Genomic DNA, 57,671 nt, shown 5'->3' on the forward strand with positions numbered 1-57,671 from the left:
AATTCTTTTTTAATATATATTATAATATTATTTTATATAGTTAGTATATTAAATAAATTGGCTGTGTATTGCTCCAGGATCTATTCAAATACCGATGTTCGTGCCAGGTAAGAACGCCTGGATAAAATACTAAAATCTAGTTCATGAAAGGAAAGCTTAGCTATCGCTTCTTCTCTATTTTTTCTAAATAAGGTTATAGATTGATATGATTTTCTAGGTTACATGTTTGTGATAAAAGTCAATATGCACTTTCTACAACACAGAGCTTTTCCATAAGATATTGGCTTACATTGAGACTACCATTCTCGGTAGCAATATCCAAAACCTCTAAGCTTAGATCAATTTCTTTCTCTTCAACAAGATATTTTATGACATCTAGCTTATCAGATGAAGCAGCCCAATGTATAGCAGTCCAGTTATCGTTATCTTTAATATTAACATCGGCTCCCTTATCTACCAGGTATCGCACTGCTTTCAATTCACAATTTTCAATAGTGTAGTGCAAAGGAGCAATACCTTGGTGATTGGTAGCATTTACATCAGACCCCACGTCTATCAGATATTCTATTATATCATCATTACCTGCCCAAGCAGCTAAGTGTAGAGGAGTATCACCGTAACTATTAGTAGTATTTATATCAGCACCTCTCACCACAAGACTCTCTATTACATCTAAACTACTATCAAAAGCTGCCAAGTGCATAGAGTTCCATCCTTCATTGTCTTTGGCATTAACATCTGCATTATTCTCTATAAAATATAGAACTACATCTGAATGATCGTTTTGAATAGCAAGGTGAAAAGGAGAGCTATTATCATCATCTTGAATATTAACATCAGCTCCATTATCTACAAGAAGTTTTGCTAAATCTATATAACCATTAGTAGCAGCACAATGAAGAGGGGTCCATCCATCACTGTCTTTGGCGTGCACATCTGCATTATTCTCTATGAAATACATAGCTACATCTGAATGGTTGTCTTGAACAGCAAGATGCAAAGGAGAGCTATTTTCATCATTCTTAGCATTAATATCAGCTCCTCCATTTACGAGAAGCTCTACTAAATCCATATCATCGTTAGCAGCAGCATAATGCAAAGAGGTCCACCCATCATTGTCTTTGATGTTAACATTAGCGTTTTTTCCTGCAAGGTATGTGCTATTTCCCAATCATAGTCTCGAGCTGCAAAATGCAGAGGAGCACTGCCGTCATTTGCTTGGGAGTCAATATCAATTCCTTTATCTACAAAGCATTTTACTAGATCTAAGTCACCATAGAGAACAGCCCAATGTAAAAGAGTCCACCTACCATTGTCTCTGAAATTAACATCAGCATTATTTTCTACTAAGTACAACACCATACCAAGGTTACCTTGTTGAATAGCGAAATACAAAGAAGTGCTGCCATTATTGGTTTCAGCATTAACATCAATCCCTTTATCTACAAAGTATTGTACTAGATCTAAATTATTCCCTTGAGCAGCAAGATGAAGAAAAGTTAAACCAAAATCATCAACAGCCTTCCAGTCAGCGCCCTCAGCAGTAAGTTGTTTGACTCTGTTAAAATTACCTCGCTTTACAGCATAAGAAAGAAGTTTAGTTAAACGTTTTACAGAAGTCATATATACCCACTAAATATATCAATATTAGCATGGTACGGACAAGTTATGCAACACTTTTTAGCCAGCTAACTGTTGCTCAAATGGCTGGGATTATGGGGAAAAACCTGCAATCCAAGTTTTATTCAATTATACAAAGTCATTTAATAAGTTAATAGTAGTAAAATAGTTAACAATTGAAATCTTTCTAACGCTAAAGAATGGCCGGAGTCTCGCCACCCAATTCGCTCATAGGTTGGAAAGGGCCCATGAAATATTTTTCTATTGATAGTAGTTTGTCATTGAATAATTAGCATTTAAATTGTTATTTAGTTGACATTAAAACAAATTTTAAGCTATTTTATTAAATTCATTACTGCATCTGTACTATAATTAACTAACCCATACATCTGGTATAAGTTTAAAATTTTTATCAAAAACATTAAGTATTACACCCACAAATATAGCGTAGATTGAATTTCTATCGATCATACCTATCTAGTATTACTTGAATTAATCCACCTTATTCCCGTTTACTTATACCCATCCATATAGACCTAAATTACAGCTTTTACTTAAACCCAAAATTATATTTAGTCAACTGTAAATTTCTCGTTCCCACACCTTGTAACTATTGCAGCCAGAGCTACTAACTACATAGAATTTTGCATTTGAGTTCTGCTGTGTTTCTTGTAAGGCTTCTACTGCTATAATAATTAGACTGCTTCTATAGAATTAGGCTACTACAAATAACAAACAGGTACTTAGCTATAATTTTAAGGAAAGTTCAACATTTGAAGCAGCTTCAAAACACAAATTGCTATTAGTGCTAAATGGGAATGTATTTTATATGGACCCTAAGCTTTCCTACTAGCAATATGTAGTCCTAAGATTGCTGCTATTATAATTTAAGACCATGTGTTGATTTGATTGAGAACAAGATTTCATCTGCACAGCAATGAAATGCAACTAAAGCATAAAAAATTTCTTGCAGCTAAAAAGAAGACATGATAAGCTAACGTAAGTTTTTTTGTAAAAATAAAAGTTTAGAGTAGAATGTAGTATTATAATGCCTTTTATTCGAGCTTAGGTGTGGTTTACATTAGCAGTAGAGGTATGAGTAGTAATATTCTACCTTAAAACGTATCCATTCAGCCGGGCGGTAAAATAAAGAGTAGACAAGGAATGCTAAAAAGGTAAACTAGAGTGGCTGTGAGGTAATATGGTTGATCTTTTAGAATTTTGCGAAAGTTTAAGCAGACTATAGAAAAGTTAGAAACAAAAATAGAAGAGCTTAAAGCAGAAAATAAAGCGCTAAGGATCGAAAACGCTGAGTTAAAAGAAAGGCTTGGCTTAAATTCAAAAAATTCATCTATACCAAGCTCCAAAGAATTATATAAGATGAGGGAAAATAAGCCAAAAAGTGACAGGAAAGTAGGAGCACAGGTTGGACATAAAGGCAGTTACCGCCCTAAAATGGAGGCAGATGAGATGGTAAAAATAGAACTGCCCAATACGTGTGAGTGCGGAGGAGAAATTGCGGTATCAAAAGATCCGTATACTCATCAAAAGGTCGATTTGCCGGAAATCAAGCCGTATGTAGTTGAATATCAACTAGAGCATGGACGTTGCAAAAGATGTGGAAAAAGAAAAAGTAGCAAGCTACAAGAAGGAGTAACTGCGGACACATTTGGTCCAAGAGTTAAGTCAGTAATTGCAGCATTAAGTGGATTTTACAAGAATTCGAAAAAAGAAGTGGCAAATATTATAAAGGACATTTTCAACCTGGATATCAGCGTCGGTAGTGTATCAAATAGCGAGGCTAGAGTGGCAGAAAAATGCCAAGAAGCATATGAGCAAATTGAGGAAGAGGTAAGCAAGAGCAAAATTTTACATATCGATGAAACTAGCCATTACAACAAAGGTAAACAGGGCTGGTGCTGGATGTTTGCGAGCAAAATAGGAAGTGTGATCAAATTGACAGAGTCAAGAGGGATGAAAGTCCTGGAAAATAGTAAATTTGGAAAGAATAACAACCTAGTAGTGACCGACAGATATGCAGCTTACAACTACTTTTCCAGCAAGAAAAGGCAGGTCTGTTGGGCACATTTAGCAAGAGATTTTGAAAGGTTGTCTCATAGTTGGAATAGCGAAGTGAAAGTTTTGGGGTATTATTTAAGGAATGTTGCTACTGAATTATTTGCATTGAAAAAAGCTCTGTTAAAGGATGAAATAGACACATTAAGGTTCATAAGAAGAGCAAGAAAATTACGCAAGCGAACGAGATATTACTTAAAGAATATATCAAATTTACCCGAGGCAATTGGAGCGTCTCGAGTAGCAAAAAATATCATGAAATCGGATCTGATGATGTGGAAATTTTTGGACGATCCAGAAAATATTCCACTGACAAACAACTATGCTGAGCGACAGATTCGGCATTACGTTGTTTACCGAAAAGTTTCATATTTTACACAATCGAAACGGGGAAATATGTTTCTTGAGAGGATAATTTCATTGTACTTGACTTGGAGGCAAAAGAAGTTAAATCCTTTTCAAAACCTACTGGCTATTGCTTCTTAAGCCATACACCTGAATGGATACAAGAAAACTGCCAGAAGAAGAGCAACAGGAAGCTTCGAAGCCAAAAATACCAAAAGATACCTTACATCAAGTTTATATAGAACAATCTACTGGACAGCTCATTGCTGATGCGCTCAATTTATGTATTTCTTCAACTTAGCTAAAATTTTATCAGACTGGCTTTCATCTGAGCTTAAGTCGGCTGCAAAATGCGTGACATATTCCTTGCCAGGGCCGATAAGATATATTATTGAAGAGTGATTAATATCCTCCTCTCCGCCAACTTTGCTAGAATACACCTTATATTTTTCAATCACTTCATCTATTGCTTCTCTATTACCAGTTAACATTTGTATTCTATGGTCAAATTGATCGTGAAATCCTTTTAATTTTTCTACAGTGTCGCGTTCTGGATCAACTGTAATAAAAAACGTTTGTAGCTTATCATTAGTTTTCTCATCTAATTTTGCTAGCGTTTCTGAAATTATGCCAAGATTCATAGGACAAACTTTTTTACATGAAGAAAATCCAAAGAAAATCATCATATACTTGTCTTGAAAATCACTGCTTTGTACAATTTGTCCATCCTGATTGATCAAAGAAAAATCCCCACCTATTCTAACTTCTTTATTTTGAGTTACCATTGGAGCAAACACGCCTTTCTGAGTAAAGTAACAATAGCCAAGAATAATAACTGCTAATGCTATTAATATGTTAGATAATAATCTTATAAATTTTATCATGAAACTACTCTATAAGTAAAACTACATTATAGCTTTGTCTAGGGTTTATTCAATATATTCCTTCCACAGCGGATTATTGATCTTCTCTAGTAACTTCCTATGCTCATCAATCTCGTCATCACTTGGTGCATGTTCTCTGCGAGTTAAGTTACGTGCTTTATGCTGAACGAGCGTAGAAGTGCCATCTTGATCATTATCATTATCAAATAAAAAAGTTTGCAGCCCTCCTGTCAGCTCAACATACACCTTTGCAAGTAATTGAGCATCAATTAATGCCCCATGCAATTCCCTGTCTTCTAATGATATATCAAAACGCTTACATAATGCATTTAAAGAGGCGGGCGATCCTATAAATTTTTTTCTTGCAAGTGGTAGCGTATCAAGTACTCTATCAGGAGAAATTTGCTCTAGATTCAACATACCTAGCTCCATATTAAGGAATTTTACATCAAACTCAGCATTATGGATGACTAAGATATCGTCTGATATAAATTCAAGGAATTCGCGCGCTACTTCTGAAAATAGTGGCTTATCTTTTAAAAATTTTTCACTAATGCCGTGAATCTTAAAGGAGTGATAAGGTACATCTCTTTTTGGATTGAGATATCGATGAAATACCTTACCAGTTGATATACGATTAATTAACTCAACGCATCCAATTTCAATAACCCGATGCCCTGATGTAATGTCAAGACCAGTTGTTTCAGTATCAAGTACTATTTCACGCATTCCATAACCAATCAATAAAACTGATATTATGTGTCATTTGTTACTAAATTCTTACTATTATCAGCATTTTTGTAATTTATGGAAACTAACAACCAACCAGGATCTGATGAATTGATATTCTTTTTAAATTGCCATGTATCTTCAACTTTATTAATAGTGGACGTACTGCCAGAAATTATTTCTCCTTTTTCATTTTTAACGAAATTAATTTGTTCTGAAAGGAAATACACTGCAATAAATACAACATTTTTCACCAACTTCATTTCTAAAATTTTCTGTTCAATGACAGAAACAATCACTGATTCGTGCACTTCTTTGTTATGCTTAATCTTTTCTGCAAAGTGACTATATAAATCTTTATCTACCAGGGGTTTCAGTTGTGTTAAATTACCTTGATTAAAATATTTTATTATTAGCTCAAAGGCTATGCTTGAACCTTCCATAAAACGACTGATAGAAAAATCTTTATTTTTTTTGATTATTTGTTCATAAGTGGCTTTCATTGGCCCTTCACTTATATAATCATCAATATTTTCCACTACACATTCTCTGCTTGGAGTTACATCCAATACTTTAGTGAATTTTTTTATATTTATATTAGTAGTTTTTCCTAAAGAATTGTACAAACGCGAGAAAATAAATGCTGCTAATAAAGCATATATCACAAGTTCTATCATAATAAATTTAACTCCCCGTCAAACTGAGCATAATATTATTAATAATTAAAATATGTTATCAGTTTATAATTAGGTTGACTATTCATTTATAAATAGATATCATAAAAAAGTCTCGAATTAGTTAAAAGGAGCTTAAGAAATGTTACAACAAAAGATGAAAGTTCACGGTCAATATATAAAAGATTTATCATTTGAAAATCCAAATTCGCCATTCCTTGCTACCAGTAAGTCTCCTGATATTAATGTTATGGTTAATATCAATTCAGCAAAATTGGAAGGTGCAGAAGATCCAGATGGAGGAGAAGAAAGATCTTTCCATGAAGTTACTTTGCATATAGAAATTAAAGCAACAGTGAAAGATGATAACATAAAAGATAGCGTGGCTTTCATTTGTGAAACGAAATATTGTGGTATTTTTTCAATAGAAAATTTTAAGGATTTAAGTGAAGAAGAAGTGAGACAAGCTCTGTTTATTGGCGGACCTGTTTTTCTTTTCCCATTTGCAAGAGAGGTGATTGCAAGAGTTACAAGCAGTGGTGGATTTCCTCCTCTTATGTTGGATCTCATAAATTTTGAAGCTATGTACATGCAACAAAGCCAACAACAAAAAAGTACTGTGAGTAATGAAAATTTTAACTAATTAGTATTATTGCCTATACTATAGCAGCATTAATCAATGAAAGAAAAACAGCCGCACTGCCCAGATCCTTGACCTTTTTTGAGAGTGCATGTTGTTTGCTGGAAATGCGTTCAATGGTTGTTTCAAGAGCTGTGTTAATGATTTCTATAATCAATACTAAAAACAGGCTACCTATCATAACAGCACGCTCTGATTTACTGACGTCAAGCATGAAAGCAATAGGCGCACACATAACAAATAACAACAATTCCTGTCTAAACGCAGTTTCTGACAAAAAAGCTGCCTTTAGTCCCTCAAAAGAATACCAGATTGTTTTGTATCCATTCAGCCGGGCGGTAAAATAAAGAGTAGACAAGGAATGCTAAAAAGGTAAACTAGAGTGGCTGTGAGGTAATATGGTTGATCTTTTAGAATTTTGCGAAAGTTTAAGCAGACTATAGAAAAGTTAGAAACAAAAATAGAAGAGCTTAAAGCAGAAAATAAAGCGCTAAGGATCGAAAACGCTGAGTTAAAAGAAAGGCTTGGCTTAAATTCAAAAAATTCATCTATACCAAGCTCCAAAGAATTATATAAGATGAGGGAAAATAAGCCAAAAAGTGACAGGAAAGTAGGAGCACAGGTTGGACATAAAGGCAGTTACCGCCCTAAAATGGAGGCAGATGAGATGGTAAAAATAGAACTGCCCAATACGTGTGAGTGCGGAGGAGAAATTGCGGTATCAAAAGATCCGTATACTCATCAAAAGGTCGATTTGCCGGAAATCAAGCCGTATGTAGTTGAATATCAACTAGAGCATGGACGTTGCAAAAGATGTGGAAAAAGAAAAAGTAGCAAGCTACAAGAAGGAGTAACTGCGGACACATTTGGTCCAAGAGTTAAGTCAGTAATTGCAGCATTAAGTGGATTTTACAAGAATTCGAAAAAAGAAGTGGCAAATATTATAAAGGACATTTTCAACCTGGATATCAGCGTCGGTAGTGTATCAAATAGCGAGGCTAGAGTGGCAGAAAAATGCCAAGAAGCATATGAGCAAATTGAGGAAGAGGTAAGCAAGAGCAAAATTTTACATATCGATGAAACTAGCCATTACAACAAAGGTAAACAGGGCTGGTGCTGGATGTTTGCGAGCAAAATAGGAAGTGTGATCAAATTGACAGAGTCAAGAGGGATGAAAGTCCTGGAAAATAGTAAATTTGGAAAGAATAACAACCTAGTAGTGACCGACAGATATGCAGCTTACAACTACTTTTCCAGCAAGAAAAGGCAGGTCTGTTGGGCACATTTAGCAAGAGATTTTGAAAGGTTGTCTCATAGTTGGAATAGCGAAGTGAAAGTTTTGGGGTATTATTTAAGGAATGTTGCTACTGAATTATTTGCATTGAAAAAAGCTCTGTTAAAGGATGAAATAGACACATTAAGGTTCATAAGAAGAGCAAGAAAATTACGCAAGTGAACGAGATATTACTTAAAGAATATATCAAATTTACCCGAGGCAATTGGAGCGTCTCGAGTAGCAAAAAATATCATGAAATCGGATCTGATGATGTGGAAATTTTTGGACGATCCAGAAAATATTCCACTGACAAACAACTATGCTGAGCAACAGATTCGGCATTACGTTGTTTACCGAAAAGTTTCATATTTTACACAATCGAAACGGGGAAATATGTTTCTTGAGAGGATAATTTCATTGTACTTGACTTGGAGGCAAAAGAAGTTAAATCCTTTTCAAAACCTACTGGCTATTGCTTCTTAAGCCATACACCTGAATGGATACGTGGATGGCTATACTTATGAAATTAATAGAAATGTTTTAATAACAAACCTTTCTTGTCATATTATGACTTGATTATAGGATCAAGTTAAAAAGACCTGGATTCTAGCGCCAAGCGCTAGAATGACACCATTTTGTAGGTAACTGGCCCAAAATGCGATGTTCGTACAGTTGTGTTTGAAGATATTAATTAGGTTTATATATTTCAAGTCAAATCTTTATTAAATAATAAAATAATTTCCTTAAATTACTAAGAATAGTATTAACGCATCGTTAATACTTGTTACTTAGAATTAGATTATGTTAATAATTTAAAGGTTGAAAAATGTTTGGTAATAATCAATTTACAGGTTCAAGTACATTTAGAAAGAATCATAAACATCTTGAAAAAGTTTTAGATAAAATTCAATTAAGTTATGTTTTAAGTGAAGATGATATAGAATTTTTACAAAATGATAATGTTGTTAATACAACTGCAAAAGGTAGTAAAGGGGGTTTAAATGGTATCTTAAGAGCATATCAAGAAAATCCAGCTAGACCAGGTGATTTAAAGGATATAATCAACAAAGCGATTCGTGCTAGTTACTCGTTAGCAATGAACTCAAGTGAATTTGAACAAGACGATGAATTAGAAGAGCAGCAAAGCATTGCAAGCGGGGCAGACTGACAGTGTAGTTTCTTCTCATGACAGTTCTGATGATTATTTAATCTTTGATAATCAGCCACAGTATGAGGCAGTGGTTGAAGATCCTATAAAGAAAGAGTTGGCTCAAAAGATAGAAGAAATCAAGAGTAAGATCAAAACATTAGAGACAAGGCAAAATGATCTAGCGAAGGATCGTGCTGATCTAAAGAAAAACAAAAGGCTATTAGCAAAGTTTCCTTTTTCAAAACAACATAAAGAGTATAAAAAAGTGAAACATGATCTTAAAGATGTTGTAGGAAATAAATGGCATTTAATTCTTGAGGAAAGCAAAGAGGAATTGCAATTAATAACAATAGAAGAAAAAGATGTGAATCATCGTTTGCACGCATTGAAAACACTTCAGACAGATTTGAAAAAGAGTTTATATAGCCTTTTTTATGAAGACAAGAAGGTTATGAGAACGGAAGAGTACGAAGTAATAGAAAAAGTGCTGCAATTACGTCTACGTAACACAAGGAAAGCTAAATGGGAAGCAGCTATTGAGAAAAATAATAATGAACTAGAATCAGCAAAAGAGAAAAGGAATGCTGGTATTCGCCTTGAAGAGCTACAAAACTTACAGAGAACTGTAGAGCAAGATTTAGAGAAGCTTAAGCAAGAAAAAAAGCCTATGCGATCAGAAGATTATGAAAGTGTGAAAGGATTGCTGAAATCTCAGTTATATAAAATAAGAGAAGACAAGTGGGAAGCAGCTACTGAGAAAAATAATAATGAACTAGAATCAGCAAAAGAGGAAGGGAATGCTGGTGTTCGCTTTGGAGAGCTACGAAAATTACAGACAACTGTGGAGCAAGATTTAGAAAAGCTTAAGCAAGAAAGAAAGCTTATGCGGTCAGGAGATTATGAAAGTGTGAAAGGATTGCTGAAATCTCAGTTACATAAAATAGGAAGGGCCAAGTGGGAAGCTAGGCTTGATCAAAAGTTTGAAGAGAACAAAAACACACGACTTAATAAAATTGCAAAAGATATTGACAGTAAATATGTAGAGAAAGCAATAAACAATAACTATAAAGATAATAGGTATAGATATTTTTGTTATGAAGAAGAAAAAGGAAATGAGCAATACGAATATAGAACTTTTGAAAGAGTTTTATTCAATAGAGTCGATACAACATATAAAGATAAGAAAATTCTGTGCAAATGGGATATTTATCAAGTTGAAACTTTCCTGGAAGACTTTAAAACTAAAAAAGATTTAACAGAAGGGGATAAAAAGGATATAAAATCTCTAAAAGAAATACGCCAAGATTTGAAGAATGAAATGAGACAAAGTAAAAAGGATTTTAATTCAAGAGATGACTTATACATTAACAAATTGAAAGAAAGCAGGGGTGAATCTTGTTCGTATCCATTCAGGTGTATGGCTTAAGAAGCAATAGCCAGTAGGTTTTGAAAAGGATTTAACTTCTTTTGCCTCCAAGTCAAGTACAATGAAATTATCCTCTCAAGAAACATATTTCCCCGTTTCGATTGTGTAAAATATGAAACTTTTCGGTAAACAACGTAATGCCGAATCTGTCGCTCAGCATAGTTGTTTGTCAGTGGAATATTTTCTGGATCGTCCAAAAATTTCCACATCATCAGATCCGATTTCATGATATTTTTTGCTACTCGAGACGCTCCAATTGCCTCGGGTAAATTTGATATATTCTTTAAGTAATATCTCGTTCGCTTGCGTAATTTTCTTGCTCTTCTTATGAACCTTAATGTGTCTATTTCATCCTTTAACAGAGCTTTTTTCAATGCAAATAATTCAGTAGCAACATTCCTTAAATAATACCCCAAAACTTTCACTTCGCTATTCCAACTATGAGACAACCTTTCAAAATCTCTTGCTAAATGTGCCCAACAGACCTGCCTTTTCTTGCTGGAAAAGTAGTTGTAAGCTGCATATCTGTCGGTCACTACTAGGTTGTTATTCTTTCCAAATTTACTATTTTCCAGGACTTTCATCCCTCTTGACTCTGTCAATTTGATCACACTTCCTATTTTGCTCGCAAACATCCAGCACCAGCCCTGTTTACCTTTGTTGTAATGGCTAGTTTCATCGATATGTAAAATTTTGCTCTTGCTTACCTCTTCCTCAATTTGCTCATATGCTTCTTGGCATTTTTCTGCCACTCTAGCCTCGCTATTTGATACACTACCGACGCTGATATCCAGGTTGAAAATGTCCTTTATAATATTTGCCACTTCTTTTTTCGAATTCTTGTAAAATCCACTTAATGCTGCAATTACTGACTTAACTCTTGGACCAAATGTGTCCGCAGTTACTCCTTCTTGTAGCTTGCTACTTTTTCTTTTTCCACATCTTTTGCAACGTCCATGCTCTAGTTGATATTCAACTACATACGGCTTGATTTCCGGCAAATCGACCTTTTGATGAGTATACGGATCTTTTGATACCGCAATTTCTCCTCCGCACTCACACGTATTGGGCAGTTCTATTTTTACCATCTCATCTGCCTCCATTTTAGGGCGGTAACTGCCTTTATGTCCAACCTGTGCTCCTACTTTCCTGTCACTTTTTGGCTTATTTTCCCTCATCTTATATAATTCTTTGGAGCTTGGTATAGATGAATTTTTTGAACTTAAGCCAAGCCTTTCTTTTAACTCAGCGTTTTCGATCCTTAGCGCTTTATTTTCTGCTTTAAGCTCTTCTATTTTTGTTTCTAACTTTTCTATAGTCTGCTTAAACTTTCGCAAAATTCTAAAAGATCAACCATATTACCTCACAGCCACTCTAGTTTACCTTTTTAGCATTCCTTGTCTACTCTTTATTTTACCGCCCGGCTGAATGGATACGCGCTAGATAGTTTTTTTCAGAGTACTCCTGCCTTGCCCTACAATCAGCGTGTTACCAACTGCCTAAGTGAAACTTCATTTAGCGCGGATAATTTTAATGGAATGATTCAACTATTTGGTTTAGCGGTAGGAAAATTTACAGGGGTAAAAGACTCAAAGCCAGTAGACGACTTGCCATTAACTGTAAAAGAAATTAAGGAAAGAAAGCTCAATCATATAGAGAACACTTTAAAAGCAGCAATTGATAAGTTTGGCCCTAAAAGCTCATTAAATAATACAACAATATCTAAAGTAGCTAGAAATAATACCCTCACTATGAATTAGCAAAGAATGGAAAAGTGAGGAAAATCCCAATCAGCTTAAGCACAGGATTTTCTTGCTTTTCTGCTTCTTTCTGAGCCATATTTGGAGTTCTTAAATCTGGCTTTAGCTCTTAATTTATTGATTTTGGATCTTTTAAAAACTTTTTTAGTTTTATTGTGCTTGTTGAGTTGCACATTACAGTCAAAATTTGGTTCCCCTTCTTTACTTGCCAACGCAGGTAATCTTTTTTTATCTTGAGGTGTAACGAAAGATAATGCACAACCTTCAGCTCCAGCACGTGCAGTTCTACCTATACGATGAATATAATCAGCTTGTGATTGTGGCGCATCATAATTTATGACGTGTTGAATGTGAGGAATATCAAGACCACGGGATGCAATATCAGTTGCAACCATAATTTGATTGCGACCACGACGAAAGGAATTGATAACTCTCTCGCGCTTATGTTGTCTTAAATCACCATGAATTGCTAAAGCACTATAGTCGTCTCTGCGCAATTTATCAGCTAGCTGATCTGCTCCATGCTTTGTTTTTACAAAAATAATGATTGCTCCTTCACGCTCGCATAATTGTTCAACAAGTTTCTTATATTTTTCTGACTCTGATGCGTAAACAATCTCTTGTTTTATCTTTACAGGAGTCGTATTTTCATGCTGAGCAGAAATACGCTCTGGCTTATTAAGATGCCTTTCAGCAAGCTTTACTATGCCGTTTGGAAGAGTTGCAGAAAACATAAGAGTTTGCCGTATTTTTGGCAGATATTTTATAATTTCTTCAATTTGAATTCCAAAACCCATGTCAAACATACGATCAGTTTCATCAAGTACAAGAGTACTAACATTGCGAATAGCTAAGCTCTTACGCTCAATATGATCTATAATGCGGCCAGGAGTGCCTATTACAATTTGCGGTTTTTTCTTGAGTTGATTTAATTGCCTAAAAATAGGCTCACCACCGATTAATAAAGCAATCTTTAGCGCAGCATTTTGAAATAGTAGTTTTTTGATTTCATTTGTTACCTGTTGTGCAAGCTCTCTGGTTGGTACAATTACTAAAGCTGAGCTGTTATCAGACTTGCTCAGTAGCTTTGTAACTAGCGGGATGGCAAATGCTAGAGTTTTTCCTGTTCCTGTTTGAGCAGATCCGAGAATATCTCTTCCTTGTAAAGCTAAAGGAATTGCTTGCATTTGAATTGGGGTTGGAACAGCTATGTTATTCTTATCAAGTGCATGCTTAAGTGAAGGTGGAATATCCATCCCACAAAAATTAACCAAATTGAGAGCTTCCATCATCATCTCTATAGCAGGAATTATTATCCTACTTCTTCTATTAACTCTAATTTTATTGCAGATTTTTTTTCTTCACCATTTCTTCCGCGTTCCTCTTTAAGCTTATAACTTACCCTTTCTCCTTTAATCCCCTTTTCTTTATTTTCCCCTTTGAGTGAATCAGGTTTTATTCCTGCATGCGACAGTTCAGTAATATGCACAAAAATATCACTTCCTTTATTGTCTGGTTTGATAAAACCGTAACCCTTGTCAGAATTAAACCATTTTATGTGACCAAATTCCTTATTATCAGACGTCATTTAAACAACTCCATTAAATTATCAATTAATATTACTAATGTGATGAAAAACTTTGAAATTACGCTCGAGAATGTCTTAAGTTTAGCTCTTGAAACTAAACCATTATACTCCATAGTCTATCTTAACATTACTTTCCTATAATATACAGTTATTGCATTTAATGCAACTAATTTTTTACGAACCTGCAATAGTATGTGGACGCATATACTAATTTATGGTATATGATTTAGTTGGTAGTGGTTGAGTTCTAATTTTCAGCAGACCTGTTTTTAAATAGCATTTTAACGTACATCACCAACCAAATTAAGGAAAGTGCAAACCAGGTAATTGCATATTCTAAATGCTTCATTGGCTTTATAGTATCAAAACCTTCTTGCCATAATATACATTTATTCAATTCAATACCAAGTTCATTCGAAATTTCTTCTGCACTCAAGGTGAACCATGTGTTTGCATCAATATCGTTCTTAATGAACCAATTTTTATTACCATCACAATATAAAATTCCATTGGCAGTTACTTTTGTGATTTTTACTTCTTCTGTCCTTTTTTTACTTACTATTCCCTTGTTTACTAACATATAATGTCCATCAGCAAGTAGCATAGGAGACAGCACGTAATAGCCACGCTGCCCGGCAAAAACATATAATTCTATATTGCTCAATATTCCATCAATTGCGATGTGCCTATAGTTAAAATCCTCAAGACTGTTATTGAAAGATATTTGAGCAGTAGGAAGGTTCATATTTTTGACAATATTCTTCTTCCAGCTTAATCTAGATAATTGCCAAAATCCTAGTGAAAAAAGAAGTAAGCAAGGTAAAATAAATAATATTTTTTTCAGCACTTTATATTTGTGTACGAAGGTAGTTCTCAACGCCCATTAATTCGATTAGATCAATTTGTTTGTTAATCCAATGCAAATGCTCTTCTTCATTTTTTAATAAATCTTCTAGCAATATTACAGTCACAAAATCCTTTTCTTTTTCAGCTATAGAAATTGCTTCTCTGATGTCTTGGATACCCTTTTCTTCTAGCTTCAAATTAGCTTCTAAGATTTTCTGTATTGTATCTTTTGCAAATTTTCCATCATACTTGAGTATTTCATTCGTATCTTGGAAGTTTGGTACTCCCTCTAATAATAAAATTCTTTCTGCTAATTGATGTGCATGATCAAGTTCTTCGCTAAGCTCATTTTTTACCTTATCCGCAAATCTATTAATTCCATTATTTTTAAGAATTGCAAAATGCAAAAGGTATTGACGCACGGAAGTCAACTCATTAGTCAATAGCCCGTTCAAATGCTTTACTATCTCTTCACTCATAATATTCCTTAAATTTAATATATAGACACAATTTACACGATAATGAGGACTATAGCAATACTTGTGGCAAATTACATAAAACCTTCTACAAAGCGACATTGAAGTAATTTGAGCACAAGAGGCACACAACTGTTAACAAATTAACAATTGTTTCCGTTTAGAAATAACTGCTTGTCATGCCCTTTTGCGGTAGATCTAACATAAACACCATCAATGCTACAGCTGACATGTTAGCTCAAAGTAACATAATCTTTTAAGTAGGTTAATTTAGAGGGTTAAGTATGGTGAAAGGGTACAACTATTATACAAGCAATTTCATAGGCAATAAGAGTTATGATGACTTAAAAAATGACATTAATAGATCTTCTTATATGGCTCCTCGTGCAGGGTATATAACAGAAGAAAACATCAAAGACATTGCAAAGCGAGTGAAAGAATATTGTAAAGAGAATAATATAAAGTTTAATAAATCACAAGGTGAAAGCAATGCAACGCCAAGGCGTGGCCATTCAAGCAGTGGAAATGTAAATATCACTATCAATGAGAATAGAAGGTTAGGTTTGTTGGATTATCTTTTACTATCAAATCTTTTCAGTAGCAGGCAGCAGCCTATAATTATCAACAATCCTCCTGCAGCTTCAGCTTATAGTGCACAAAATTCACAACAAAAGGCTAAAGAAGAGGAGCAAGGGAATAAGCTTTTATTTCTTATAGCGCTTTGCGTTATAACGCACTTGATAGTATGTGCTGTTTATCATTTATATTTCAAAAAAGAAGCAGAAAAATCGGATAAATCAATTGACTATTTAGCAAATCGTCAATTTGATATAGCAGTATTTCAACTATTGTTCGGAGCGGTAAGCGCTATTACTGCTGCTTTTTCGCTTGATCAAAGTGCAATTTTTGTTCCTTTTATAGTTAACACATTTATATGTCTTGGTTCGGTTGTCCTTTTTTGTCGCGAACATGGTAAAACAATCGAGAATGAGGTAGGGCCTTATATGACATTGGCAAAGCATTTGCTATATGAACGTTATCATGAACGTGGACATGGACATGCACCACCAACTTACGATCAAAGTCAGCAGCAGTACCAACCACCAAGTGCACCACTGCCTGATGGTTATGTAACTAATACACAAATGCCGCAGCAGCTTTACCCAAATGTTTCATGCTTTGAACATTAGACTGCCTATGGGATGGTAATTTTTACCCTATAAATCGGTTTCGAAAGAAGTCTAATTTTTATCTTGTGGCCTTATTTGCGATATAGCAACTAGGCTGACAAATAAACAGAAGATTATATAAAACCCGGCGGCAAAATTTATTTGAGCAAATGTTCCAGTAAACCACATGCATATCATAGGAGTAAATCCGCCGTGTAGTGCGTAGGATATGTTGCGTGATAGGCTTACGCCACTAAATCTAACGCTGGTAGGAAATAACTCAGACGTAACTATTCCTATGGGGTTTATTCCTCTCTCTATTATAGAAAAAAACATTACGCTCAGCATAATTACGGTGTAACTTTCATAATGGTATGCAATAGATAATATAGGGCAGCATAGCATCATCGTGACAACTATAAATAAGACTGCTGTACGCTCTCTTCCCATTTTATCAGCCAAAATACCTAGTGCTATTGAGGATATTGGCATCAATATACTGGTTATAATAGACACAATTTCGCTGATATATGTTGTTACATAAACTTCCATTGATGCTATTTCTTTTGCAAGCGTTCTCAAGAATATAGTAAATCCAACAACAACATTGACTGGTATAGATATTAAAACGGCCAGTGTAAGAGCTCTCTTGTGGTGTTTTAGCAGCTCTATTACTGGTAGGCTAGGTGAATGTTTTTGCTTTTTATATTCTGGAGTTTCTCCTAATGTGTATATACTATATGCACTAATGAATCCCAAAATGGCTGAAAAAACAAACGGCAATCTCCATCCCCAATCATTGAAATCAGTAGTTTTTTTGCAGATGATTACAATTACTGCAGAAAGCAAGATGCCAATAGAACGGCCGAAGCCTATTATTCCAAAAAAAAATCCCAAGCTTTTCTTTTTATTAGATAAGTGCTCTATGAGATAAACGGAACTGCCACCTTGTTCAGCACCAAGCGCAATTCCTTGTGTCACATGAATTATGAGGAGTAATATAGTTGAAGCGACGCCTATTTGACTGTAACTTGGTATAAATGCAATCAAACTGGATGGGATCGATATTAATAAGATAGCAGCGGGTAATGCTCTTTTCCTTCCATATCTATCTCCCACATGGCCAAATATGAATGCACCAAGCGGCCTTGCCATAGCTCCAAGGCCTGCTATACCGAACAGTTGTAGTATGTTGTAATAAACATTCTGTGCGGAAAAAAATTCTCTACTTATTATGTTAATCAGCTCAATAAAAAGCATGTGGTCATACCATATTGCTATTCTGCAGAATATAGTTGATATCAATACTCTCGTTTGGTGACTGAACACTTAATTTAATTTGTGAATCACTTAAATTCTGAATGTTTTTTAAAATTTAGTAAAGCCTCTTAACAATGGCTAAAGATTCTTGATTTTTCATAATGATTATACTATAATTGGACAATGTATTTTTGGTGAGGGTTATTATGAAAAAAGCAGGACAAGGAACATTACGTAAGCAAAATCTTTTTGATGCTGCTAAAGAAGGAAATGTCCTTAAGATTAAGGAGCTACTAAAAGAAGTAGAAGATGAAGATATTAATGTAAGAGATATATATAGAAAAACTCCTTTACATTGGGCTGCTGAAAATGGCCATACAGAAGTGGTGGCACTTCTGTTAAGTAAAACAAAAGATCCTAATATAGAAAGTTATGGAGGCAATACTCCTTTGCATTGTGCTGCCATTCGTGGTCATACAGAGGCAGTAAAGCTTCTACTTAATCATGATAAAATAAATCCTGAAGCAGTAGGTAGTGGAACTACTCCTTTATGTTGTGCTACTATGCATAACCACGTAGGGGTAGTAAGGCTTTTGCTCAATCGTGGAGTAGATCCCAATATAAAAAGTAAAAGTAGTGGAAGGACTCCTTTACATTGGGCTGCTGGTCAGGGCAATGCAGCTATAACAGAAATTCTACTAAAAAAAGGAGCGCACGCTAATGTAATGGATAATTATAGCAGAACTCCTTTACACTGGTCTGTTATGTACGATAGAGTTAATCTACATGATAGGATTAAGACGATAAAGATTTTGCTAAAAAATGGAGCAAATCCTTCTATACAAGATGATTATAGAAGGACTCCGGAAGTTTATATTAAAAATCAAGATATTAAGGACTTATTATTAAATCCCAAAATTCCTAAAACTAATATAGAGGATATAAATACATCTTTACATAGAGAAAGAAGCTGTAATATACTATAGATGTAATTTTCAGAGCTTTTCTACAAACCAAACTATTCATTTTTTGACATAACCGTATTCATAGCTAGATTGTTGTCAACCAAAATAATAATGTATTCTGCGCGAAGTTGTGGTATAATTATAGAATGTTTTGGAAATTTGGAAATAATAATATATGACCGGTCCTATAGAAGAATCTAAGATCAGCTCTATACTAGAACCTAATGAATTGAGAAAGCGTTTACAAGGATCTTACCGCACTGATGAGAAGGGTTGTGTGCGTTATCTTGTGGAAAAAACAGAGATTTCAGCTGATTCAAAAAATAGAATTTATAATATTGCAAAACAAGTTATCGAGAAGATTAAAGGCAGTAAATTAGGGGTGATAGATTCTTTTATGCAGAAGTATTCTCTTTCTAATGATGAAGGTGTAACTCTGATGTGCCTTGCTGAATCGTTGCTCAGAATACCAGATAATTATACAATAGATGAACTAATTAAGGATAAAATTGCCAATCAACAATGGGGTAAGCATTCAGGACACTCTCCTTCATTGTTTGTAAATGCCTCTACATGGGGATTAATAGTAGGTAGTAGTATATTGAGAGATAATAAGGGAGATTCTAAATTTTATAATGCAATCTCTAAATTACTTAAAAATCTAGGAGAGCCAATAATTCGTAAAGCAGTAAAAGAAGCAATGATGATGCTTGGTAAACATTTCGTTATTGGAGAGAGTATAGAAAAAGCACTGGAAAACGCAAAATCAGGTAATAGTAGCAAATACTTATGCTCTTTTGATATGCTTGGTGAAGCTGCTCGTACAGCTAGTGATGCAGAAGAATATTTCAATTCGTATATGCATTCAATAAGGGCTATCGGTGCATCAGCTGAAGTGGACGATTGTTATAAGTCTCATGGTATTTCAATCAAATTATCCGCATTGCATCCACGTTATGAGTTCAATCAATTCGATAATATAGCGGAGGAATTGAAGGTAAGATTACTGGAACTTTGTCATGAAGCGAAAAAATATAATATTCCTCTATGTATAGATGCGGAGGAGTCAGAAAGGCTTGAAATGTCGTTAATTTTATTCGAATATCTGCGTCTTGATAAGTCGCTTGAAGGTTGGGAGGGGCTTGGATTAGCCGTTCAGGCATACCAAAAGCGTGCTTTGGCAGCTCTTGATTTTGTTGAGGATGTTGCTATTCGATCAAAGCACAAAGTTATGGTAAGACTTGTAAAAGGTGCATATTGGGATTCAGAAATTAAGCACACACAAGAGCTGGGATTAAGTGGTTATTCAGTATTCACAAGGAAGAGTTATACCGATGTGTGCTATTTAACTTGTGCGCAAAAGCTGCTTAGCAAGCCAAATACCTTTTACCCATGCTTTGGAACTCATAATGCCTACACTTTTGCAGCTATTATGGAATTTGCTGATAAAAATCACCCTGGATTTGAGTTTCAACGCTTACATGGAATGGGTAAAGACTTATATGATTATGCAATGTCAGAGGTTGCAACAAGTATAAATTGCCGTGTATATGCACCAGTTGGCAAGCATAGCGATTTATTACCATATCTTATTAGACGCTTGCTTGAGAATGGAGCTAACAGTTCATTTGTTAATCAAATAAACGATCCTAATGTTAGAATTGAAGATTTAGTTGCTGATCCACTGGAAAAAGCCAAAAGCTTCGAATACGAGCCTCATCCAAGCATTCCACTGCCACGAGATATTTTGGGAGAAGAAAGAAAAAATTCCTTGGGAATGGATATTAGTGATTCAGTGACAGTAGCACAATTTACAGATGACATAAAAAAATTTAGTGAAAAAAAATGGCAAGTTGGGCCAATTATTGAAGGAAATGTACTACTTGATGATGCTAATTTTACTGAAGTGGTGAATCCTGCACATTTGGAGCATATTATTGGAGAAGTATCAAATACAACTGGAGTTCAAGCTTTAAATGCTCTGGAAAAAGCGCATAGAGCTTTTCCTGAATGGCAGAATACTCCGGCAGAAAAGCGTGCTGAATATCTTGAAAAAGCTGCAGATTTGCTTGAAGGTAGAATGACACAATTAATCTATATTCTAATTGTTGAAGCGGGTAAAATTTTATCTGATGCTATAGCAGAAGTAAGAGAGGCAGTGGATTTCTTACGTTATTATGCAGCTATAGCAAAGAATGAACTGAGTAATTGGAAAAAATTACCAGGCCCAGCAGGTGAAGATAATTTTATCTTTTTTGAGGGGCGGGGAGTTTTTTTATGCATATCACCATGGAATTTTCCACTTGCTATATTTTTAGGGCAGGTTTCGGCTGCACTTGCAGCCGGTAATGCAGTATTGGCGAAGCCAGCAGAACAAACACCCATTATTGCCTATGAAGCTGTAAAAATTCTGCATGAAGCTGGTGTACCGAAAGATGTATTACATCTTATCCCAGGAGATGGCGCATATTTGGGTAAAACTTTAATACCAGATAATAGAGTTGCTGGAGTGGCTTTCACTGGTTCAACACAAACTGCACAAATAATTAACAAAATGCTTGCCAGCAGAAATGGTCCTATCGTGCCACTTATTGCTGAGACCGGTGGATTAAATGCTATGATTGTTGATAGTTCTGCTCTTTTAGAACAGGTAACTATGGATGTTCTGCTTTCCGCATTTCGCAGTAGCGGTCAGCGATGTTCTGCGCTTAGGGTGTTGTTTATTCAAGAAGATATTGCAGAAAAACAGATAAAAATGATCTGCGGTGCAGCGCAAGAGTTAAGAGTTGGTGATCCAATACATTTTAGTACTGATATTGGTCCAATAATTGATAAGACATCTCTTAATATGTTAATTAAACATACAAATAAGATGTCAGAGGATAGAAATTCGAACCTTTTGTTCAAAGTTCCCATGAATGTAAGTTCTCAAAATGGTCATTTCTTTTCTCCATACATTTATGAAATACAAGCAATTTCGCAATTAGAACAAGAGGTATTTGGCCCTATTTTACATGTCATACGCTTCAGTAAGGCACAACTGGATAAGGTTATAGATGATATAAATAACACAGGCTATGGGCTCACATTTTCTTTGCAAAGTCGCATACAAAACCAAATTGATTCAATTAGCAAAAAAATATCAGCTGGTAATGTATATATTAACCGAAATCAAATAGGTGCAGCAGTTGGCATACAGCCATTTGGTGGCAGAGGATTATCAGGGACTGGACCAAAAGCTGGCGGTCCTAATTATTTACAACGTTTTTCTACGGAAAAAGTTGTTAGTGTTAATACTACGGCATTTGGTGGTAATACCACACTTATGTGTCTAGATTAATTTTTATATAGCTCAAGCTAATTATAAGGTGGAAAATGCAGATTTTTTGGTGATGATGTGAATATTTCAACTCCATCTTGTGTTACTCCAAGTGTGTGCTCAAATTGAGCAGAAAGCGACAGGTCGCGTGTTGTTACTGTCCAGCCATCTAGTTTACTAAGCAGAGTTTCGCATTTTCCAGCATTGATCATTGGTTCTATTGTAAAAAACATACCTTCCTTTAGTACCAAATTTTCATCTTCATTGTAAAAATGTACTACATTTGGCGGTGCATGAAATACTTTACCTATTCCATGTCCACAATAATTGCGTACAATGGAGTAATTAAAATCGCCAATATAATTTTCTATAGCACGTCCTATCTCATTCAGCTTATTACCTGGTTTAACTTGTTTTATTGCTTCCATCAATGCATTATAAGTGGCATCACACAAACGCTTTGCTTTTATTGATGGTTTTCCTGCCCAAAACATACGACTTGTATCGCCATACCAACCATCTAAAATGACTGTAACATCAATATTTAAAATATCCCCATCTTTAAGTGGTATATCATCGGGAATACCATGACATACAACAGCATTTTTTGAAGTGCAAATCGACTTAGGATAACCTTTATAGTTCAACGGTGCTGGAATTGCCCCTGCTTCTATTATGAAGCCGTGACACATATCATTTAACTCGTTGGTTGTTACTCCCACTTTTACATGTGGTGCGATGAAATCAAGGGTTTCGGCTGCCAGCCTACCAGCTTTACGCATAAATTCAAAATCTTCTTGCGAATGTATCATTACGTTCATATTTTTTATATAGTCGTTGTTTTGCCTTACAGCAGCATTATGTTAGTTAGTGACAGGTTCAGAAATGTGTTCTATTTTAACATTTACATCCTGACCCAACGCAACCAATAAGTTGAGTAAATACTCCAATGAAAAAACCTCAATTCTTGATCTATTAATTTGAGATACTTTGGGCTGATCAATCTTTAGAGCATCTGCTGCTTTTTTTTGTGTTTTGTATTTTTTGCTTATTAATCGCGCAACGACCCTTATTAACTTTAGCTTTGTATCCTTTACATCACTAAGCTCTATTGTTATAGGATAGATTAATTTTAAATCCTTCATGACTATTTTAATTTTTCTTCCTTGAATAGCACATGTCTTCTTACTTTTGGATCATATTTCATGAACTCCAGTTTTTTAGTAAGCTTCTTAGGATTGCGCTTTTTCACATAAAAATAACCTGTCAATTTTTCTTCACCAGTTCTTGTTACCTTAGTTGCAGTGCTAACCAGCTTAACAAGGAGAGAAGCAGCTTTTTTTGCCATACTTATAGTAATATAATTAAATCCTATGTGATTTTATTACGCAAAACATTAAAAGTCAATCGTTTTAATCAGATTAGATTGTAAAATTCTTGACAGTCAATGGTGTACTAGGTAATATTTACAATGGAAAACAAACGGTAAATTAGTTGCATTAGTGGCGAATAGTGGTAAAAGGTTACTTTTAATAGAAAATTCTATATGCTCTGACGAGGTTAGAGTTGCCTTATCAGTTAATAATAAGGTTGTAGAATTTGAGCAAGAATTCAAGGAAAAAAAACAATTACGAGGTAATATATATGTTGCTTATGTAAAACGTATAGAACCTTCTCTTCAAGCTGTGTTTATTGAATATGGTAAGAATAAACAGGGTTTTTTATCTTTTTCTGAAATATCGTTGGATTATTTCAATATTCCAGAAGAAGAAAAAGAAGCACTCTTTGAAAGTCATTTTAATGATCAAAATGCAGAGGAGAGCTCGGATTCTACTTCTAACAAGAGTACAGGCAATGGTTTTATTAGAGGAGTGCTATTATATAAGAAGTATAAGCTACAGGATGTTATTTCAATAAATCAAAAATTATTAGTTCAGCTAACCAAAGAAGAGCGAAGCAGCAAAGGTGCTTCATTTACAACTTATATCACTTTAGTAGGCAGGTATTGTGTCTTTATGCCAAGTTCCATGAGTAAAGGTGGAGTGTCGCGTAGAATTGAGGATGCAAATACAAGGAAGCAACTAAAAGATATACTGGGTTCAATAAATTTACCAAAAAGGTCCGGTCTAATAATAAGAACTGTTGGTTCAGAAAAGAGCAGAAAGGAAATAGAGCAGGATTATAATTACCTCTCTTCATTGTGGCAGAATATTCAAAATAATTCGTCTGCTATTAATACTTCATCATTAATCTACAATGAAGCGGATGTTATTATGAGGTCTGTTCGTGATTTCTGCAGTGATGGTGTGGAAATTGTAGTATCTGGAAAGGAGGCTTTTGAAGCAGTAAAACAATATACTAGGCATGCATTGAAAGGCAGTAAATTGCGATATAAGCTATACAAGGGCTATGTTCCAATATTTACTTACTACGGCATTGAAGAGCAAATTTCTGAGTTATATAGCAACAGAGTGAAATTATCATCTGGTGGATCTTTGATAATAACTTTAACTGAAGCATTTGTCTCAATAGATGTAAACTCAGGAAAAATGACTGGGGAAGATAGCATAGAAGAAACAGCTTATAGGACAAATATGGAGGCAGTTCCTGAAATATATAGGCAGGTGAATTTAAGAGGATTATCAGGGTTAATAGTAGTTGATTTTATTGACATGCTAAAATATAAGTACTGTAGAGATGTTGAATCTGCTATAAGGCAGGCGTTTAGAAATGACAAAGCAAAAGTTCAGTTTAGCTATATAAATGATTTTGGGATAATGGTGTTTTCAAGGCAAAGAATTAAGTCAAATATACAGGAAGTCAATACTACAGAATGTTCACATTGCAAAGGTGTTGGAAGAGTAAAATCAAATGAAGTGATTGTCGCTTCAATATTGAGAGAATTGCAACATGTTGCTAGCAGATACAGGAATAAGACATTTGATTTAGTGGCGCACGGTGCAGTTATAGCGCATATCTTTAATAATAAGCGTGATACGATTGCTACAATTGAAAAGGAATTTAATATTGCATTAAATATTACGACTGATGATAGCTTAGATGCAAATACATTTATTTTAAAGCATGGAGATGGTGTTAGTTTAAATGATCATAAACCGCTGCAAAATTCTGGATATCAGGTTGAAGCAAGCAATAATAATGAAAAAGCTGAAAGCAATTTTTGGTTAACTAGATGGCTTTCACGCCTTTTAAGCTCTAGTAATTAGACTTGTTGCATAAAGCCAGTTTTAAACTATTTACTAGTCTGATTGAAGAAGTTGGCTTAGTTTTGTAGGAAGAGTTTGCAATTTTTTTATGCACTTTCAAGATCAAAGTATTGCAGTTTTTGGCCTTGGTAAGACTGGCTTATCGGTCATTAATTTTCTTACAAATAGCGGAGCAAGAGTATATGCATGGGATGATTGTGATGAGCAAATAGCAAATGCAAAAGTAATATACAAAAAGTGCAACTTTGTTCATCCTAAGGAATATAATTGGAATGAAGTAACTGCACTGATTTTGAGCCCTGGAATTCCGCTTTACTATCCAGAGCCGCACTGGATAGTGAAGCTTGCAAAAAGATTTAATTGCAAAATCAAATCAGATATTGAGTTATTCCTTGAAGCTAAGGCTGCAAATCAGAAAATAGTAGGTGTTACAGGTACAAATGGCAAATCAACTACTACGTCGCTAATAGGACACATATTAAAGTTTGCAGGGAAAAAAGTAGGAGTCGGAGGGAATTTAGGTACTCCAGTTTTGAATTTAAACAGAGATGCGGAAATTTATGTGATTGAGCTCTCCTCTTTTCAATTGGAATTAATGAATACACCTACGGTCATTTCAGCGTGTAGCACTGCAACTGTAAAGCAAGAATTGGTGTCATCACAGTGCTTGACACTGGGATCCAGTATTTGGACAAAAAAGATAGATATTGCAGTACTGCTCAACATTACACCAGATCACATAGATAGACATGGGAGTATGGAAAATTATATAGCAGCTAAGTCGAAGCTGATAGAAGGTAGCAACATTGCAGTGATAGGATGCGACAACGAGATTACTGCTAACATATTTAATAAATTTACTGGAAATAAAATTCCTGTTTCAGCTTCAATGCCATTTCGACCACTCTTTTTGTCATCCCAGTGCTCAGACACTGGGATCCAGGAAAATTTAGTAAAATTAGAGCTATCAATAGAAGATGCAAAAATAAACTTAACATCAAACGCAGAAAACATAGCATCTGCATATGCTGTATGTGGGCTACTTGGTGTTAGCCAAAGCGCTATTATTGATAGTATGAAGTCATTTTCAGGGTTAAGACACAGAAATGAACTGCTTGGTAAAATAAAAAATGTGCTATTTGTAAACGATAGTAAAGCAACCAACGCTGAATCCAGCGAAAAAGCAATTTTATCTTATGAAAATATATACTGGATAGTTGGTGGAAGGAGTAAAGAAGGCGGGATAGAGTCATTGAGTAAATATTTTCATAGAATTAAAAAAGCTTTTCTTATTGGAGAGTCGGCAACAGCTTTTGCGAGCGTTCTAAAGGGTAAAGTAGATTTGATGAAGTGTGATAATCTTGAAAATGCATTCAAGTTAGCCTGTAAGGATGCTTTTAGCACTCGAGAGGAAGTAACAATACTACTTTCCCCTGCATGCGCTTCTTTTGACCAGTGGAAGCATTTTGAAGAACGCGGCGAAGCTTTTTGCAATATGTTTGAAAAATTAAAGGATTCGTTTACAATAACACATGCTATTTGACGCGATATACAGTGGAACAAGACGAGATAAAACTAATAGTAGAACAATTAATTAAGGTTATTCCATTTAAAGGAATAAGCGATGAGACTTTGTTGAAGGTATGCACAGAGATTAATTTAGCAAATAGCTTTTGTAAATTTCAGGATGGGATATATAGCGCTCTGGAGTACATAGCCGAAGATCTAAATAATTTAATGGAGATTAAGCTACAAAACTCCAATTTAGAAGATATGAAAGTGCGTGAGAGAATCAAGCTAGCAGTGCGAATACGTCTCACAAACTATTCCAAATTACCAAATTACAGAGAATTCTTAAAAAAAGTTTTATCATTTTCTGTGCTGCCAAAAAATACATATTTTGCTAGTAAGCTTTTGTGTAAAATTGTTAACACAATTTGGTATGGAATTCATGATCAATCAACGGATTTTAATTATTATACGAAACGGGCAATATTAGCTGGAGTGTATCTAAGTACGGTGTTTTATTTTACTAATGATTATTCGGAAGATTTTGCGGATACTCTATCATTTCTCGATAGGCGTATCAACAATGTTATGACGTTTCAAAAATTTAAAACCCGCTTAAAGGGAATTGTAGGAAATTTCTTATAGAATATCTATTTTACAATGCTACCTAATTTACTTAATAAAGTAAGTAAGTATGGACCTGCCATACTTGCAATAAAACTTCCTGCGTAGTATAGAATAATACACTTAACAGCAAGGCCAAATAAAAGGTATCCATTCAGGTGTATGGCTTAAGAAGCAATAGCCAGTAGGTTTTGAAAAGGATTTAACTTCTTTTGCCTCCAAGTCAAGTACAATGAAATTATCCTCTCAAGAAACATATTTCCCCGTTTCGATTGTGTAAAATATGAAACTTTTCGGTAAACAACGTAATGCCGAATCTGTTGCTCAGCATAGTTGTTTGTCAGTGGAATATTTTCTGGATCGTCCAAAAATTTCCACATCATCAGATCCGATTTCATGATATTTTTTGCTACTCGAGACGCTCCAATTGCCTCGGGTAAATTTGATATATTCTTTAAGTAATATCTCGTTCACTTGCGTAATTTTCTTGCTCTTCTTATGAACCTTAATGTGTCTATTTCATCCTTTAACAGAGCTTTTTTCAATGCAAATAATTCAGTAGCAACATTCCTTAAATAATACCCCAAAACTTTCACTTCGCTATTCCAACTATGAGACAACCTTTCAAAATCTCTTGCTAAATGTGCCCAACAGACCTGCCTTTTCTTGCTGGAAAAGTAGTTGTAAGCTGCATATCTGTCGGTCACTACTAGGTTGTTATTCTTTCCAAATTTACTATTTTCCAGGACTTTCATCCCTCTTGACTCTGTCAATTTGATCACACTTCCTATTTTGCTCGCAAACATCCAGCACCAGCCCTGTTTACCTTTGTTGTAATGGCTAGTTTCATCGATATGTAAAATTTTGCTCTTGCTTACCTCTTCCTCAATTTGCTCATATGCTTCTTGGCATTTTTCTGCCACTCTAGCCTCGCTATTTGATACACTACCGACGCTGATATCCAGGTTGAAAATGTCCTTTATAATATTTGCCACTTCTTTTTTCGAATTCTTGTAAAATCCACTTAATGCTGCAATTACTGACTTAACTCTTGGACCAAATGTGTCCGCAGTTACTCCTTCTTGTAGCTTGCTACTTTTTCTTTTTCCACATCTTTTGCAACGTCCATGCTCTAGTTGATATTCAACTACATACGGCTTGATTTCCGGCAAATCGACCTTTTGATGAGTATACGGATCTTTTGATACCGCAATTTCTCCTCCGCACTCACACGTATTGGGCAGTTCTATTTTTACCATCTCATCTGCCTCCATTTTAGGGCGGTAACTGCCTTTATGTCCAACCTGTGCTCCTACTTTCCTGTCACTTTTTGGCTTATTTTCCCTCATCTTATATAATTCTTTGGAGCTTGGTATAGATGAATTTTTTGAACTTAAGCCAAGCCTTTCTTTTAACTCAGCGTTTTCGATCCTTAGCGCTTTATTTTCTGCTTTAAGCTCTTCTATTTTTGTTTCTAACTTTTCTATAGTCTGCTTAAACTTTCGCAAAATTCTAAAAGATCAACCATATTACCTCACAGCCACTCTAGTTTACCTTTTTAGCATTCCTTGTCTACTCTTTATTTTACCGCCCGGCTGAATGGATACGTAAAAAGAGTCTTGCTCCACATAATAACAAAACTTCTCCCTTGATAATGTCCCATTCATCAGTTCTTGGTTGAATGGATGATTGATAATATCTTGATAAACGTGTTCTGACTTTCTCCATGCTATTTCTGATAGTTTTACCATTTTTATTCCTCCATAATTTTATTAAGTGTTGGCCATAAGTGATAAAAGTGATGAACTGGCCCAATTCCTTTACCAATACGTTGGTTTTTTGCAGCTTCTAAAGCTTTGCTTAAATATTCTTTTGCTATTTTACAACTCTCAAAAAGATTTAAACCAAGAGCTAAACAGGCAGCAATTGCAGCAGATAATGTACACCCTGTTCCATGAGTGTTTTTAGTTTCAATCCTTAAAGAACTAAACCATCCATAGTCATTATCGGCCGTGATAAGAAGGTCACATGACTCACTACAATTTTCTAAATGTCCACCCTTTAGTAATACAGACTTTGGACCGAGTTTTAGTAATTCTTGTGCAACAGTGGACATCTCTTCCTCAGTACTAGCTTTTATACCTGTTAATTCTTCGGCTTCTAGTAGATTCGGAGTGATTACTGTGCTCATTGGAATAATTTTTTCCTTGATAAATTCAACCGCCTCTGGCAGGAGAAGATAATCCCCACTCTTTGCTACCATTACTGGATCAACTACAATTGGTATGTTAGCAGCATATTTTGAGAGAAATTCAGAAACTAGCTCTACAACCTCGGTACTAAATAGCATACCTACTTTTATAGCATCTGGAGTTATATCCTCGAAAATAACCTCTAGCTGATCCTTGATTGATTCCAGTGGTAATGGGTAGCACTTTTTCACCCCTGTAGTATTCTGTACTGGCAAAGCAGTTAATACTGTCATGCCATAACAACCAAAAGCTGAAAACACTTTAAGATCTGCTTGGATACCAGCACCTCCTGATCCGTCAAAACCTGCAATTGAAAGAGCTTTGTACTTCATAGTCTTTTTCTCATAAATTCAAAATTAGGGCTATACAAAGCATCAAGAAACGCTACTTTAAAAGATCCAGGGCAAGACGCTTTCTGTTCTGCTTGTTCACCACATAAACCGTAGAATGCAGTAGATAATAAACTTGCCTGAAATAAGTCAGTCTCTACGGAACAAAATGCAGCAGTAACCGCAGATAACACACAACCCATTCCAGTTATGTACTGCATAATAGGTGAGCCAAAAGGTAGATATTTTATAGAGCCCTTTTTTACTACAATATCAGCTGCACCGCTAGTTATAACTGTTACATTGTACCGTTCAGCTAAAGAAACAGCGTTTTTTTCTGCTTCTAAAGTAGCATCCTGTGACTCAACTCCAAGAGTCTTACCTTGATTGTTATTGTCAAGTGATATAATCTCACTTGCATTTCCACGCACAACATTGGCATATTGAATAAATTTTTGGCTCGCTTTGGTACGGATCTTTGTTGCCCCACAACCTACAGGATCAAGCACTATTATTTTTTTCAATGTTTTAGCAGCTGCTAATGCACATTCTGTTCTTTCCAAAAAAGAACTATTAAGTGTCCCTACATTAATATTAATAGAGTGTGCACAAGATATAAGTTCACTGAGTTCATTTGTTTCTTCAGACATAATTGGTGCAGCACCTATTGCAAGTAGTGCATTTGCAACAAAATCCATGGTTACATAATTAGTTAGATTTAAGATCAAAGGTTTTGATTTTCTGATCTTTTCAATATAAAATTTTATTTGTTCCAACATATTTTCTAAACCTCATTAATAATGTTACATAATTGTTGTACTTCTTTTTGTGGGTTACTTGCTTCGTGAATTGCACTCACAACTGCAATTCCAGATGCACCAGCATTGATAACTTGTGCTGCATTTTTCTTATTGATACCACCGATAGCAACAACTGGATATTTTGACAATGCAACTACCTTTTTTAAACCGTCTATTCCCCATACAGTTTTAATATTGCTTTTAGTTTTAGTTGCAAATACAGCACTTGCAGCAATGTATGTTATTTCTATATCCAGATTATTCACTCTCTCTAATTTGTCTAATGATTCAATTGAAAGACCAATAATTTTGTTGATGCCTAGTAGTTTTCGTGCTTTTTTCGGATTACCATCAGATTGACCAAGATGAACTCCATCTGCATCAATCTTGTAAGCAAGTTCAACATTATCGTTAATTATAAGTGGAATATTAAAAGGCGCTAAAACTGACTTCAATTTGCACCCAAACTCAAATAAGAATTCCATCGAAGCATGTTTATCACGCAATTGCAGTGATGTTATACCCCCTTCTGCACACCCCTTGATAAATTCAAGATACGAATCAATGTCAGTACCGTTAAGTTGAGTAATTAACATAAGCTTATATGGTTGTTTATATCCTTTACACTGGGACATAATATTTTCCATAACTTTCATATACTTGCATCAAACTTCCTTATAGCTAGCCACTCCCGTATACCACCAACTAGGCTTTTTACGTTAGAGAAACCAAGTTTTTTTAAAATTGTAACAGCTTGAAAACTACGCTTACCTGAATGGCAATAAGTAACTATTAGTTCGTACTGACTATTTATTTTAATCTTTCCTGGTAGTTGAGAGAGAGGAATATTAATTCCACCTAAGTTGTAGCACTCATGCTCTTCTGGTTCTCGCACATCTAATAATAGAACTGTAGGCTTATTTACGTACTCTTGTAATTCTCTGGCAGTGATAATCGCTTCATTTAAACAGGAAGAATTGCTCGTGTAAGAAAAAGGAGGGAGATCTTTGCTATTACATAATTGACAAGCGGTATTTTTAGTTAGGGAATAAATCTTATAGTCCATCATTAACACGTCTACTTGAAGAAGTTTGCCAATTAGAGGAGATCCTATATCTAAAATTAATTTAATAATTTCAGCTGCTTGTATCATTCCCAAGATTCCCGGTACAACACCTAATATTCCGGTTTCACTGCAATTCAACAAGCTTTCTTCACCTTGATTGGCAGGGAAAATACAATTATAACAAGGATATTTAAAAGGAACAAAAATTGTACAATGACCCTTAAATTCTGAAGCGCTTGCAGCAACATTAATTTTTTGCAGAGCGATACAAATGTAATTAACCAAATAGCGAGTTTCAAAATTATCACTTCCATCTGCAATGATGTCATATTGCCTAAAAATCTCTTCTGCATTTTTGATTGTTAACCTCTCCGTATAAATTTTAACATTAATGTCAGGATTTAATTTTTTAAGTCTTTCCTGAGCTGTGATAGCCTTATTTCTATTAATATCAGAGGTGCTAAATAAGATCTGTCTGTGTAAGTTTGAAATCTCCACTGAATCATCATCTATAATTCCTAGCGTTCCAATACCTGCAGCCGCTAAATAGATTGACAATGAACTTCCGATTCCTCCTGCTCCGATGCACAGTACTCTAGCCCTTTTGAGTTTTGTTTGGCCTGAACATCCAACTGATTTTAACGATAAATGACGTTTATATCTCTGTAATTCTTCACTTGAAAAGTGGTTGTAATCGATCATTGTTTTTGCCTTAGTGAAAATGCCTGTTTACAAATTTTTAAAAACTTCAGAGCAGCTTGCTCCGGATCTATACTGCTCAATACAGCAGAAATGACAGCAACTCCATCTACTTTGCATTCTAAGACGGATAGTAAGTTATCAATAGTGATTCCCCCAATGGCTACTAGAGAGCACTTTAAAAGCTTACGACAGCGCTTCAAATTAGATGTTCCCTGTGGTGCAAAAAACATTTGTTTAGAAGTAGTTGGAAAAATTGGACCATAAGCTATATAGGATGGCCTTAGAGCGTAAGCTCTTGCTAATTCATGATAGCTATGAGTACTTATCCCTAGCCTCATTCCAGCTTGCGCAATAGCTTTACAATCAGCGCTTATTAGGTCCTCTTGCCCTAAATGTATACCGTACGCATTATACCTTATAGCTAATTCCCAGTGATCATTAATGAATAGTTTAGCTTTATACTTTTGAGCAATCTCAACGCCTGTTCTTATTTCATCTTCAAGTTCTTTTCCTTGAAGACCCTTAATGCGTAGCTGGATAGTTTGAATACCTATAACAAAAAGTCTTTCCAACCAGTAACTGGAGTTGACTATGGGGCAAAAGGCTAACGCTTCTAAATCGCATTGAGGAAAGTTGGGTTGATTCACTCCTTCATGTGCTGATTTAGTAATCCATGGTAAATCTTCATGTGATGTTAGCCAGTTGTGCTGAATAGCAGTCTGACAAGCCACTCTTGTTTCCTGGCTTACATAGGATTTTCCAATCACAAGAGCATCAGACAAACTATAGCCCAAAGCCAAACAAGCTGTTATAGTAGCAGATAAAATATTTCCGGAGTTGTGATTTTTTCTCCTGCTATCAATAGTAATCCAGTATTGCTGCTTTCCATCTGCCCAGTAGTCTTGGCAACACCTGCTCAAACCATTTCTACCCTTGATTAAGACACTTTGCTTTCCGTAATTTAACAATCTTCTGGCTGCTTTTTCTATATCAGTGGAATTCTTAATGGTACAATCTAATAATTCTTCAACTTCTAAAATGGAAAGTATTAACAGATCAACGTAAGGTATAATATTTTCAATTAAATAATTTTTATCATCCCAATTTAATAATGGCACACCATCTAAAGATAAAATAACTGGATCACATACAACATACCCATTATAGCGCTTTAGAAAAGAGGATATCTCCTGCATAATTGACATAGGGCCTAGCATACCAAGCTTAATAGACTTTGGTTTCTCTAACTCAGTAATTTGAGCGTTTATAACTGCAGAAGCAGTAAATGTTATATCTGGCACTTTATGACTATTTTGTGCTGTTATAGCAGTAACTACGGAATAGCTTTCGACCTCAAAAGTGTTGAAGACTTTTATATCACTCTGAATACCAATTTCCCCTGAACTTAACTCAGCTATAGTCCACACAATAGGTTTTTTCATTTTATTGCTCCTTGCTTCCAAAATGGCGTATCGATTAATGGGGTACTAGTGTTTGCTATGTTTCTTTTAGGCATAATTCCGGCTTTAAAAGCTCGTCTACCTGATTGTACTGCCAGACAAAATGCTTTTGCCATTCCTATAGGATCGAGTGCAAGTGCAACTGCACTATTGAGCAGTACCCCATCATATCCTAGTTCCATAGCCTGCGCCGCATGAGAAGGGGTACCAATACCAGCATCAACAATTAGCGTGATATTAGGTAAACGTTCCCTAAGTACTGTGAGTGCGTAGGGGTTAAGTAAACCTTGTCCTGAACCAATAGGAGCACCCCACGGCATCAATATTTGACAGCCTACTTCAACTAGTTTTTGACATGCTATTAAATCATCAGTGCAATATGGAAAGACCACAAAACCACGTCTAACAAGCTCTTGAGCGGCTTTTACTAATTCGAAAGGATTAGGTTGTAAATTATAGTCATCACCTATAACCTCCAACTTGATCCAACTTGTGTCGAAAATTTCTCGCGACATTTCAGCAATTGTAATCACTTCTTCTGCTAATCTGCATCCAGCAGTATTTGGTAGTATTCGGCGCCCCAGCCCTTTTATATAATGCCAAAAAGCTTTTCCTCCTTGTTTGTCTGGTACCTGCCTTCTTAAAGAAACAGTTACAATTTCACACTTGGAAGCCTTTATAGCTTCCTGCATAATAGAAGGAGATGGATATAATGCTGTACCTAAAAGCAGCCTGCTCTTCAGTACTTGATTTCCTATTTTCCACTCCATACTTTAACCTCCTTGCATAGGTATAACTAATTCCACTTCGTCATGATCCTTAAGAATGGTGCTTTCGTAGTGTGCTTGAGGAATAAATTCTTTATTAATAGAAGCAGCAAAAGGTATTACTACTTCTTCTTTGATCTCCAATAAAAAATCCTTAAGTGTAGTATTCACCGGTACTGACTTATTTTTACCATTGAACTTTACATATATCATTTGAAAATCCTCGTAATATTTCTGGATGCAGAATAGAATTAGTTCCCATTTCAATAACTGATATTGCTTCTTCTACTAATACTGGTGCTAATAAAAAGCCATGCCGATATAAGCCATTTATGCTCAGCAAACCTTCCGTATAAGAAATTCTTGGTAGATTATCAGGAAATGCCGGACGGCAATTGACCGATGAGCTAATTACTCTTGCCTCTGCAAATCCTGGGTGAATACTATAAGCAGCAGAAAGTAGCTCTAAGGTAGTGCGTACTGAGATTGGACTTAATTCCTCACTTTCAATCTCACTTGCACCAATAACATAAATGCTATTTTGGCGTGGAGCGATATAAATACAGTATCTTGGATGAATTAGACGAATTGGCCTAATAATTCCTACTTCAGGTGCATGCAAATAAATAAGTTCGCCTCTTACTCCACGCAAATCAGGGTGTAAATCTCTAGCCCCAAGACCACGACAGTCACACACTACATCAAAATCATATGCTTTAGATGAAGATATCACTTTTCTAGGCTCAATATTTTGTACATAAGTTTCACTTTTCCAGACAATACCTTTTTCTAGCAATGTGAATCGAAGTGCTGCGAGCAACATACGATTGTCAATTTGTCCTCCAAAATCACAATAAAGACCGTTGCTAGACCAATGGGATAAGGCGGGCTCTAATTTTGATATTTCATCGTGTGTCAGAACTTTTAGGCTAATATATAGCTTTGCCTCAATTTGGCCTTTAATGCGAGCTAGTTCATTAACATCTTGAGCATGAGCTAGTATTAAACTACCTTTGTTTTGAAAGTAGACAGATTGGCCTAATGTAGGTAAAATACTACGCCACAGGTTTATCGATTTAACCCCCACGCTATGTATAATGCTATCTGCTTTCTCAAGCTCAAAAAGAGGAGAGAGCATACCTGCTGCTGCGTAACTGCAGCTGGCTTTACCTTCTTGGTCATCAATGTCAAACAATGTAACATGCCAACCGTTTTGTAACAAATTTAAAGCTAGCAGCCTTCCGATAATACCGGCTCCTACAATACCAACTGACCTCAATTTTCCCCCTTTGATATATAAAGCTCAGATCCTTGTTCACGGAACTCATGAGATTTTTCCACCATTCCTTGCTCGATAGCTTTCTCAAAACTAAGCTGGTTTTCAGATGCATACTCCATAACCTTTTGACTAATTTTCATCGAGCAGAATTTAGGACCACACATCGAACAAAAATGTGCTACTTTTGCTGCTTGTTTAGGAAGTGTCTCATCGTGGTAACTTCTTGCAGTATCTGGATCTAATGACAGATTAAATTGATCTTCCCAGCGGAAAGAAAACCTGGCCTTAGATAGGATATCATCATGAATTCTTGCTGCTGGGTGACCTTTTGCAATATCAGCTGCATGAGCAGCAATTTTATAAGCGATTATGCCAGCTTTTACATCATCTTTATTTGGTAACCCTAAGTGTTCTTTAGGGGTAACATAACACAATAAGGCACAACCATACCAAGCAATCATTGCAGCACCAATAGCACTAGTGATATGATCGTAACCAGGTGCAATATCAGTAGTCAATGGACCGAGAGTATAAAAAGGGGCTTCGTGGCAATAGAAAAGTTGTTTATCCATGTTTTCTTGAATTAAATTCATAGGTATATGTCCTGGCCCCTCAACCATTACCTGTACATCATGTTTCCAAGCAATTTGAGTCAATTCACCTGAGGTTTCCAACTCAGCAAATTGAGCATCATCGTTAGCATCAGCCAATGATCCTGGACGTAATCCGTCCCCTAAAGAGAAGCTAATATCATAGGCCTTCATAATTTCACAAATTTCACCGAAATGTGTGTAAAGGAAATTTTCTTTATGGTGAGCAATACACCACTGAGCCATAATGGAACCACCTCGAGAAACAATACCTGTAACTCTATTAGCAGTAAGTGGAACATACCTAAGTAGTACTCCGGCATGAATAGTAAAATAATCCACTCCTTGCTCTGCTTGTTCAATTAATGTATCTCTAAAAGCCTCCCAGCTTAAATCTTCAGCAATCCCTCCAACTTTTTCCAAAGCTTGATAAATTGGCACTGTACCTATAGGAACTGGTGAATTTCTAACAATATATTCTCTAGTTATGTGGATATCTTTTCCTGTAGAAAGGTCCATTACAGTATCAGCTCCCCAACGGGTTGCCCATATCAATTTTTCCACTTCTTCAGCAATAGAAGATGTTACAGCGGAATTACCTATGTTTGCATTTATTTTAACCAAAAAGTTGCGTCCTATAACCATAGGTTCCAACTCTACGTGGTTAATATTAGCTGGTATTATGGCTCTTCCTTGTGCTACTTCATTGCGGATAAATTCAGGCGTTATAACCTTAGGAGATTTACTATCGGTAATTGCCTTACTATAAGCACTTTTTCCAGTATTATCTATAAGAGCTTTTCGGCATTGATTTTCTCGAATAGCGGCAAACTCCATCTCAGGAGTAATGATTCCTTTACGTGCGTAATGTAGTTGAGTTACTGTTGTGTCTGATTTAGCTTTTCTGGGCTTACGCGAAAATATGTTATTACCATCAAATTTCTTATCCTTTGCCCTTTTGCCACCATTATCTTCTGGTTTGACTGCTCTACCTTCGTATACAATCGTATCGTCACGCGTCTTAATCCAAGAACTACGTATATCAGGCAACCCACGGTGGATGTTAACTTTAATTTGAGGGTCAGTGTGAAAGCCTGATGTATCATAAACGGTAAAAAAAGTTCCATCTGTTAGGGAAATTTCTCGCATAGGAACACGTATCTCTGAAAAACTTTTACCACTTACGTATACTTTTTTAGAATTTGGTAGAGGATGGGTATTAATGGTTTTTGATAGTATCTTTTTATTTTTCATTTGCCGCTCCGTATAAAATTACTTACTTATATAGTTAACAATATAGCAAAGAGCGTAAATAGAAACAAAAGACGAGACTAGTAAATGCTTTCTTTTCTTACGCCAATACTAATTGGATCAAGTTCTATGGGTTTGGCTTATAAACCATCTCAGCCTATTAAAGGCACCCCAAGAAAAACACCTATTTAAGTATATTATGCTAGGTTATATATAATGAATTATTTTGTTTGTCCAGAAAAAAATTTCTTTGTGTATAAATTTTTTTGTTCCGTAGCTATTGAATTTACAAGAACCAATGCCTTATAAGCAAATCAGACTGAAACTGCCAGCAATTATTCCTCCCTGACGACTATTACATTCATCTGTAGTAATATACCAAACTACCCTCTAACTTTTAATCCTAAAACTCAACTCCTTCAGCATAACTTAATTCTCTGGATAATTGATGTATCGCTTAAGAAAGTCCTTGTTTTATCAGGCACACCTGTTGTCATTGCTTCTTTCGGATTAAATTTTGGTTTCTTTGTTTCTCCTGCTTTCTGTTTATTAAGTGGAAGTGTAGTCTCTTTCTCGGCCAAAACCTTTTCTAGACGACCTTCTAACTGTAGACTAGCTTCTTTTGTTGATAACCCCAATTGATTAGAAAGCTATAGAAAAGCCAGGAAAATAGGGTAAACTCCAAGATATTCCATTTCAAAAATAAAAAGATTACCAATGAATAAAAGCGCTACAGAATTATTTTGCCTAATCAACAATTTTTTCAGTGCAGTCGACAAAAATTTTACAAAAAACCCCTGCCAAACAGCAAAGAACCAGCCAGGATGCCAAGAATCACGCATCAAGGAATTCTAACTATCATTCTACTTGACTATCAATCCCGATGTGAAGATTTTAAGTCTTTCTGTGTACATTATTCAAAATTGTTGTATGGATCAGCATTTTCCAAATTACCATCGTATAATTGATTCATAACACTAAAGCCTAAAATTTTATGGTATTTAGCATTACTTTTACAATTGTTCTGTAAACAGGCAAAAATGATCCGATTTCGTATAAGGTTTTTGCTAGTATCACTTTGGTAGATTGAACATATCCAAGCTAAAAAACTATGATATTTTTTGTGGCAGGTCACTCGAAAAGTATTAGCGCATACTGTATGTTTTTGCCATTAACAAAAATTTGAATGTCAACAACCCATTACAACTCCAGTCCTTAACTACATGTTAAAACTAGCATATGATATTATTTATTTAAAGTACATCCAAGCCTTGTTACAAGGCCTGGAATTTACAGTACTCTATCTACTTATTTACCCATATGGTGAGTTGAAGATAAGGAAAGCTCATGCTTTTCTTGGTTAGCGTGCCTTTCTGGAGGAAGCAAGCCATGAAGTAAACTTCCTGGAGTGGAAGAAGACGATGAAACGTCCATAGAAGGCTGTACTAAAGCTGATTTTACTTTTTTTACTGCATCCACCATATTCCCTAAGGATTGCTTTACTTCACCCCAGTGACATGTTTTAAGACCACAATCTGGATTAATATGTAATCGTTCAGGTGAAATAAACTCCAAGGCATGGCGAATAAGCATCTCCATTTCCTCAGTAGATGGTATTCTTGGTAAATGAATGTCATAAATCCCTGGTCCTATTGAATTAGGATAATCAAACTTTTTAAATGCTTCCAACAATTCCATTTTAGATCGGGAACTTTCTATGCTGATTACATCTGCATCTAAATCAGCGATGGCTTTCATAATTTCATTAAATTCCGCATAACACATGTGGGTATATATTTGAGTGCCATCTTTAACTCCTGAAGCACTGATTCGAAAGCAGTGTGCAGCCCAATTGAAATATTCTTCATGGTGCTTTGCCCTTAAAGGTAGTCCCTCACGAAAGGCCGGTTCATCAATTTGAATCACCCTGATTCCTGCTTTTTCTAAATCGATTACCTCATCTCTTAAGGCTAAAGCAATCTGCTGAGCTGTAACTTGTCTGGGCGTATCCATTCAGCCGGGCGGTAAAATAAAGAGTAGACAAGGAATGCTAAAAAGGTAGACTAGAGTGGCTGTGAGGTAATATGGTTGATCTTTTAGAATTTTGCGAAAGTTTAAGCAGACTATAGAAAAGTTAGAAACAAAAATAGAAGAGCTTAAAGCAGAAAATAAAGCGCTAAGGATCGAAAACGCTGAGTTAAAAGAAAGGCTTGGCTTAAGTTCAAAAAATTCATCTATACCAAGCTCCAAAGAATTATATAAGATGAGGGAAAATAAGCCAAAAAGTGACAGGAAAGTAGGAGCACAGGTTGGACATAAAGGCAGTTACCGCCCTAAAATGGAGGCAGATGAGATGGTAAAAATAGAACTGCCCAATACGTGTGAGTGCGGAGGAGAAATTGCGGTATCAAAAGATCCGTATACTCATCAAAAGGTCGATTTGCCGGAAATCAAGCCGTATGTAGTTGAATATCAACTAGAGCATGGACGTTGCAAAAAATGTGGAAAAAGAAAAAGTAGCAAGCTACAAGAAGGAGTAACTGCGGACACATTTGGTCCAAGAGTTAAGTCAGTAATTGCAGCATTAAGTGGATTTTACAAGAATTCGAAAAAAGAAGTGGCAAATATTATAAAGGACATTTTCAACCTGGATATCAGCGTCGGTAGTGTATCAAATAGCGAGGCTAGAGTGGCAGAAAAATGCCAAGAAGCATATGAGCAAATTGAGGAAGAGGTAAGCAAGAGCAAAATTTTACATATCGATGAAACTAGCCATTACAACAAAGGTAAACAGGGCTGGTGCTGGATGTTTGCGAGCAAAATAGGAAGTGTGATCAAATTGACAGAGTCAAGAGGGATGAAAGTCCTGGAAAATAGTAAATTTGGAAAGAATAACAACCTAGTAGTGACCGACAGATATGCAGCTTACAACTACTTTTCCAGCAAGAAAAGGCAGGTCTGTTGGGCACATTTAGCAAGAGATTTTGAAAGGTTGTCTCATAGTTGGAATAGCGAAGTGAAAGTTTTGGGGTATTATTTAAGGAATGTTGCTACTGAATTATTTGCATTGAAAAAAGCTCTGTTAAAGGATGAAATAGACACATTAAGGTTCATAAGAAGAGCAAGAAAATTACGCAAGCGAACGAGATATTACTTAAAGAATATATCAAATTTACCCGAGGCAATTGGAGCGTCTCGAGTAGCAAAAAATATCATGAAATCGGATCTGATGATGTGGAAATTTTTGGACGATCCAGAAAATATTCCACTGACAAACAACTATGCTGAGCGACAGATTCGGCATTACGTTGTTTACCGAAAAGTTTCATATTTTACACAATCGAAACGGGGAAATATGTTTCTTGAGAGGATAATTTCATTGTACTTGACTTGGAGGCAAAAGAAGTTAAATCCTTTTCAAAACCTACTGGCTATTGCTTCTTAAGCCATACACCTGAATGGATACTTTTAAATAGATATGCACGTTCTTGAGGAGATATGTTTTCTCTTGTCAAAACCAAGGCTAACTTCGTATTGTAACCATTCAGCTTACCATTTTTTACCTTATCAATAAGATGTTCACCATACCCTATTAGAGTATTATCCTCAGATGATATTTGCAGCTCATTTTTACACTCTTGCTCTTTTGTCTTAGAAAAAATTGGCATCTTATCTAATCTCTTAAATAAGGGTTGTAATTGTTCATTCTCTGTAATGGGTACTTTATGTGTTTTTGGCATATGCTTTTCTGTTAAAATATCAATATTTAATGTTAATATATAAATTATATATATGCAAGAAAAATATTAATTTTATAATTAAAATATTTAAATTTTACTATAATTTTCTTGAATATTAACTAATGCGGAGGAGAGGTGGTCGCCTAAACATCACGCTAATCAGCGCCACATGAAATTAACTATTAGAAACAGTTAACGGGAAGCCTTCAGCTTCTTAAAATCTTCTTCAGCATGATATGAAGATCTGGTAAGTGGACTTGATGCAACCATTAAAAATCCCTTTGAGTAAGCAACGTACTTGTAATGCTCAAATTCCTCTGGTGTTACATACCTGTCAATTTTTGCATGCTTTGGTGTTGGCTGCAGATACTGGCCAATTGTAATAAAATCAACCTCAGCGCTACGTAAATCATCCATAACCTGCAACACTTCTTCCTTTGTTTCCCCAAGACCAACCATAAGCCCTGACTTTGTAAAAAGTTTAGGATTAATTTGCTTCACCATTTTTAGTAGGTACAACGAATGAAAATAACGCGCTCGCGGCCTGATTTTTGCATATAATCTCGGCACTGTTTCAATATTATGGTTATAAACATCTGGTGCAGCAACAGCAATTGCTTCAAAAGCTCCTTTTTTATTGAGAAAATCAGGAGTTAAAATTTCTACTGTCATTTCAGGACTCGTCTTTCTAATTTCTTCTATGCATTGTATAAATTGGTTTGCACCACCATCTGGTAGATCATCACGATCAACAGAAGTAATCACCACGTGCTTTAAATTTAGCTTTTTTATTGCTTTGGCTAAATTTTCTGGCTCATGAGGGTCCAGTTTATCAGGAATGCCAGTTGCAACATTGCAAAATGCACAAGCACGAGTGCAAACAGAACCGAGTATCATTACAGTAGCATGGCGTTTATTCCAGCACTCACCAATGTTTGGGCATGCAGCCTCTTCACACACCGTATGCAAGTTATGTAGCTTGACAATATTTAAAGTCTCGTTGAATATTTCACCAGCTGGAGCTTTCGCTCTGAGCCACTGAGGCTTGCTATGCATCTGAAACGGCTAACTCTACTTCCTGCTTTACTAAAACTTTCTTTAATTGCTTTTTTATTTTCTGTGCTTTTTCACTTAGATTAGCTGTTCTTGTATTGAGTAAAAAATCATCAAGGCCGCCTTTGTAATCTATAGTTCTTAAAGTTCTTGTTGCTATGCGAAATCTAAATTTTTGATTTAATATATCACTTGTTAACGTAACTTTATGTAAATTCAAAAGAAAAGTACGTTTCGTCTTACGGTTTGAGTGTGATACCTTATTACCAAAAGATTTTTTCCTGTTTGTTAAGTCGCAAACTCTACTCACTGCAATATACCAAGTTACTCTATACTATCCAGATTACCCTATTTCGCTTGATAGTCAATACTTTCTTGCTTGATTTTTATCCCATATACTGCCTTATAGCCAAAAAATATTGTGATTTTTTCTATAATCAGAGAAATCATATGCTGAATTTCCAATGCCTTACTGCCATTTGTTACAATAAGGTGTAATACACCAGAATTGATATTCTGTGCATATAAGATCTTTTTTGGCCTTGTGCACTCTGCTATTTCTTTTCCAACTATGTTTCTCCAATTTAAAATAAGAAGTATTTCATTTTTACTGATCTTGCTTTTCATACACTTTAGTGCACACATCTCTACAATAGATTTTAACTTTTTTGGTCCTCTTTGCTTAAGCATTTTGTTCTAAAAATCAACCAGATCTTCGCACGTCTGTTCCTCGTAAAAGAAGTTCAACGTTATCGTAGTGCCAAGATTTGCTTCGCTTTTGATATTGAAAGTTCCACCCATTAGTTCCACTAATTTTTTGCTCAGTGGTAATCCAATACCTGTGCCTTCATTTCTATATCCTGAATCGGCTTGGCCAAAAACAGACATAACCTTGTATATATCCTGTTGCATTATCCCTATGCCATTATCACGAAATTCAATAGTTAATAAATTTTTTTCTATGTCCTCCTTAATTACCATTTTTATCAATCCATCTTTTGGAGTAAATTTAATTGAATTTGATAGTAAGTTTATTATAACTTGCTTCATTCGTTTGGGATCTGCAATAACTAGCAATTGCTTGTTAGGCATATCCCTTTGTAGATTAATTCCGTTTTCCTTAAATTTAGGTAGCAGCATATTCACACATGAATCTATTATTTTATTCAGGTTAAACTTTACTTTTTCTACTGTTAAGCTACTTGATTCAGCTTTTGAAAAATCTAGCACATCGTTAATTAAAGAAAGTAAGTGCGTTCCTGCATTGTATATCTCATCAGCGTACTCTTTATAGTGAGAATTGTCCATTGAACCTCCAGTTTCATTTTTAATCAATTCTGCAAATCCAATAATAGCATTAAGAGGCGTACGCAATTCATGAGTTACACTTGCAAAAAATTTTAGCTTATTTGCATTTTCTTGCTCCAGCGCCTCTTTTATATGCTGTAGTTCAATATTAGTTTTATACTGCTTAACTAACATTTGAGTATTAGAAAAGTGCAAGTAGAACATAACTAATATTAAAATTATTAGCAGCGAGCTTATAGATATTAGAAATAGGCTATATACCGTAACATAAGAATTATTATAATTTCGAATAATCTTCAAAAAAAACGATGGCTTGGTATTATTTTCATAGAATATAGGGAAAATAGAGGTTAATATATCGTCTGTAGTATAAAATATTTCTTGGTTGTTTAATAACTTATCAACTTCATCATCTGTGAGTAATTGCTCATCATCATGATCTTGAATATTGAAATTGCTAAACATTATTCTACTGTTCTGATCATATAATATTATGCTAAAATCCTTTGCTTTGGCGACTGATTGTAATAATTCAGCACGAAGCCTTACTAGTTGATTGATATAGTCAAAATTTTTGTACTCCACATGATGTTTCTCTATTAATAAGTAGTGATATTTTTTTATTATGCCATTTTCCAGTACGCTTTTTAGATTTACACTTGAATTGCGGCAAGAAGAGATAAAACTCTTTTTGAGCAAATAATTGCAGTATGCTACACTAAATAAAATTATAAAAATTGATGAGAACAAAACAATAATTTTTGTCTTCTTCAGTGCAGATAATATTAACTGATTTAACTTATACATATCCTTCCAATTGTGAAATAATGGCTTTCATGTTATTAATAATAAAATTTAACACATAATATTTTTATGACAATTTCTACTAACTTGCCAGTTTATTCTCCTATTAGCATAAATTTTTCTTACGGGAAAGGTGCCTATTTATATGATAATGATGATAAGCATTATGTTGATTTCCACTCTGGCATAGCAGTAAGTAATCTAGGACATGCTCATCCGCGACTGGTTAACACCCTTAAAACACAAGGAGAAAAGTTGTGGCACATATCAAATACTTACAATATACCGACTGCTAATAACTTTGCAGAAAATTTGGTACAAAATAGCTTCGCTGACACTGTGTTTTTTGCAAATTCTGGGTCAGAGGCAGTAGAGTGTGGGCTAAAGATTGCTAGAGCCTATCAAAACGGAACAGGCAAAAAAAATCGCCATAGAATTTTAACGTTTCATGGTGCATTTCATGGCAGAACTTTTTTAACTTGTGCTGCGAATGATAAGCACAAGTTTTCTGAATTGTTAAATCCTTATATCGATTGGTGTGATAATGTTGAACCGAGCATTGAAAGTGTAAAGAAAGCAATTTCTAATAACATAGGTGTTATATTAATCGAACCAATACAAGGGCAGGGTGGTATCAAAGTGATGGAAGATACCTTTATGCAAGAGTTAAGAAATTTATGTGATGAGAATGACATATTACTATTTTTCGACTGTGTGCAGTGTGGAGCTGGTAGAACAGGAAAATTGTTTGCATATGAGCATGTAGGGGTTAAACCTGATATATGTGCCCTTGCGAAAGGAATAGGAGGTGGTTTTCCGCTTGGAGTTTGTCTTGCAACCGAAAAAGCTGCTCAGTACATGGCAGTTGGCATGCACGGTTCTACTTTCGGTGGCAATCCACTTGCAACTTCAGTAGGCAATGCTGTGCTCAATGAATTGCTCAGCCCTCAATTTTTAGAAAATGTTGAAACTAGAGGTAAATATTTAAAAGATAAACTAAAAATCTTAGCAAATGAATTTCCAGTAATAGAGGAGGTAAGAGGAAGAGGATTGATGCTTGGAATAAAAGTTAAAACAGATAATCAAAAATTTGCAGAAGAGCTGAGCTACCGTGGCTTGCTTACTGTTGGAGTAACCTCAGACAATGTTGTAAGAATTTTACCTCCACTAATTGTTACTGAGAAGGAAATTGATGAAGGCGTTGAAATCCTTAAGCAGTATTTATCTTGAGCTCAGTAATACTCTTTATACATACTACATGTGGACTTGACTTTTTTAAGTATTTAATTTAAAATTTTAAAAAAATGAGGAAGTTATGTACGGACAAGAATTATCAGGAATATTTAAAGAAAGATATGGTTTAGACTCGATTAAAAAAATAAAAGCTAAGGTACTAATAGCAGATAAAAAGGCATTTGATGAGTGGAAAGGACGTGGTTTTAATGTAAATTACCAGTTTAGTGGTGGTAAGACATTATTACATATGGCAGCTGATTATTTAAATGTGCCAGCATTTAAAACCCTTGTAAGAGAAGGAAAAGGAGCAGGGCTTGACGTGAGAGATAATTCTAGAAAGCTTCCTTTGGATTATGCAAAGCGTTATGCAATTAAAATAGTACTCTCATCTTTAGGTTTAATATTATGTACTATAGCAATACCTGCTGTGTATATTTTTGCTTTATCAAAAATAGCGACTAAAGAGATAACTAGATCAGATAATGCATTATTTTTTCTAGGCTTTATATTTACTTTGGTTTTAACAGCTTTGTTTTTAGTTTTTACTATTAAAGAAATTAGGGATGATGTTCGCGATTACAAAGCATCAAAGTCTATCGTTGAAGAAGCTAAGCTTAAAAAAGATCAGGAAGAAAACCCTGCTGCAGATATGAAGGAAAATTCCCCTTTGAATGATGCAAAGGAGGAGCCTAACACTGGCTTGGAGAAAGCTGACTTGGAGAAAATTGATAAGTCTTTAGAAAATGAAGGAAACAATGCTACCCAGACTGAATTTTCCCACGCGTAAGCGCACAACTGTACGAACGTTATAGTACGATTCTCTAAATGGTGTTGTCCCAATATTTGATACTGGGATAACGCCATAAGGGCTGCCTCCAATATTTTTTTATCCCAGTGCTTTAGTTATTAATTTTCTATTAACATTCATTTCTTCTATTTAAAATTGAATTTATATTCAATTACACACTCAATAGTATGGTTTATAATTTAATCATATTATTTAATAAAAGGAGCAAATATGAAATTTGACACAAAGCAAAATATTCAAACTCATTCTACAGTAAATGAGGAAACTAAAGCTGGCAAATGTTCATTATATGAAAAAATAGTATATAATTGGTATCAATCCATATACGCTATTGGAATACCATTATGGGTATGGCCGTTAATAAGAATAAAGTCTGGTGTATCCATTCAGCCGGGCGGTAAAATAAAGAGTAGACAAGGAATGCTAAAAAGGTAAACTAGAGTGGCTGTGAGGTAATATGGTTGATCTTTTAGAATTTTGCGAAAGTTTAAGCAGACTATAGAAAAGTTAGAAACAAAAATAGAAGAGCTTAAAGCAGAAAATAAAGCGCTAAGGATCGAAAACGCTGAGTTAAAAGAAGGCTTGGCTTAAGTTCAAAAAATTCATCTATACCAAGCTCCAAAGAATTATATAAGATGAGGGAAAATAAGCCAAAAAGTGACAGGAAAGTAGGAGCACAGGTTGGACATAAAGGCAGTTACCGCCCTAAAATGGAGGCAGATGAGATGGTAAAAATAGAACTGCCCAATACGTGTGAGTGCGGAGGAGAAATTGCGGTATCAAAAGATCCGTATACTCATCAAAAGGTCGATTTGCCGGAAATCAAGCCGTATGTAGTTGAATATCAACTAGAGCATGGACGTTGCAAAAGATGTGGAAAAAGAAAAAGTAGCAAGCTACAAGAAGGAGTAACTGCGGACACATTTGGTCCAAGAGTTAAGTCAGTAATTGCAGCATTAAGTGGATTTTACAAGAATTCGAAAAAAGAAGTGGCAAATATTATAAAGGACATTTTCAACCTGGATATCAGCGTCGGTAGTGTATCAAATAGTGAGGCTAGAGTGGCAGAAAAATGCCAAGAAGCATATGAGCAAATTGAGGAAGAGGTAAGCAAGAGCAAAATTTTATATATCGATGAAACTAGCCATTACAACAAAGGTAAACAGGGCTGGTGCTGGATGTTTGCGAGCAAAATAGGAAGTGTGATCAAATTGACAGAGTCAAGAGGGATGAAAGTCCTGGAAAATAGTAAATTTGGAAAGAATAACAACCTAGTAGTGACCGACAGATATGCAGCTTACAACTACTTTTCCAGCAAGAAAAGGCAGGTCTGTTGGGCACATTTAGCAAGAGATTTTGAAAGGTTGTCTCATAGTTGGAATAGCGAAGTGAAAGTTTTGGGGTATTATTTAAGGAATGTTGCTACTGAATTATTTGCATTGAAAAAAGCTCTGTTAAAGGATGAAATAGACACATTAAGGTTCATAAGAAGAGCAAGAAAATTACGCAAGCGAACGAGATATTACTTAAAGAATATATCAAATTTACCTGAGGCAATTGGAGCGTCTTGAGTAGCAAAAAATATCATGAAATCGGATCTGATGATGTGGAAATTTTTGGACGATCCAGAAAATATTCCACTGACAAACAACTATGCTGAGCGACAGATTCGGCATTACGTTGTTTACCGAAAAGTTTCATATTTTACACAATCGAAACGGGGAAATATGTTTCTTGAGAGGATAATTTCATTGTACTTGACTTGGAGGCAAAAGAAGTTAAATCCTTTTCAAAACCTACTGGCTATTGCTTCTTAAGCCATACACCTGAATGGATACAGCATTTTTTGCTTTTATTAAGCTACCACTTTTAAATACCTATACCTTGCAATGTTTTCACGTCAGTTACCTCAAAAGGTTCACAACTCTTTTTTTCTTCAACTTCAGGCTGCTTACAAATATGTTTATTAATAGTATTAATAAAATCACCTCTAACTAGCACGTCCTTTATCGGCCAATTTGTTTCTGTTTTAGTACCTAATGAAGAAGCTGCATCTTTCATCATAGGGTTATACCAATCAAATTTTTTAGTGAGTATATCCATCCCACGTGGAATTTGTAGTGAGATTATAATATCATTGCTAATTCCGTTTTCTTTCGGAGAAAAAAGTTCAGTGTATATACTCTTATCATTGTGTTTACTAAAATACTCAGGACAATACATATTGAGATATGTAGAATGAAGCTCTATGCAATCTTTCTTATCATCTTCTAGAGTGAATGTATATAGGTTATCATTTTTTTTAAGCTCGCGTAATTTAAATTTACTAAGGTCTTGATTAGAATCTCCTTGCTTCGGTTTGTTAATTTCAAAAGCAAGTGCAAGAGTTTGAGTTGAGCGATCAAATTCAATTTTCTCGTGTAAATCTTGTTGCAGGCTATAGTACTTATTCTCCTCATATTCTTTTCTTTTGTTAGCTTTTTGCTCACTTAAATCTTCAACAGCATCAAAGAATTCCTCTCGCTCTTCTAAGGCATCGTGCCAATCTTCTTCTGAATCAATATTATTATCTCTACTTTGCTTTTTATCTTCTGCATGATTATCAGTTATTTCCGTTTTGGAAATAACTGCTTCATCATTTAATTTGCTAGATTTATCTTCATTTGAACCTGAAAAGAAATTCTTTATCTTTAATATTAGACTAGCCCATGTAAATCTAACTTTATTTAATAAATCATTGATAAAATTAATCATATCTTACCTTTCTTTAGCTTTCTATTAATTTTATTGAAAGATATTAAATATGTCAATAAATTTATATTAAAATTGCCATATTTGCTTAATTGTGCTAACTTTGCTTTAAGAATAGTTATAAATGTCAATGTTAGCAGATAGGTACAACTTTGAAGAAGTAGAGGATAAATACAACACACTGTGGGAAAATAGTAAAGTTTATAAGTGGAATGGTACAAATACTTTTACTATAGACACACCCCCACCTACCATATCAGGAAAGCTACATATTGGCCATATATTCAGCTATTGCCACACAGATTTTATCGCAAGATTTCAACGCATGTTGGGCAAGGATGTTTTTTACCCAATTGGATTTGACTGCAACGGACTTCCAACTGAAAGATTAGTTGAGCAGACCTATAAAACTCGCGCAAAGGAAGTTGGCAGAGAGAAATTTATAGAGATGTGTCATGAAGTAATTAATAAATCAAAGCAAGAATTTAAGGAATTGTTTAAGTCAGTTGGCATTAGTTATGACTGGGATTTGGAGTATCATACGATCAGTAAAGAAACTGTGGCACTTTCTCAAATGTCGTTTATTGATCTTTATAACAAAGGATATGCATACAGAAAAATGCAGCCAATTCTCTGGGACCCAGTTGATAAAACCGCAATCGCACAAGCGGAAATTGAAGATAAGGTTTTTGAATCATCTTTAAATACGATAACTTTTTTAAGTGAAGAAAATGAGCAAATAAACATTGCAACCACGCGACCTGAATTACTTCCTGCATGTGTTGCAGTCTTTTGCCATCCAGAAGATGAGCGTTATACCCATCTGGTTGGAAAAATGGCTATAGTGCCGATCACAGAAGCAAAAGTGCCAATAATAGCTGATGATAAGGTAAAAGTGGACAAAGGCACTGGGCTGGTGATGTGCTGCACGTTTGGTGATGAGTTTGATATATATTGGCAGCAGAAACATAACCTACCAATGAGGATTATTATTGACCAGGATGGGAGGATAGATCTAGGTTCGGCACTTGACAATAATGGATCCCAGTGTCGTAGCACTGGGATGACAAAGGATGTGTTAAGTGAAATAAACGGACTAAAGGTAAAAGAAGCAAGAAAGAGAATAATTGAGATTTTAACAGAAAGAGGATTGCTTATAGAAAGCACTCACATTTCTCATTCTGTTAAATGCGCGGAAAGATCTGGTGCACCACTTGAAATATTGCCTACTTATCAATGGTTTATCAACACACTAGATAAGAAAGTTCAAATGTTGGATAAAGTTAAAGAATGTAATTGGCATCCAAGCACTATGCGTAAGCGTATGGAAGTGTGGATAGAGGGATTAAATTGGGATTGGTGCATTTCAAGGCAGCGCTACTTTGGCGTGCCGTTTCCGGCTTGGTATTCAAAACGTAAAGGTGAAGAGGGTAGAATCATCCTGGCTGAAGTAAATGATCTCCCGATAGATCCACTGAAAGACTTGCCAAAAGGGTACAGCAAAGATGAAGTTGTTCCAGACCAGGATGTGATGGATACTTGGGCTACAAGTGCAATAACTCCTCAATTAAATGCATTAGCAGTAAATGATGAATTTGGCTTGCCAGGCAACCGTTACGATAAGATATTTCCTGCAGATTTGCGCAGCCAAAGTCATGAAATAATTAGAACTTGGGCTTTTTATACGATCTTAAAAGCACATTACCATGCAGATTCTTTACCATGGAAAAATATTATGATCAGTGGTTGGTGCTTAGCTGATGATAAAAAAAAGATGAGTAAATCAAAAGGTAACATCATCACTCCACACTCGATACTTGATATGTATGGAGCTGATGTAGTGCGTTATTGGGCAGCAAATTCAAGGCTTGGAGTTGATACGGTTTATTCTGAAAATGTGTTTAAAATCGGCAAGCGCTTAGTAACAAAACTTTGGAATGCTAGTAAGTTCGTTTCTACATTTATGGAAAAACATCAAGCGCTAAGCATAGATTCTATCTGTGAAACTATGGATAAGTGGATATTATCTAAACTATCTAAAGTTGTAGAAAAAGCAACAATCAGCTTATTACAGTTTGAATATAGCGAAGCTTTAAGCGCTATAGAGGATTTCTTCTGGAAGGATTTTTGTGACAATTATTTAGAATTAGTAAAAAAACGTGCATATGGCGATACGGTGAGTAAAGAAGCAAATTTAAGTGCTAAACAAAGTTTATCATATACATTAAATGTTATTTTACGGCTATTTGCACCTTTCTTGCCTTACATTGCAGAGGAAATATATTGCCAATTGTATAGTGAAAATTCTGTGCATAATCAAAGCAATTGGCCAAAACAGGAAGAACTTATCTACGAGAAACAATCGGAAGAAATGGGAGATGATTGCATACAAGTATTGAATTTAGTAAGGAAAATAAAGGCAGATAATAATGTTTCTGTTAAGCATTTAATAAAAAGGTTAGCAATAAAAGCAAATGTTCAAGAGGGTAAATTGGATAAATCTGTACAGAGTGACTTACAGACTGTTTGCAATGCTGAAGTGATAGAATGGAATGAAAACGCGCAGCCAGAACTCAAAACAGAAAATGGAAAATTCGCCGTAGGGGCAGAGTTGTAGTAAATACTCTATTTAAAAATCAATAGGTTTTTTAGTATACTAAAATTAGCTTGACTCAATAAATTACATATATAATATAATAACAAAGTTTCATTTGTGAGGAAGTAATAATGAGCAGTTTGCTTAACAAAAATAATACCCTTTCCCTTTATATTATAGCTGGCTCTTTTGCTGCTCTTACGTTACTTACGCTTATTGTAGCCCCTTATGCTAGTTTCATATCTCCACTTCTAGCTTTAAGTATATCTACTGCTGCCATTCCTTTGGCTATACTTTCTGTTCTGGTAATTGTGTTTTCATATAAGGTGATGAACGATCGCGTTAAAGTAGAAAAGCTGACTGAAGAAAATAAAAATTTATTTAGGCATATACAGCAATTGACTCAGGAAAAAGAACAATTACAAGCAGATAATCTTGCACTGCATCAAGCAGGATTAGTATGTGATTACCTCCTCAGTAACTATGATTTACGGCGTGTAGGTACAAGAGAACCTTTATCAATGATATATGCAGGTTCGGAATATGGTGAAGCCTCAAGTAATGATGTGAGCACAGATGAGGATGAAGAAGTTGAAGTAAATAATTCACCTCAAAGGGTAGAAGCAGAGCTCACGTTAGAGCCGTTCTTCAATCATAGAACAACAGCTCAAATAGTTCGGTAACATACTACATCTCGTATCCATTCAGGTGTATGGCTTAAGAAGCAATAGCCAGTAGGTTTTGAAAAGGATTTAACTTCTTTTGCCTCCAAGTCAAGTACAATGAAATTATCCTCTCAAGAAACATATTTCCCCGTTTCGATTGTGTAAAATATGAAACTTTTCGGTAAACAACGTAATGCCGAATCTGTTGCTCAGCATAGTTGTTTGTCAGTGGAATATTTTCTGGATCGTCCAAAAATTTCCACATCATCAGATCCGATTTCATGATATTTTTTGCTACTCGAGACGCTCCAATTGCCTCGGGTAAATTTGATATATTCTTTAAGTAATATCTCGTTCGCTTGCATAATTTTCTTGCTCTTCTTATGAACCTTAATGTGTCTATTTCATCCTTTAACAGAGCTTTTTTCAATGCAAATAATTCAGTAGCAACATTCCTTAAATAATACCCCAAAACTTTCACTTCGCTATTCCAACTATGAGACAACCTTTCAAAATCTCTTGCTAAATGTGCCCAACAGACCTGCCTTTTCTTGCTGGAAAAGTAGTTGTAAGCTGCATATCTGTCGGTCACTACTAGGTTGTTATTCTTTCCAAATTTACTATTTTCCAGGACTTTCATCCCTCTTGACTCTGTCAATTTGATCACACTTCCTATTTTGCTCGCAAACATCCAGCACCAGCCCTGTTTACCTTTGTTGTAATGGCTAGTTTCATCGATATGTAAAATTTTGCTCTTGCTTACCTCTTCCTCAATTTGCTCATATGCTTCTTGGCATTTTTCTGCCACTCTAGCCTCGCTATTTGATACACTACCGACGCTGATATCCAGGTTGAAAATGTCCTTTATAATATTTGCCACTTCTTTTTTCGAATTCTTGTAAAATCCACTTAATGCTGTAATTACTGACTTAACTCTTGGACCAAATGTGTCCGCAGTTACTCCTTCTTGTAGCTTGCTACTTTTTCTTTTTCCACATCTTTTGCAACGTCCATGCTCTAGTTGATATTCAACTACATACGGCTTGATTTCCGGCAAATCGACCTTTTGATGAGTATACGGATCTTTTGATACCGCAATTTCTCCTCCGCACTCACACGTATTGGGCAGTTCTATTTTTACCATCTCATCTGCCTCCATTTTAGGGCGGTAACTGCCTTTATGTCCAACCTGTGCTCCTACTTTCCTGTCACTTTTTGGCTTATTTTCCCTCATCTTATATAATTCTTTGGAGCTTGGTATAGATGAATTTTTTGAACTTAAGCCAAGCCTTTCTTTTAACTCAGCGTTTTCGATCCTTAGCGCTTTATTTTCTGCTTTAAGCTCTTCTATTTTTGTTTCTAACTTTTCTATAGTCTGCTTAAACTTTCGCAAAATTCTAAAAGATCAACCATATTACCTCACAGCCACTCTAGTTTACCTTTTTAGCATTCCTTGTCTACTCTTTATTTTACCGCCCGGCTGAATGGATACGTCAGTGCACGGATATAGGGATTCAACAACTATAATGGAATAAAAGGAAGAATTTACAGCTAAAGTTTTACGCATCTAAAAAATAAAAATTTTAATAACTAAGATTATAATTATAGACCATAACAAAAGATAAATTTTCCCATTTTGCTTGCTCTTTACTCTGGTATTTTCCAATTTTTGATCAGCAATTAAGTTTAACTTTTCTATCAAATCGAACATCCCCTTTATTGTTTTTATAGGATAGGAATTTTTAATCTTTTCTTTATATCCTATTTTACCTTCATGTTGGCTGTTTATCCATGCTTCAACTACTTTCCATATATTAATTTCCGGGTAAACTTTTCGACAAGTTCCCTCAAGAAGAATCATAGTTTTTTGCAGTAACAATAACTGTGTTTGAACTTTCATATCAAAATCTCCAGTTATTTTTAACAATTGAGTAAGTAAGTTAGCAAATGAGATTTTCTGTACAGGTTGCCCGATAATAGGCTCACCTATTGCCCTACAAGCTGTAACAAAATTTTTGTGCTCTGATGAAACATACCCAGCTTTAAAATGTATTTTCGCAACGTGATCATAATCGCGGTTTAAAAATCCTTTAAGTATCTCTATAACATAATAACATGTCTCACGGTCTATTCGACCCATAATACCGCAGTCAAGGGCAATAACATTACCATTATTATCAACCATTAAATTTCCAGGGTGAATATCAGCGTGAAAGAAACAGTCCCTGTATACTTGATTGCAAAATGATTCTATAAGATTTATAGCTATTTGCTTGTGATTGTTTAATTTGTCAACTTCATAGATCGGTGTTGCTTCTATCCATTCCAACGTTAAAACCCTTTTTGAAGTTCTACTCCAATTTACTTCTGGCACGTAGAAACCTATGTCATTTTTTGTGTTTTCCTTTAACTCTGAGAAATGAGCAGCTTCAAAGCGCAAATCTAATTCTAATTTGCAAATTTCGGCAAAAGTCTTTACCAATTCAATCGGTTTGAGCCGCCTTGATTGTTCGCTGTGTTTTTCTGCAAGCTCTGCAAGCCAATAAAGCATTTTTATATCTCTGAAAAATATTTTTTCAATATTTGGCCTTAAAATTTTTACTGCTACTTCCTTTCCTTCAATTGTGGTTGCTCTATGCACCTGCGAAATCGATGCTGCTGCAATTGGCTCTTCAGAAAAGCTTGAAAAAATGTCACTTAATTTACAATTAAACTCGCTTTCTATAGTTTTAACTGCTATCTTATGTGAAAAAGAGGGCAGTCTATCACATATTAACAATAAGTTGTTTGTTATGTCCTCGCTTAAAAGATCAGTACGTGATGCAATAGACTGCCCAAATTTAATAAATACTGGACCTAATTTCTCAAGGGCGCACTTTAGCTTCCGTCCACATATTCTATTTATAGACTTTTTTGATGGCGGTAACAAGTGCGGTAATATATTATAACGAGTAAGTACTGCAATCACGCGTAGTAGGCGTAGGACATTCTGAATCATTTCATTTTATAACTACTAAATATTTCACTTAGAGTTTTATTTTTTAAAATCTCATCAGGCTTACCTTGGCAATAGACAGTATTATTTATACAAACTATATAATCCGAGCACGGCACAACAGAGCTAAGATCGTGAGATGTCATCAGAATCGACACTGATCGTTTTTTTGCTATTTCAGCTATGATATTATAGAACTTGGTCCTTGCGTTAATATCCATCGCACTTACTGGCTCATCAAGAATGATCAGATCAGGTTCCGCAATCAAACAACGCGCAAGCAGTAATAACTGTGTTTGTCCAGCCGAAATCTCCAATACTTGATTTTTCAAAATATTGCCAATACCAACTAATTCAATCACCTCCTGAATAATAGACTGATCTTTTTTCAGCTCTTTTGAAAAGCTATTGAGAAGGAAGTATTCAACTGTTATTGGTATCAAATTGCTGATGCTAAAATTTTGTGGCATATAGCTAATTTTTATATTGTCAGCAAATTTAACACTACCAGTATATTTTTTATTTATGCCAGCAATTGCCTTTACTATGGAAGTTTTTCCTCCTCCATTTGGACCAAGTATTGTAACCACATCCCCTTTTTCTACTGATATATTTATGTCATCAAGAACTTTTTTGTTGTCGTATGAAAGGGCGAAATTTTCTATGTTTAGGATACAATTATTGACATTATTTAATTTTTTGATAAAGTTTAATTTTTTCTCAACGTTTGTATGAGACATTTACTGGCTTTTCTTTTATTAATTGCTTTTACACTATACTATAATAACGCTTTTTCATCTAGTTTAAAAGTTGTTGCTACAATCAAGCCTATTCATTCACTTGTAGCTTCTGTGACAGATGGGATCTTAGAACCAGATTTGTTAGACTACACAACGTCTGAACATGATTATATATTAAAGCCCTCTGATGCAAGTAGTCTGGAGCTCAGTGATGTGGTATTTTATGTCGATGATAACTTAGAGACATTTGTAAAAACTTTTTCTAAGGATAATAAGAGGTTAGTGCAATTATCAAAAACTATTGACCTACTGCCTACTCGACCACATTCATTTTCCAAAAAGGTTGCCAATGTTCACGGTAAAAAAGATTTGCATATTTGGCTAAGTCCTGAAAATGCAAAAAGCATGATACTTTTGATAAGTAAAACTTTGTCTGATTTGGATCAGGAAAATTCTTATCGATATAATGCTAATGCAGTAAAAGCAGTAGAAAAAATAGACCAAGAAGTAAAGAAAATTGCGCAAGATCTAAATAACTTTAGAAATCAAAAATATATAGTAACTCACGATGCTTATCAGTATTTTGAAAAATATTTTGGTTTAAACAGTCCAAGTGTAATACTTTCCATAGAAGAAGATTCATATCTTGGAATGAGAACCTTAATGGAGTTGAGAAAGGTAATGAAGAAAGAAAATATTAAGTGTATACTTTCTCACTCGCGAGAAGACAGTATAAAACCTCAAATCCTTTCTAGTGACACAAGAACAACAATTCTTGATCCTATTGGTGCAGAAATAGAATCTGGAGAAAGCGCCTACTTAGCTATAATGAATGACATTGCACAAGGTTTTAAGTCCTGTTTTGCTGCTCCAACACGAGACTAAGTACAAAATCTAGATAATGCCAAAAACGTAC

General features: G+C 35.2%; 49 protein-coding genes, 10 pseudogenes and 1 riboswitch. Of the genes and pseudogenes, 22 read left to right on the forward strand and 37 right to left on the reverse strand.

The genetic code is table 11. The annotated features are described in order from the left end of the window. Positions 1 to 238: 238 nt before the first annotated feature. Both HF197_RS05585 and HF197_RS05590 read right to left on the reverse strand, forming a co-directional pair. Complete coding sequence (locus tag HF197_RS05585) at positions 239 to 1,171, reverse strand: ankyrin repeat domain-containing protein (RefSeq protein ID WP_168464577.1); 933 nt, start codon at positions 1,169 to 1,171, stop codon at positions 239 to 241. Further along, complete coding sequence (locus tag HF197_RS05590; protein WP_168464578.1) at positions 1,063 to 1,623, reverse strand: ankyrin repeat domain-containing protein; 561 nt, start codon at positions 1,621 to 1,623, stop codon at positions 1,063 to 1,065. The genes HF197_RS05585 and HF197_RS05590 overlap by 109 nt, the downstream gene beginning before the upstream one ends. A 1,198-nt stretch (positions 1,624 to 2,821) precedes the next feature. Here HF197_RS05590 and tnpC (HF197_RS05595) point away from each other — a divergent pair. Next, positions 2,822 to 4,182: pseudogene (gene tnpC / locus HF197_RS05595) on the forward strand (IS66 family transposase). 13 nt (positions 4,183 to 4,195) lie between these two features. Beyond that, positions 4,196 to 4,342 (forward strand): hypothetical protein, encoded by a 147-nt coding sequence (locus tag HF197_RS05600; protein ID WP_168464579.1) that lies wholly within the window; start codon positions 4,196 to 4,198, stop codon positions 4,340 to 4,342. Here the strand turns inward: HF197_RS05600 and HF197_RS05605 are convergent. The 3 genes from HF197_RS05605 to HF197_RS05615 are packed head-to-tail and all read right to left on the reverse strand — an operon-like array spanning position 4,317 to position 6,331. After that, positions 4,317 to 4,925, reverse strand: a complete 609-nt coding sequence (locus HF197_RS05605) for an SCO family protein (protein WP_168464580.1) — start codon at positions 4,923 to 4,925, stop codon at positions 4,317 to 4,319. The genes HF197_RS05600 and HF197_RS05605 overlap by 26 nt on opposite strands. Before the next feature lie 45 nt (positions 4,926 to 4,970). Beyond that, the gene (dnaQ, locus tag HF197_RS05610) at positions 4,971 to 5,654 is read right to left on the reverse strand and encodes a DNA polymerase III subunit epsilon (RefSeq protein WP_369800031.1); all 684 of its coding nucleotides are present in this window, start codon (positions 5,652 to 5,654) and stop codon (positions 4,971 to 4,973) included. 26 nt (positions 5,655 to 5,680) lie between these two features. After that, the gene (locus HF197_RS05615; protein WP_168464581.1) at positions 5,681 to 6,331 is read right to left on the reverse strand and encodes a Tim44/TimA family putative adaptor protein; all 651 of its coding nucleotides are present in this window, start codon (positions 6,329 to 6,331) and stop codon (positions 5,681 to 5,683) included. A gap of 139 nt (positions 6,332 to 6,470) precedes the next feature. On the opposite strand from HF197_RS05615, the gene secB reads away from it, so the two are divergent. Beyond that, the gene (gene secB, locus HF197_RS05620) at positions 6,471 to 6,971 is read left to right on the forward strand and encodes a protein-export chaperone SecB (RefSeq protein ID WP_168464582.1); all 501 of its coding nucleotides are present in this window, start codon (positions 6,471 to 6,473) and stop codon (positions 6,969 to 6,971) included. Positions 6,972 to 6,984: 13 nt separating this feature from the next. Here the strand turns inward: secB and HF197_RS05625 are convergent, their stop codons facing one another. Beyond that, positions 6,985 to 7,326 (reverse strand): diacylglycerol kinase, encoded by a 342-nt coding sequence (locus HF197_RS05625; protein ID WP_246168481.1) that lies wholly within the window; start codon positions 7,324 to 7,326, stop codon positions 6,985 to 6,987. A 40-nt stretch (positions 7,327 to 7,366) separates the two neighbouring features. On the opposite strand from HF197_RS05625, the pseudogene tnpC (HF197_RS05630) reads away from it, so the two are divergent. The 3 genes and pseudogenes from tnpC (HF197_RS05630) to HF197_RS05640 all read left to right on the forward strand — a co-directional run bounded on the left by tnpC (HF197_RS05630) (position 7,367) and on the right by HF197_RS05640 (position 10,820). Continuing rightward, a pseudogene (gene tnpC, locus HF197_RS05630) lies at positions 7,367 to 8,727 on the forward strand (IS66 family transposase). Positions 8,728 to 9,070: 343 nt separating this feature from the next. Further along, positions 9,071 to 9,412: a hypothetical protein gene (locus tag HF197_RS05635; RefSeq protein ID WP_168464583.1), complete on the forward strand. Its 342-nt coding sequence runs from the start codon at positions 9,071 to 9,073 to the stop codon at positions 9,410 to 9,412. Further along, positions 9,393 to 10,820 (forward strand): hypothetical protein, encoded by a 1,428-nt coding sequence (locus HF197_RS05640; RefSeq protein WP_168464584.1) that lies wholly within the window; start codon positions 9,393 to 9,395, stop codon positions 10,818 to 10,820. Before HF197_RS05635 ends, HF197_RS05640 begins: the two co-directional genes overlap by 20 nt. Here the strand turns inward: HF197_RS05640 and tnpC (HF197_RS05645) are convergent. Beyond that, positions 10,817 to 12,177, reverse strand: a pseudogene (tnpC, locus tag HF197_RS05645) (IS66 family transposase). The gene HF197_RS05640 and the pseudogene tnpC (HF197_RS05645) overlap by 4 nt on opposite strands. 40 nt (positions 12,178 to 12,217) lie before the next feature. Here tnpC (HF197_RS05645) and HF197_RS05650 point away from each other — a divergent pair. Next, positions 12,218 to 12,580, forward strand: coding sequence for a hypothetical protein (locus HF197_RS05650; protein ID WP_168464585.1), 363 nt, complete (start codon positions 12,218 to 12,220; stop codon positions 12,578 to 12,580). 35 nt (positions 12,581 to 12,615) lie between these two features. Here HF197_RS05650 and HF197_RS05655 read toward each other — a convergent pair whose 3' ends face one another. The 4 genes from HF197_RS05655 to bfr all read right to left on the reverse strand — a co-directional run bounded on the left by HF197_RS05655 (position 12,616) and on the right by bfr (position 15,493). Continuing rightward, entirely contained in the window at positions 12,616 to 13,836 is a 1,221-nt protein-coding gene (locus HF197_RS05655; protein WP_174855553.1) for a DEAD/DEAH box helicase, read from the reverse strand. A 56-nt stretch (positions 13,837 to 13,892) separates the two neighbouring features. Next, complete coding sequence (locus tag HF197_RS05660; protein WP_168464586.1) at positions 13,893 to 14,168, reverse strand: cold-shock protein; 276 nt, start codon at positions 14,166 to 14,168, stop codon at positions 13,893 to 13,895. 247 nt (positions 14,169 to 14,415) lie between these two features. Continuing rightward, positions 14,416 to 15,015 (reverse strand): SURF1 family protein, encoded by a 600-nt coding sequence (locus tag HF197_RS05665; protein ID WP_168464587.1) that lies wholly within the window; start codon positions 15,013 to 15,015, stop codon positions 14,416 to 14,418. Position 15,016: 1 nt separating this feature from the next. Then, positions 15,017 to 15,493, reverse strand: coding sequence for a bacterioferritin (gene bfr, locus HF197_RS05670; protein WP_168464588.1), 477 nt, complete (start codon positions 15,491 to 15,493; stop codon positions 15,017 to 15,019). 281 nt (positions 15,494 to 15,774) lie between these two features. Between bfr and HF197_RS05675 the strand changes: the two genes are divergently transcribed. Continuing rightward, positions 15,775 to 16,680: a hypothetical protein gene (locus tag HF197_RS05675; protein WP_218938887.1), complete on the forward strand. Its 906-nt coding sequence runs from the start codon at positions 15,775 to 15,777 to the stop codon at positions 16,678 to 16,680. Between the two features lie 51 nt (positions 16,681 to 16,731). Here the strand turns inward: HF197_RS05675 and HF197_RS05680 are convergent, their stop codons facing one another. Further along, positions 16,732 to 17,988 carry an MFS transporter gene (locus HF197_RS05680; RefSeq protein WP_168464590.1) on the reverse strand — a complete coding sequence of 419 codons (1,257 nt, stop codon included), beginning with the start codon at positions 17,986 to 17,988 and terminating at the stop codon, positions 16,732 to 16,734. Positions 17,989 to 18,125: 137 nt separating this feature from the next. Between HF197_RS05680 and HF197_RS05685 the strand changes: the two genes are divergently transcribed. After that, the gene (locus tag HF197_RS05685) at positions 18,126 to 18,905 is read left to right on the forward strand and encodes an ankyrin repeat domain-containing protein (protein WP_168464591.1); all 780 of its coding nucleotides are present in this window, start codon (positions 18,126 to 18,128) and stop codon (positions 18,903 to 18,905) included. Between the two features lie 154 nt (positions 18,906 to 19,059). Continuing rightward, on the forward strand, positions 19,060 to 22,224 hold the full coding sequence (gene putA / locus HF197_RS05690; RefSeq protein WP_168464592.1) for a bifunctional proline dehydrogenase/L-glutamate gamma-semialdehyde dehydrogenase PutA: 3,165 nt from the start codon (positions 19,060 to 19,062) through the stop codon (positions 22,222 to 22,224). Positions 22,225 to 22,241: 17 nt separating this feature from the next. Here putA and map read toward each other — a convergent pair. From map to rpmG, 3 genes and pseudogenes are all read right to left on the reverse strand, one after another. Continuing rightward, positions 22,242 to 23,036: pseudogene (gene map, locus HF197_RS05695) on the reverse strand (type I methionyl aminopeptidase); the annotation flags it as partial. Between the two features lie 30 nt (positions 23,037 to 23,066). After that, a complete protein-coding gene (locus HF197_RS05700; RefSeq protein WP_168464593.1) occupies positions 23,067 to 23,348 on the reverse strand; it encodes a helix-turn-helix domain-containing protein in 282 nt (93 codons plus the stop codon). 2 nt (positions 23,349 to 23,350) lie between these two features. Then, positions 23,351 to 23,551: a 50S ribosomal protein L33 gene (gene rpmG / locus HF197_RS05705; protein ID WP_168464594.1), complete on the reverse strand. Its 201-nt coding sequence runs from the start codon at positions 23,549 to 23,551 to the stop codon at positions 23,351 to 23,353. Between the two features lie 154 nt (positions 23,552 to 23,705). Here rpmG and HF197_RS05710 point away from each other — a divergent pair, with 154 nt between their 5' ends. The 3 genes from HF197_RS05710 to HF197_RS05720 all read left to right on the forward strand — a co-directional run bounded on the left by HF197_RS05710 (position 23,706) and on the right by HF197_RS05720 (position 27,584). Beyond that, complete coding sequence (locus HF197_RS05710; RefSeq protein ID WP_168464595.1) at positions 23,706 to 25,430, forward strand: Rne/Rng family ribonuclease; 1,725 nt, start codon at positions 23,706 to 23,708, stop codon at positions 25,428 to 25,430. A gap of 88 nt (positions 25,431 to 25,518) precedes the next feature. Continuing rightward, positions 25,519 to 26,973, forward strand: a complete 1,455-nt coding sequence (murD, locus tag HF197_RS05715) for a UDP-N-acetylmuramoyl-L-alanine--D-glutamate ligase (RefSeq protein WP_168464596.1) — start codon at positions 25,519 to 25,521, stop codon at positions 26,971 to 26,973. Positions 26,974 to 26,984: 11 nt separating this feature from the next. Continuing rightward, positions 26,985 to 27,584 (forward strand): COQ9 family protein, encoded by a 600-nt coding sequence (locus HF197_RS05720; protein WP_174855541.1) that lies wholly within the window; start codon positions 26,985 to 26,987, stop codon positions 27,582 to 27,584. A 146-nt stretch (positions 27,585 to 27,730) separates the two neighbouring features. On the opposite strand, the pseudogene tnpC (HF197_RS05725) reads toward HF197_RS05720, so the two are convergent. The 12 genes and pseudogenes from tnpC (HF197_RS05725) to HF197_RS05780 all read right to left on the reverse strand — a co-directional run bounded on the left by tnpC (HF197_RS05725) (position 27,731) and on the right by HF197_RS05780 (position 38,697). After that, a pseudogene (gene tnpC / locus HF197_RS05725) lies at positions 27,731 to 29,091 on the reverse strand (IS66 family transposase). Between the two features lie 22 nt (positions 29,092 to 29,113). Further along, on the reverse strand, positions 29,114 to 29,314 hold the full coding sequence (locus HF197_RS05730; protein WP_168464597.1) for a thiaminase II/PqqC family protein: 201 nt from the start codon (positions 29,312 to 29,314) through the stop codon (positions 29,114 to 29,116). A gap of 2 nt (positions 29,315 to 29,316) precedes the next feature. Further along, positions 29,317 to 30,147 (reverse strand): bifunctional hydroxymethylpyrimidine kinase/phosphomethylpyrimidine kinase, encoded by an 831-nt coding sequence (gene thiD, locus HF197_RS05735; protein WP_168464598.1) that lies wholly within the window; start codon positions 30,145 to 30,147, stop codon positions 29,317 to 29,319. Beyond that, positions 30,144 to 30,923, reverse strand: coding sequence for a hydroxyethylthiazole kinase (thiM, locus tag HF197_RS05740; RefSeq protein WP_168464599.1), 780 nt, complete (start codon positions 30,921 to 30,923; stop codon positions 30,144 to 30,146). Before thiM ends, thiD begins: the two co-directional genes overlap by 4 nt. A 5-nt stretch (positions 30,924 to 30,928) precedes the next feature. After that, positions 30,929 to 31,600 carry a thiamine phosphate synthase gene (gene thiE, locus HF197_RS05745; protein WP_218938888.1) on the reverse strand — a complete coding sequence of 224 codons (672 nt, stop codon included), beginning with the start codon at positions 31,598 to 31,600 and terminating at the stop codon, positions 30,929 to 30,931. Next, positions 31,597 to 32,712: a HesA/MoeB/ThiF family protein gene (locus HF197_RS05750; RefSeq protein ID WP_168464600.1), complete on the reverse strand. Its 1,116-nt coding sequence runs from the start codon at positions 32,710 to 32,712 to the stop codon at positions 31,597 to 31,599. Before HF197_RS05750 ends, thiE (HF197_RS05745) begins: the two co-directional genes overlap by 4 nt. Further along, a complete protein-coding gene (gene thiE / locus HF197_RS05755) occupies positions 32,709 to 34,154 on the reverse strand; it encodes a thiamine phosphate synthase (protein ID WP_168464601.1) in 1,446 nt (481 codons plus the stop codon). The genes HF197_RS05750 and thiE (HF197_RS05755) overlap by 4 nt, the downstream gene beginning before the upstream one ends. Further along, positions 34,151 to 34,942: a thiazole synthase gene (locus HF197_RS05760; protein WP_168464602.1), complete on the reverse strand. Its 792-nt coding sequence runs from the start codon at positions 34,940 to 34,942 to the stop codon at positions 34,151 to 34,153. The genes thiE (HF197_RS05755) and HF197_RS05760 overlap by 4 nt, the downstream gene beginning before the upstream one ends. A gap of 3 nt (positions 34,943 to 34,945) precedes the next feature. Then, a complete protein-coding gene (gene thiS / locus HF197_RS05765; protein WP_168464603.1) occupies positions 34,946 to 35,110 on the reverse strand; it encodes a sulfur carrier protein ThiS in 165 nt (54 codons plus the stop codon). A 16-nt stretch (positions 35,111 to 35,126) separates the two neighbouring features. Further along, positions 35,127 to 36,218, reverse strand: a complete 1,092-nt coding sequence (gene thiO / locus HF197_RS05770) for a glycine oxidase ThiO (RefSeq protein ID WP_168464604.1) — start codon at positions 36,216 to 36,218, stop codon at positions 35,127 to 35,129. Positions 36,219 to 36,319: 101 nt separating this feature from the next. Continuing rightward, positions 36,320 to 38,062, reverse strand: a pseudogene (gene thiC / locus HF197_RS05775) (phosphomethylpyrimidine synthase ThiC); the annotation flags it as partial. A gap of 76 nt (positions 38,063 to 38,138) precedes the next feature. Further along, positions 38,139 to 38,243, reverse strand: a riboswitch (TPP riboswitch). 235 nt (positions 38,244 to 38,478) lie between these two features. After that, positions 38,479 to 38,697 (reverse strand): hypothetical protein, encoded by a 219-nt coding sequence (locus HF197_RS05780; RefSeq protein WP_168464606.1) that lies wholly within the window; start codon positions 38,695 to 38,697, stop codon positions 38,479 to 38,481. Positions 38,698 to 38,776: 79 nt separating this feature from the next. Here HF197_RS05780 and HF197_RS07715 point away from each other — a divergent pair. Beyond that, positions 38,777 to 39,102, forward strand: a pseudogene (locus tag HF197_RS07715) (IS982 family transposase); the annotation flags it as partial. Positions 39,103 to 39,367: 265 nt separating this feature from the next. Here HF197_RS07715 and HF197_RS05790 read toward each other — a convergent pair. Next, the gene (locus HF197_RS05790; RefSeq protein ID WP_168464608.1) at positions 39,368 to 40,072 is read right to left on the reverse strand and encodes a hypothetical protein; all 705 of its coding nucleotides are present in this window, start codon (positions 40,070 to 40,072) and stop codon (positions 39,368 to 39,370) included. Positions 40,073 to 40,143: 71 nt separating this feature from the next. On the opposite strand from HF197_RS05790, the pseudogene tnpC (HF197_RS05795) reads away from it, so the two are divergent. Continuing rightward, positions 40,144 to 41,504 (forward strand): annotated as a pseudogene (gene tnpC, locus HF197_RS05795) (IS66 family transposase). Here the strand turns inward: tnpC (HF197_RS05795) and HF197_RS05800 are convergent. The 5 genes from HF197_RS05800 to HF197_RS05820 all read right to left on the reverse strand — a co-directional run bounded on the left by HF197_RS05800 (position 41,491) and on the right by HF197_RS05820 (position 44,967). Then, on the reverse strand, positions 41,491 to 41,799 hold the full coding sequence (locus HF197_RS05800) for a hypothetical protein (protein WP_168464609.1): 309 nt from the start codon (positions 41,797 to 41,799) through the stop codon (positions 41,491 to 41,493). The pseudogene tnpC (HF197_RS05795) and the gene HF197_RS05800 overlap by 14 nt on opposite strands. Before the next feature lie 192 nt (positions 41,800 to 41,991). Beyond that, positions 41,992 to 42,855: a lipoyl synthase gene (lipA, locus tag HF197_RS05805; RefSeq protein ID WP_168464610.1), complete on the reverse strand. Its 864-nt coding sequence runs from the start codon at positions 42,853 to 42,855 to the stop codon at positions 41,992 to 41,994. After that, positions 42,848 to 43,162, reverse strand: a complete 315-nt coding sequence (rpmB, locus tag HF197_RS05810) for a 50S ribosomal protein L28 (RefSeq protein ID WP_168464611.1) — start codon at positions 43,160 to 43,162, stop codon at positions 42,848 to 42,850. Before rpmB ends, lipA begins: the two co-directional genes overlap by 8 nt. A 38-nt stretch (positions 43,163 to 43,200) precedes the next feature. Then, the gene (locus tag HF197_RS05815; protein ID WP_168464612.1) at positions 43,201 to 43,542 is read right to left on the reverse strand and encodes a DciA family protein; all 342 of its coding nucleotides are present in this window, start codon (positions 43,540 to 43,542) and stop codon (positions 43,201 to 43,203) included. Positions 43,543 to 43,548: 6 nt separating this feature from the next. After that, positions 43,549 to 44,967 carry a sensor histidine kinase gene (locus HF197_RS05820; RefSeq protein ID WP_168464613.1) on the reverse strand — a complete coding sequence of 473 codons (1,419 nt, stop codon included), beginning with the start codon at positions 44,965 to 44,967 and terminating at the stop codon, positions 43,549 to 43,551. Between the two features lie 66 nt (positions 44,968 to 45,033). On the opposite strand from HF197_RS05820, the gene HF197_RS05825 reads away from it, so the two are divergent. The 4 genes and pseudogenes from HF197_RS05825 to tnpC (HF197_RS05840) all read left to right on the forward strand — a co-directional run bounded on the left by HF197_RS05825 (position 45,034) and on the right by tnpC (HF197_RS05840) (position 48,825). Then, positions 45,034 to 46,194 carry an aspartate aminotransferase family protein gene (locus tag HF197_RS05825; RefSeq protein ID WP_168464614.1) on the forward strand — a complete coding sequence of 387 codons (1,161 nt, stop codon included), beginning with the start codon at positions 45,034 to 45,036 and terminating at the stop codon, positions 46,192 to 46,194. Positions 46,195 to 46,279: 85 nt separating this feature from the next. Further along, complete coding sequence (locus HF197_RS05830) at positions 46,280 to 46,987, forward strand: ankyrin repeat domain-containing protein (protein ID WP_168464615.1); 708 nt, start codon at positions 46,280 to 46,282, stop codon at positions 46,985 to 46,987. A 231-nt stretch (positions 46,988 to 47,218) separates the two neighbouring features. Further along, positions 47,219 to 47,443, forward strand: a complete 225-nt coding sequence (locus tag HF197_RS05835; RefSeq protein ID WP_168464616.1) for a hypothetical protein — start codon at positions 47,219 to 47,221, stop codon at positions 47,441 to 47,443. Between the two features lie 22 nt (positions 47,444 to 47,465). Beyond that, a pseudogene (tnpC, locus tag HF197_RS05840) lies at positions 47,466 to 48,825 on the forward strand (IS66 family transposase). 52 nt (positions 48,826 to 48,877) lie between these two features. On the opposite strand, the gene HF197_RS05845 reads toward tnpC (HF197_RS05840), so the two are convergent. Further along, complete coding sequence (locus HF197_RS05845) at positions 48,878 to 49,762, reverse strand: hypothetical protein (RefSeq protein ID WP_168464617.1); 885 nt, start codon at positions 49,760 to 49,762, stop codon at positions 48,878 to 48,880. A gap of 127 nt (positions 49,763 to 49,889) precedes the next feature. Here HF197_RS05845 and HF197_RS05850 point away from each other — a divergent pair, with 127 nt between their 5' ends. Both HF197_RS05850 and HF197_RS05855 read left to right on the forward strand, forming a co-directional pair. After that, a complete protein-coding gene (locus HF197_RS05850; protein ID WP_168464935.1) occupies positions 49,890 to 52,376 on the forward strand; it encodes a valine--tRNA ligase in 2,487 nt (828 codons plus the stop codon). Positions 52,377 to 52,486: 110 nt separating this feature from the next. Beyond that, a complete protein-coding gene (locus HF197_RS05855) occupies positions 52,487 to 53,038 on the forward strand; it encodes a hypothetical protein (RefSeq protein ID WP_168464618.1) in 552 nt (183 codons plus the stop codon). Between the two features lie 34 nt (positions 53,039 to 53,072). Here the strand turns inward: HF197_RS05855 and tnpC (HF197_RS05860) are convergent. From tnpC (HF197_RS05860) to HF197_RS05870, 3 genes and pseudogenes are all read right to left on the reverse strand, one after another. After that, a pseudogene (gene tnpC, locus HF197_RS05860) lies at positions 53,073 to 54,433 on the reverse strand (IS66 family transposase). A 154-nt stretch (positions 54,434 to 54,587) separates the two neighbouring features. Next, complete coding sequence (ubiB, locus tag HF197_RS05865) at positions 54,588 to 56,018, reverse strand: 2-polyprenylphenol 6-hydroxylase (protein ID WP_168464619.1); 1,431 nt, start codon at positions 56,016 to 56,018, stop codon at positions 54,588 to 54,590. Further along, complete coding sequence (locus HF197_RS05870; protein WP_168464620.1) at positions 56,015 to 56,755, reverse strand: metal ABC transporter ATP-binding protein; 741 nt, start codon at positions 56,753 to 56,755, stop codon at positions 56,015 to 56,017. The genes ubiB and HF197_RS05870 overlap by 4 nt, the downstream gene beginning before the upstream one ends. Between HF197_RS05870 and HF197_RS05875 the strand changes: the two genes are divergently transcribed. Beyond that, entirely contained in the window at positions 56,747 to 57,640 is an 894-nt protein-coding gene (locus tag HF197_RS05875) for a zinc ABC transporter substrate-binding protein (RefSeq protein WP_168464621.1), read from the forward strand. The genes HF197_RS05870 and HF197_RS05875 overlap by 9 nt on opposite strands. Positions 57,641 to 57,671: the final 31 nt, after the last annotated feature.

Origin of the sequence: Wolbachia endosymbiont of Ctenocephalides felis wCfeT (genome assembly GCF_012277295.1) — a bacterium.
GTDB lineage: Bacteria > Pseudomonadota > Alphaproteobacteria > Rickettsiales > Anaplasmataceae > Wolbachia.

Excerpts from the sequence above, each read along its gene's own strand:
- HF197_RS05790 (WP_168464608.1), bottom strand. The coding sequence starts at position 40,072 with ATGGATACGCCCAGACAAGTTACAGCTCAGCAGATTGCTTTAGCCTTA.
- HF197_RS05800 (WP_168464609.1), bottom strand. The coding sequence starts at position 41,799 with ATGCCAAAAACACATAAAGTACCCATTACAGAGAATGAACAATTACAA.
- ubiB (WP_168464619.1), bottom strand. The coding sequence starts at position 56,018 with ATGATTCAGAATGTCCTACGCCTACTACGCGTGATTGCAGTACTTACT.
- HF197_RS05870 (WP_168464620.1), bottom strand. The coding sequence starts at position 56,755 with ATGTCTCATACAAACGTTGAGAAAAAATTAAACTTTATCAAAAAATTA.
- HF197_RS05635 (WP_168464583.1), top strand. The coding sequence starts at position 9,071 with ATGTTTGGTAATAATCAATTTACAGGTTCAAGTACATTTAGAAAGAAT.
- HF197_RS05875 (WP_168464621.1), top strand. The coding sequence starts at position 56,747 with ATGAGACATTTACTGGCTTTTCTTTTATTAATTGCTTTTACACTATAC.
- HF197_RS05830 (WP_168464615.1), top strand. The coding sequence starts at position 46,280 with ATGTACGGACAAGAATTATCAGGAATATTTAAAGAAAGATATGGTTTA.
- lipA (WP_168464610.1), bottom strand. The coding sequence starts at position 42,855 with ATGCATAGCAAGCCTCAGTGGCTCAGAGCGAAAGCTCCAGCTGGTGAA.
- bfr (WP_168464588.1), bottom strand. The coding sequence starts at position 15,493 with ATGAGTGAAGAGATAGTAAAGCATTTGAACGGGCTATTGACTAATGAG.
- HF197_RS05730 (WP_168464597.1), bottom strand. The coding sequence starts at position 29,314 with ATGGTAAAACTATCAGAAATAGCATGGAGAAAGTCAGAACACGTTTAT.
- HF197_RS05685 (WP_168464591.1), top strand. The coding sequence starts at position 18,126 with ATGAAAAAAGCAGGACAAGGAACATTACGTAAGCAAAATCTTTTTGAT.
- HF197_RS05855 (WP_168464618.1), top strand. The coding sequence starts at position 52,487 with ATGAGCAGTTTGCTTAACAAAAATAATACCCTTTCCCTTTATATTATA.
- HF197_RS05660 (WP_168464586.1), bottom strand. The coding sequence starts at position 14,168 with ATGACGTCTGATAATAAGGAATTTGGTCACATAAAATGGTTTAATTCT.
- HF197_RS05850 (WP_168464935.1), top strand. The coding sequence starts at position 49,890 with ATGTTAGCAGATAGGTACAACTTTGAAGAAGTAGAGGATAAATACAAC.
- HF197_RS05590 (WP_168464578.1), bottom strand. The coding sequence starts at position 1,623 with ATGACTTCTGTAAAACGTTTAACTAAACTTCTTTCTTATGCTGTAAAG.
- thiM (WP_168464599.1), bottom strand. The coding sequence starts at position 30,923 with ATGTTGGAACAAATAAAATTTTATATTGAAAAGATCAGAAAATCAAAA.
- dnaQ (WP_369800031.1), bottom strand. The coding sequence starts at position 5,654 with ATGCGTGAAATAGTACTTGATACTGAAACAACTGGTCTTGACATTACA.
- HF197_RS05820 (WP_168464613.1), bottom strand. The coding sequence starts at position 44,967 with ATGTATAAGTTAAATCAGTTAATATTATCTGCACTGAAGAAGACAAAA.
- HF197_RS05750 (WP_168464600.1), bottom strand. The coding sequence starts at position 32,712 with ATGATCGATTACAACCACTTTTCAAGTGAAGAATTACAGAGATATAAA.
- HF197_RS05835 (WP_168464616.1), top strand. The coding sequence starts at position 47,219 with ATGAAATTTGACACAAAGCAAAATATTCAAACTCATTCTACAGTAAAT.
- thiD (WP_168464598.1), bottom strand. The coding sequence starts at position 30,147 with ATGAAGTACAAAGCTCTTTCAATTGCAGGTTTTGACGGATCAGGAGGT.
- murD (WP_168464596.1), top strand. The coding sequence starts at position 25,519 with ATGCACTTTCAAGATCAAAGTATTGCAGTTTTTGGCCTTGGTAAGACT.
- HF197_RS05605 (WP_168464580.1), bottom strand. The coding sequence starts at position 4,925 with ATGATAAAATTTATAAGATTATTATCTAACATATTAATAGCATTAGCA.
- thiE (WP_168464601.1), bottom strand. The coding sequence starts at position 34,154 with ATGAAAAAACCTATTGTGTGGACTATAGCTGAGTTAAGTTCAGGGGAA.
- thiE (WP_218938888.1), bottom strand. The coding sequence starts at position 31,600 with ATGAAAGTTATGGAAAATATTATGTCCCAGTGTAAAGGATATAAACAA.
- HF197_RS05815 (WP_168464612.1), bottom strand. The coding sequence starts at position 43,542 with ATGCTTAAGCAAAGAGGACCAAAAAAGTTAAAATCTATTGTAGAGATG.
- HF197_RS05615 (WP_168464581.1), bottom strand. The coding sequence starts at position 6,331 with ATGATAGAACTTGTGATATATGCTTTATTAGCAGCATTTATTTTCTCG.
- HF197_RS05655 (WP_174855553.1), bottom strand. The coding sequence starts at position 13,836 with ATGGATATTCCACCTTCACTTAAGCATGCACTTGATAAGAATAACATA.
- putA (WP_168464592.1), top strand. The coding sequence starts at position 19,060 with ATGACCGGTCCTATAGAAGAATCTAAGATCAGCTCTATACTAGAACCT.
- HF197_RS05825 (WP_168464614.1), top strand. The coding sequence starts at position 45,034 with ATGACAATTTCTACTAACTTGCCAGTTTATTCTCCTATTAGCATAAAT.
- rpmG (WP_168464594.1), bottom strand. The coding sequence starts at position 23,551 with ATGGCAAAAAAAGCTGCTTCTCTCCTTGTTAAGCTGGTTAGCACTGCA.
- HF197_RS05675 (WP_218938887.1), top strand. The coding sequence starts at position 15,775 with ATGGTGAAAGGGTACAACTATTATACAAGCAATTTCATAGGCAATAAG.
- HF197_RS05760 (WP_168464602.1), bottom strand. The coding sequence starts at position 34,942 with ATGGAGTGGAAAATAGGAAATCAAGTACTGAAGAGCAGGCTGCTTTTA.
- HF197_RS05700 (WP_168464593.1), bottom strand. The coding sequence starts at position 23,348 with ATGAAGGATTTAAAATTAATCTATCCTATAACAATAGAGCTTAGTGAT.
- secB (WP_168464582.1), top strand. The coding sequence starts at position 6,471 with ATGTTACAACAAAAGATGAAAGTTCACGGTCAATATATAAAAGATTTA.
- HF197_RS05845 (WP_168464617.1), bottom strand. The coding sequence starts at position 49,762 with ATGATTAATTTTATCAATGATTTATTAAATAAAGTTAGATTTACATGG.
- HF197_RS05600 (WP_168464579.1), top strand. The coding sequence starts at position 4,196 with ATGGATACAAGAAAACTGCCAGAAGAAGAGCAACAGGAAGCTTCGAAG.